This window comes from Corynebacterium callunae (assembly GCF_046592015.1).
Classification (GTDB): Bacteria; Actinomycetota; Actinomycetes; order Mycobacteriales; family Mycobacteriaceae; genus Corynebacterium; species Corynebacterium callunae_A.
Genome location: NZ_JAWVOB010000009.1, coordinates 57672 through 115342 on the forward strand (window position 1 = coordinate 57672; position 57671 = coordinate 115342).

General features: G+C 53.3%; 53 protein-coding genes and 1 tRNA gene (2 of these 54 cut by a window edge). 20 read left to right on the top strand and 34 right to left on the bottom strand.

Translation table 11 applies throughout. The features are described 5' to 3' along the window. On the bottom strand, nucleotides 1-286 hold the start of the coding sequence (locus tag SFC07_RS10445; protein WP_411208269.1) for a pyridoxal phosphate-dependent aminotransferase. The gene continues 824 nt to the left of window position 1, outside the view; the window shows 286 of its 1110 coding nt (coding positions 1-286); the start codon lies at nucleotides 284-286; its stop codon lies off the left edge, out of view. Nucleotides 287-356: 70 nt separating this feature from the next. Then, nucleotides 357-1622: a phosphoribosylamine--glycine ligase gene (purD, locus tag SFC07_RS10450; RefSeq protein ID WP_411208193.1), complete on the bottom strand. Its 1266-nt coding sequence runs from the start codon at nucleotides 1620-1622 to the stop codon at nucleotides 357-359. Nucleotides 1623-1735: 113 nt separating this feature from the next. On the opposite strand from purD, the gene SFC07_RS10455 reads away from it, so the two are divergent. Further along, the gene (locus tag SFC07_RS10455; protein ID WP_411208194.1) at nucleotides 1736-2149 is read left to right on the top strand and encodes an HIT family protein; all 414 of its coding nucleotides are present in this window, start codon (nucleotides 1736-1738) and stop codon (nucleotides 2147-2149) included. On the opposite strand, the gene bioD is transcribed toward SFC07_RS10455, so the two are convergent. Both bioD and SFC07_RS10465 read right to left on the bottom strand, forming a co-directional pair. Next, nucleotides 2129-2812 (bottom strand): dethiobiotin synthase, encoded by a 684-nt coding sequence (bioD, locus tag SFC07_RS10460; protein ID WP_411208195.1) that lies wholly within the window; start codon nucleotides 2810-2812, stop codon nucleotides 2129-2131. The two genes, SFC07_RS10455 and bioD, sit on opposite strands and share 21 nt — an antisense overlap. Nucleotides 2813-2814: 2 nt before the next feature. Then, a complete protein-coding gene (locus SFC07_RS10465; RefSeq protein ID WP_411208196.1) occupies nucleotides 2815-4101 on the bottom strand; it encodes an adenosylmethionine--8-amino-7-oxononanoate transaminase in 1287 nt (428 codons plus the stop codon). A gap of 97 nt (nucleotides 4102-4198) precedes the next feature. Between SFC07_RS10465 and SFC07_RS10470 the strand changes: the two genes are divergently transcribed. After that, the gene (locus tag SFC07_RS10470) at nucleotides 4199-5677 is read left to right on the top strand and encodes a peptide MFS transporter (RefSeq protein WP_411208197.1); all 1479 of its coding nucleotides are present in this window, start codon (nucleotides 4199-4201) and stop codon (nucleotides 5675-5677) included. Nucleotides 5678-5729: 52 nt separating this feature from the next. Here SFC07_RS10470 and SFC07_RS10475 read toward each other — a convergent pair whose 3' ends face one another. The 5 genes from SFC07_RS10475 to SFC07_RS10495 all read right to left on the bottom strand — a co-directional run bounded on the left by SFC07_RS10475 (nucleotide 5730) and on the right by SFC07_RS10495 (nucleotide 11647). Then, the gene (locus SFC07_RS10475; protein ID WP_411208198.1) at nucleotides 5730-7229 is read right to left on the bottom strand and encodes a sensor histidine kinase; all 1500 of its coding nucleotides are present in this window, start codon (nucleotides 7227-7229) and stop codon (nucleotides 5730-5732) included. A gap of 19 nt (nucleotides 7230-7248) precedes the next feature. After that, nucleotides 7249-7956 (bottom strand): response regulator transcription factor, encoded by a 708-nt coding sequence (locus SFC07_RS10480; RefSeq protein ID WP_411208199.1) that lies wholly within the window; start codon nucleotides 7954-7956, stop codon nucleotides 7249-7251. Nucleotides 7957-8065: 109 nt separating this feature from the next. Beyond that, a complete protein-coding gene (locus SFC07_RS10485) occupies nucleotides 8066-8821 on the bottom strand; it encodes a MerR family transcriptional regulator (RefSeq protein ID WP_411208200.1) in 756 nt (251 codons plus the stop codon). A gap of 55 nt (nucleotides 8822-8876) precedes the next feature. Beyond that, complete coding sequence (locus SFC07_RS10490) at nucleotides 8877-9911, bottom strand: alanine racemase (RefSeq protein WP_411208201.1); 1035 nt, start codon at nucleotides 9909-9911, stop codon at nucleotides 8877-8879. Further along, nucleotides 9908-11647 carry a pyruvate dehydrogenase gene (locus SFC07_RS10495; RefSeq protein WP_411208202.1) on the bottom strand — a complete coding sequence of 580 codons (1740 nt, stop codon included), beginning with the start codon at nucleotides 11645-11647 and terminating at the stop codon, nucleotides 9908-9910. The genes SFC07_RS10490 and SFC07_RS10495 overlap by 4 nt, the downstream gene beginning before the upstream one ends. Before the next feature lie 207 nt (nucleotides 11648-11854). On the opposite strand from SFC07_RS10495, the gene SFC07_RS10500 reads away from it, so the two are divergent. From SFC07_RS10500 to SFC07_RS10510, 3 genes are read left to right on the top strand one after another with little or no spacing between them, the layout of a single operon-like run. After that, nucleotides 11855-13354, top strand: a complete 1500-nt coding sequence (locus tag SFC07_RS10500; RefSeq protein WP_411208203.1) for an MFS transporter — start codon at nucleotides 11855-11857, stop codon at nucleotides 13352-13354. Next, nucleotides 13341-13871 carry a TetR/AcrR family transcriptional regulator gene (locus tag SFC07_RS10505; RefSeq protein ID WP_411208204.1) on the top strand — a complete coding sequence of 177 codons (531 nt, stop codon included), beginning with the start codon at nucleotides 13341-13343 and terminating at the stop codon, nucleotides 13869-13871. The genes SFC07_RS10500 and SFC07_RS10505 overlap by 14 nt, the downstream gene beginning before the upstream one ends. Before the next feature lie 26 nt (nucleotides 13872-13897). Beyond that, nucleotides 13898-15226, top strand: coding sequence for an MFS transporter (locus tag SFC07_RS10510; protein ID WP_411208205.1), 1329 nt, complete (start codon nucleotides 13898-13900; stop codon nucleotides 15224-15226). On the opposite strand, the gene SFC07_RS10515 is transcribed toward SFC07_RS10510, so the two are convergent. From SFC07_RS10515 to SFC07_RS10550, 8 genes are all read right to left on the bottom strand, one after another. Next, on the bottom strand, nucleotides 15212-16027 hold the full coding sequence (locus tag SFC07_RS10515; protein WP_411208206.1) for a Cof-type HAD-IIB family hydrolase: 816 nt from the start codon (nucleotides 16025-16027) through the stop codon (nucleotides 15212-15214). The genes SFC07_RS10510 and SFC07_RS10515 overlap by 15 nt on opposite strands. A gap of 85 nt (nucleotides 16028-16112) precedes the next feature. Then, a complete protein-coding gene (locus tag SFC07_RS10520) occupies nucleotides 16113-16544 on the bottom strand; it encodes a hypothetical protein (RefSeq protein ID WP_411208207.1) in 432 nt (143 codons plus the stop codon). 56 nt (nucleotides 16545-16600) lie between these two features. Next, nucleotides 16601-17860: an iron uptake transporter deferrochelatase/peroxidase subunit gene (gene efeB / locus SFC07_RS10525; protein WP_411208208.1), complete on the bottom strand. Its 1260-nt coding sequence runs from the start codon at nucleotides 17858-17860 to the stop codon at nucleotides 16601-16603. Between the two features lie 2 nt (nucleotides 17861-17862). Next, a complete protein-coding gene (efeO, locus tag SFC07_RS10530; RefSeq protein WP_411208209.1) occupies nucleotides 17863-19011 on the bottom strand; it encodes an iron uptake system protein EfeO in 1149 nt (382 codons plus the stop codon). After that, entirely contained in the window at nucleotides 19004-19855 is an 852-nt protein-coding gene (efeU, locus tag SFC07_RS10535) for an iron uptake transporter permease EfeU (RefSeq protein ID WP_411208210.1), read from the bottom strand. The genes efeO and efeU overlap by 8 nt, the downstream gene beginning before the upstream one ends. A 493-nt stretch (nucleotides 19856-20348) precedes the next feature. After that, the gene (locus SFC07_RS10540) at nucleotides 20349-20549 is read right to left on the bottom strand and encodes a hypothetical protein (RefSeq protein WP_411208211.1); all 201 of its coding nucleotides are present in this window, start codon (nucleotides 20547-20549) and stop codon (nucleotides 20349-20351) included. Next, entirely contained in the window at nucleotides 20546-20917 is a 372-nt protein-coding gene (locus SFC07_RS10545) for a hypothetical protein (protein ID WP_411208212.1), read from the bottom strand. Before SFC07_RS10545 ends, SFC07_RS10540 begins: the two co-directional genes overlap by 4 nt. 130 nt (nucleotides 20918-21047) lie before the next feature. After that, nucleotides 21048-21120, bottom strand: a tRNA-Thr gene (locus tag SFC07_RS10550). A 146-nt stretch (nucleotides 21121-21266) separates the two neighbouring features. On the opposite strand from SFC07_RS10550, the gene thrE reads away from it, so the two are divergent. The 5 genes from thrE (at nucleotide 21267) to otsB (ending at nucleotide 25907) form a co-directional block, all read left to right on the top strand. Beyond that, nucleotides 21267-22733, top strand: coding sequence for a threonine/serine exporter ThrE (gene thrE, locus SFC07_RS10555; RefSeq protein WP_411208270.1), 1467 nt, complete (start codon nucleotides 21267-21269; stop codon nucleotides 22731-22733). 76 nt (nucleotides 22734-22809) lie between these two features. Beyond that, on the top strand, nucleotides 22810-23142 hold the full coding sequence (locus tag SFC07_RS10560) for a hypothetical protein (RefSeq protein WP_411208213.1): 333 nt from the start codon (nucleotides 22810-22812) through the stop codon (nucleotides 23140-23142). Between the two features lie 11 nt (nucleotides 23143-23153). Then, the gene (locus tag SFC07_RS10565) at nucleotides 23154-24617 is read left to right on the top strand and encodes a trehalose-6-phosphate synthase (RefSeq protein WP_411208214.1); all 1464 of its coding nucleotides are present in this window, start codon (nucleotides 23154-23156) and stop codon (nucleotides 24615-24617) included. Next, nucleotides 24604-25095, top strand: coding sequence for a hypothetical protein (locus SFC07_RS10570; RefSeq protein ID WP_411208215.1), 492 nt, complete (start codon nucleotides 24604-24606; stop codon nucleotides 25093-25095). The genes SFC07_RS10565 and SFC07_RS10570 overlap by 14 nt, the downstream gene beginning before the upstream one ends. A gap of 41 nt (nucleotides 25096-25136) precedes the next feature. Continuing rightward, on the top strand, nucleotides 25137-25907 hold the full coding sequence (gene otsB / locus SFC07_RS10575) for a trehalose-phosphatase (RefSeq protein WP_411208216.1): 771 nt from the start codon (nucleotides 25137-25139) through the stop codon (nucleotides 25905-25907). 8 nt (nucleotides 25908-25915) lie between these two features. Here otsB and SFC07_RS10580 read toward each other — a convergent pair whose 3' ends face one another. After that, nucleotides 25916-26995, bottom strand: a complete 1080-nt coding sequence (locus SFC07_RS10580; RefSeq protein ID WP_411208271.1) for a LacI family DNA-binding transcriptional regulator — start codon at nucleotides 26993-26995, stop codon at nucleotides 25916-25918. Between the two features lie 114 nt (nucleotides 26996-27109). On the opposite strand from SFC07_RS10580, the gene SFC07_RS10585 reads away from it, so the two are divergent. Genes SFC07_RS10585 through SFC07_RS10595 form a run of 3 tightly spaced genes read left to right on the top strand, consistent with a single transcriptional unit; the run spans nucleotide 27110 to nucleotide 29639 of the window. Then, on the top strand, nucleotides 27110-28051 hold the full coding sequence (locus SFC07_RS10585) for a metal ABC transporter solute-binding protein, Zn/Mn family (protein ID WP_411208217.1): 942 nt from the start codon (nucleotides 27110-27112) through the stop codon (nucleotides 28049-28051). A 10-nt stretch (nucleotides 28052-28061) separates the two neighbouring features. After that, the gene (locus SFC07_RS10590) at nucleotides 28062-28754 is read left to right on the top strand and encodes a metal ABC transporter ATP-binding protein (RefSeq protein ID WP_411208218.1); all 693 of its coding nucleotides are present in this window, start codon (nucleotides 28062-28064) and stop codon (nucleotides 28752-28754) included. Then, complete coding sequence (locus SFC07_RS10595; RefSeq protein WP_411208219.1) at nucleotides 28755-29639, top strand: metal ABC transporter permease; 885 nt, start codon at nucleotides 28755-28757, stop codon at nucleotides 29637-29639. A gap of 48 nt (nucleotides 29640-29687) precedes the next feature. On the opposite strand, the gene rlmB is transcribed toward SFC07_RS10595, so the two are convergent. The 4 genes from rlmB to SFC07_RS10615 form a co-directional block, all read right to left on the bottom strand. Beyond that, nucleotides 29688-30629, bottom strand: a complete 942-nt coding sequence (gene rlmB / locus SFC07_RS10600; RefSeq protein WP_411208220.1) for a 23S rRNA (guanosine(2251)-2'-O)-methyltransferase RlmB — start codon at nucleotides 30627-30629, stop codon at nucleotides 29688-29690. 34 nt (nucleotides 30630-30663) lie between these two features. Continuing rightward, entirely contained in the window at nucleotides 30664-32046 is a 1383-nt protein-coding gene (gene cysS / locus SFC07_RS10605; RefSeq protein ID WP_411208221.1) for a cysteine--tRNA ligase, read from the bottom strand. 118 nt (nucleotides 32047-32164) lie between these two features. Beyond that, nucleotides 32165-34144: a sucrose-specific PTS transporter subunit IIBC gene (locus tag SFC07_RS10610; RefSeq protein WP_411208222.1), complete on the bottom strand. Its 1980-nt coding sequence runs from the start codon at nucleotides 34142-34144 to the stop codon at nucleotides 32165-32167. 166 nt (nucleotides 34145-34310) lie between these two features. Then, nucleotides 34311-35576 (bottom strand): glycoside hydrolase family 32 protein, encoded by a 1266-nt coding sequence (locus tag SFC07_RS10615; protein ID WP_411208223.1) that lies wholly within the window; start codon nucleotides 35574-35576, stop codon nucleotides 34311-34313. A 206-nt stretch (nucleotides 35577-35782) separates the two neighbouring features. Here SFC07_RS10615 and SFC07_RS10620 point away from each other — a divergent pair, with 206 nt between their 5' ends. Next, a complete protein-coding gene (locus SFC07_RS10620) occupies nucleotides 35783-37126 on the top strand; it encodes an acetamidase/formamidase family protein (RefSeq protein WP_411208224.1) in 1344 nt (447 codons plus the stop codon). Nucleotides 37127-37585: 459 nt separating this feature from the next. Continuing rightward, complete coding sequence (locus tag SFC07_RS10625; protein WP_411208225.1) at nucleotides 37586-38284, top strand: putative N-acetylmannosamine-6-phosphate 2-epimerase; 699 nt, start codon at nucleotides 37586-37588, stop codon at nucleotides 38282-38284. On the opposite strand, the gene SFC07_RS10630 is transcribed toward SFC07_RS10625, so the two are convergent. From SFC07_RS10630 to SFC07_RS10645, 4 genes are read right to left on the bottom strand one after another with little or no spacing between them, the layout of a single operon-like run. After that, a complete protein-coding gene (locus SFC07_RS10630) occupies nucleotides 38235-38975 on the bottom strand; it encodes a FadR/GntR family transcriptional regulator (protein WP_411208272.1) in 741 nt (246 codons plus the stop codon). The two genes, SFC07_RS10625 and SFC07_RS10630, sit on opposite strands and share 50 nt — an antisense overlap. A gap of 44 nt (nucleotides 38976-39019) precedes the next feature. Then, nucleotides 39020-39502, bottom strand: a complete 483-nt coding sequence (gene ispF / locus SFC07_RS10635; protein ID WP_411208226.1) for a 2-C-methyl-D-erythritol 2,4-cyclodiphosphate synthase — start codon at nucleotides 39500-39502, stop codon at nucleotides 39020-39022. After that, on the bottom strand, nucleotides 39495-40265 hold the full coding sequence (ispD, locus tag SFC07_RS10640) for a 2-C-methyl-D-erythritol 4-phosphate cytidylyltransferase (RefSeq protein WP_411208227.1): 771 nt from the start codon (nucleotides 40263-40265) through the stop codon (nucleotides 39495-39497). The genes ispF and ispD overlap by 8 nt, the downstream gene beginning before the upstream one ends. 11 nt (nucleotides 40266-40276) lie before the next feature. After that, complete coding sequence (locus SFC07_RS10645) at nucleotides 40277-40873, bottom strand: CarD family transcriptional regulator (RefSeq protein ID WP_411208228.1); 597 nt, start codon at nucleotides 40871-40873, stop codon at nucleotides 40277-40279. 552 nt (nucleotides 40874-41425) lie between these two features. Here SFC07_RS10645 and SFC07_RS10650 point away from each other — a divergent pair. The 3 genes from SFC07_RS10650 to disA all read left to right on the top strand — a co-directional run bounded on the left by SFC07_RS10650 (nucleotide 41426) and on the right by disA (nucleotide 44688). After that, nucleotides 41426-42007: a hypothetical protein gene (locus SFC07_RS10650; RefSeq protein WP_411208273.1), complete on the top strand. Its 582-nt coding sequence runs from the start codon at nucleotides 41426-41428 to the stop codon at nucleotides 42005-42007. Between the two features lie 164 nt (nucleotides 42008-42171). After that, a complete protein-coding gene (gene radA / locus SFC07_RS10655) occupies nucleotides 42172-43566 on the top strand; it encodes a DNA repair protein RadA (RefSeq protein WP_411208229.1) in 1395 nt (464 codons plus the stop codon). A gap of 36 nt (nucleotides 43567-43602) precedes the next feature. Then, nucleotides 43603-44688: a DNA integrity scanning diadenylate cyclase DisA gene (disA, locus tag SFC07_RS10660; RefSeq protein ID WP_411208274.1), complete on the top strand. Its 1086-nt coding sequence runs from the start codon at nucleotides 43603-43605 to the stop codon at nucleotides 44686-44688. A gap of 55 nt (nucleotides 44689-44743) precedes the next feature. Here disA and SFC07_RS10665 read toward each other — a convergent pair whose 3' ends face one another. Together SFC07_RS10665 and SFC07_RS10670 are read right to left on the bottom strand one after the other, a co-directional pair. Next, on the bottom strand, nucleotides 44744-45409 hold the full coding sequence (locus SFC07_RS10665) for a hypothetical protein (RefSeq protein WP_411208230.1): 666 nt from the start codon (nucleotides 45407-45409) through the stop codon (nucleotides 44744-44746). 136 nt (nucleotides 45410-45545) lie between these two features. Further along, on the bottom strand, nucleotides 45546-46175 hold the full coding sequence (locus tag SFC07_RS10670; RefSeq protein ID WP_411208231.1) for a carbonic anhydrase: 630 nt from the start codon (nucleotides 46173-46175) through the stop codon (nucleotides 45546-45548). A gap of 66 nt (nucleotides 46176-46241) precedes the next feature. Between SFC07_RS10670 and SFC07_RS10675 the strand changes: the two genes are divergently transcribed. Next, nucleotides 46242-47123, top strand: coding sequence for an A/G-specific adenine glycosylase (locus SFC07_RS10675; protein WP_411208232.1), 882 nt, complete (start codon nucleotides 46242-46244; stop codon nucleotides 47121-47123). On the opposite strand, the gene SFC07_RS10680 is transcribed toward SFC07_RS10675, so the two are convergent. Then, entirely contained in the window at nucleotides 47102-47272 is a 171-nt protein-coding gene (locus SFC07_RS10680; RefSeq protein WP_411208233.1) for a DUF4236 domain-containing protein, read from the bottom strand. The two genes, SFC07_RS10675 and SFC07_RS10680, sit on opposite strands and share 22 nt — an antisense overlap. 84 nt (nucleotides 47273-47356) lie before the next feature. Beyond that, nucleotides 47357-50140 (bottom strand): ATP-dependent Clp protease ATP-binding subunit, encoded by a 2784-nt coding sequence (locus SFC07_RS10685; RefSeq protein WP_411208234.1) that lies wholly within the window; start codon nucleotides 50138-50140, stop codon nucleotides 47357-47359. A 276-nt stretch (nucleotides 50141-50416) separates the two neighbouring features. Between SFC07_RS10685 and SFC07_RS10690 the strand changes: the two genes are divergently transcribed. Further along, the gene (locus SFC07_RS10690) at nucleotides 50417-51850 is read left to right on the top strand and encodes a GuaB1 family IMP dehydrogenase-related protein (protein ID WP_411208235.1); all 1434 of its coding nucleotides are present in this window, start codon (nucleotides 50417-50419) and stop codon (nucleotides 51848-51850) included. Nucleotides 51851-51975: 125 nt separating this feature from the next. Here SFC07_RS10690 and SFC07_RS10695 read toward each other — a convergent pair whose 3' ends face one another. The 4 genes from SFC07_RS10695 to lysS form a co-directional block, all read right to left on the bottom strand. Further along, nucleotides 51976-53418: an MDR family MFS transporter gene (locus SFC07_RS10695; protein WP_411208236.1), complete on the bottom strand. Its 1443-nt coding sequence runs from the start codon at nucleotides 53416-53418 to the stop codon at nucleotides 51976-51978. Between the two features lie 101 nt (nucleotides 53419-53519). Next, nucleotides 53520-54992, bottom strand: coding sequence for an MDR family MFS transporter (locus SFC07_RS10700; RefSeq protein ID WP_411208237.1), 1473 nt, complete (start codon nucleotides 54990-54992; stop codon nucleotides 53520-53522). 142 nt (nucleotides 54993-55134) lie between these two features. Continuing rightward, complete coding sequence (locus tag SFC07_RS10705; RefSeq protein WP_411208238.1) at nucleotides 55135-56058, bottom strand: DUF559 domain-containing protein; 924 nt, start codon at nucleotides 56056-56058, stop codon at nucleotides 55135-55137. A 184-nt stretch (nucleotides 56059-56242) separates the two neighbouring features. Next, nucleotides 56243-57671 carry the 3' portion of a lysine--tRNA ligase gene (lysS, locus tag SFC07_RS10710; protein ID WP_411208240.1) on the bottom strand. Its footprint extends 158 nt past the window's final position, so 1429 of the gene's 1587 nt are visible here — the last part of the coding sequence; the start codon falls outside the window, past its right edge — the gene reads right to left on this strand; it ends in the stop codon at nucleotides 56243-56245.

The window sequence follows — 57671 nt, forward strand, 5'->3', positions numbered from 1 at the left end:
AGGTGGCCAAAAACGCTGCGACAAATCCACCGGAGGAACCAGTGGTGACAATAACATTGTCGGGATTGGTCTCTACCCCATAGGTAGCGGAGTGCCAATCCGCCACGCGCTCACGAAACTCCCGGTCACCGATAACCTCGGTGTATCCCAGGGTGCTGGAGCGCAGGGCGATTTCGGCTTCAGCGATTACTGCTTCAGGGGCACCGGTGGTGGGTTGCCCCGCGCAGAACATAATGGTGTCTTTACCTTCGCGTTTGCGACGGTGGACTTGGTCCAGCATCTGCATCACGCGGAAGGGTTGAACATTACTTCTTTGGCTTGGCTTCATAAAGACCAAGCCTAACTTGATAACTCGATTAGATCGAGATTCGACCCTCAACTGCAGGCAATGCAATATCGGTGCGGTAGTGGCTGCCCTCTAGCTCAATGGTCTTGATGGTGGCATAAGCCTGCTCACGAGCAGCCTCCAAGGTTTCGCCGACACCAATAACATTGAGCACACGGCCGCCGGCAGAAACGAGCTCGCCCTCAGCATTAAGTGCGGTACCTGCGTGGTAGATATTGTCTGCATCGGCGTTGCGGATTACATCGCCAGTGCGTGGGGATTCTGGGTAGTTGTGGGATGCCAGCACCACGGTTAGTGCGTAGCCATCTTCCCATTCCAGGGCAGGCTGCTCAGCCAAGGTGCCCTGGGCCACGGAGTTCAGCAGACCAGCCAGCGGGGTCTTCAGCAGTGCGAGCACAGCCTGGGTTTCTGGGTCACCAAAACGGCAGTTAAATTCCACCACAGCAGGGCCTTCTGCACCCCAGGCAATACCGGCATAAAGCAAACCGGAGTAGGAGCAACCGCGTGCCACCATTTCCTGAGCTACAGGCACGCAGATTTCATCCACAATGCGCTGCACGCCATCGGCAGGCAACCAAGGCAGTGGAGCATATGCGCCCATACCGCCGGTGTTGGGGCCCTCATCATTGTCAAAAACGCGCTTGTGATCCTGCGCAGGCAGCAAAGGAACCACAGTTTCGCCATCTACCATGCAGAAGAGGGAGACCTCAGGGCCATCAAGGAAGGATTCCAACAATACTGGGTTGCCGCCGCCGAGCACGGCGTCAACGTGTGCGCGGGCTGCGGTGCGATCGGGCGTTACGACGACACCCTTGCCTGCGGCTAGACCATCATCTTTAACAACCCAGGTAGGTCCAAAGTTATCCAAAGCTGCGTCAATCTCAGCATCGCTTGCGCCTGGTTGAATAGCTTCAGCGTGGGCGGTCTTTACGCCACGTGCAGCCATAATGGCTTTTGCGAAAGCCTTGGAGCCTTCGATCTGAGCAGCATCCTTATTTGGCCCAAAAACGGCAATGCCTGCAGCACGCAGAGCATCGGCGACACCGGCTACCAATGGGATCTCTGGACCAACAACAACCAAGTCAGAGTTTAGTTCTTGAGCCAGGGCCGTAACCTGTGCTGGATCATCGGCCTTGATTTCAGGGTGGACGGTGGCAAGCTTGCCAAGTCCGGCGTTGCCAGGAGCAACATGGAGGTCAGTAGTTGCAGGGTCGAGGGAAAGTCCACGGAGGAGGGCGTGCTCACGGGCGCCCGAGCCGATTACCAGAATGCGCATGGTTGTTGAGTTTATCCTGCAAAACTTATTCAGAGCTATTTTGGTTTCTTCAGCGTGGATTTTAAGGGCTAATCTGTGCGTCGAAAAGCAAAAATGGGTAGTACTCTAAGTGCATGGCTTCCGTATTCACGAAAATTATTAATGGCGAGCTTCCGGGCCGCTTCGTTTATCGATCCGAGAATGTCGTGGCATTTTTGTCAATCGAACCACTTACTTATGGCCACACTTTGATCGTTCCCGTTGCCGAGGTTGATCGCTGGACCGATCTGCCCCATGACATTTGGGTCGAGGTGAATGAGGCTGCACAACTTATTGCCAATGCCATTGTTAAGGCTTTTGGTTCTGCTCGTTGTGGATACATTATTGCCGGATTTGATGTCCCCCACACCCACATCCACCTCTTCCCCACCGACAAAATGGCTGATTATAACTTTGCCAATGCACTCGCTGCGGATGCCACCGATCCAGCCAAGATGGATGATGCTGCCGAGCGTATTCGCGCGGCACTAGCTGACTGGGTGGAGTAGATCCAGCACCGGGAAGTTAAATCCTGCAACTAACTCGGAGAATTCTTCAGGGTTCAATGCCCCTGCGCCCTGCGGAATTGCTCCAATAAAGGGCACCTTGCTGGTGCGTTCAAATTCTATGAGATTAAGCCGGGTCGCCAGGTCTGGCTTTGCACTGATTGAACCACCAATGAGCCCAATAACTTCAAGACCCCGGTGCCGTGCAGCTTCAACAGTTAGTTCGGCAGCATTCAAACTGCCCAAGCCAGTGCTGGTGACAATAAGCAGCGGAGCATTGAGTTCGGCGGCCACATCGGCGATGCTAAATTCCGCAGCCAAACGCACCAACAGTCCCCCTGCGCCTTCAATAACAACCAAGCGATGTGGTGCATCTTGTTGTTTAAGCCAGGCAATTAAAGCTGGTGGATCCACGGGAGCAGCTCCTTCTTGAGTAGCTGCCAGATTTGGTGCCAAAGGATCTCTAAAACGTACCCATTCTTTACCTTTAATTCCGGTGAGCTTTTCGATGCTGAAAATATCGCCGCTGCCTGGCTTTTCTCCGGTTTGAACAGGCTTAATGGGCAAAACCTCGATACCTTTATTACTGAGATATTTCACGACAACCGCAGTGGCAATGGTTTTTCCAACGTCGGTTCCGGTACCGCTCATGACTAAAAATGGCATTTTTATCCTCCCTGATAGGTGCTCGCTATTTTTACTGCTGCGCTGACTCCGCGACAGATGGTTTCACATTCCTTCGTGGTGGTGATGTAAGGCGGCATGACATAAATCAGCCTGCCGAAGGGCCGAATCCACACTCCTTGTTCAAGGGCAGCGCGGGTTGAAGCTTCCATAGGAACTGAGGTTCCCATTTCCACCACTCCAATGGCGCCACATACCCTTACATCGGCAACTCCCGCCAGGCTTTTTAACGGGGCAAGACCGGCTTCAAGCTCACTTTCAAGGCGCTTGACCTGGTCATTCCATGCACCAGTGGCGATAATGTCCATCGAAGCCGCAGAGACCGCACACGCTAGTGGATTGGCCATAAAAGTAGGTCCATGCATCAGTGCACCGCCACCAGCTGGGCTAGAAATAGCCTGCGCCACTTCAGCAGTACATAAGGTGGCGGCAAAACTCATAAATCCCCCGCTCAGAGCCTTTCCTAGGCAAAGAATATCCGGGGTGATGCCATTGCTGAGAGTTGCAAATAGGTTTCCAGTGCGACCAAAACCGGTAGCGATTTCATCAGCGATTAGGAGCCTGTCATATTTCAGGCATAACTCTTTGATGCCTTGGAGCAGCTCAATATCGTGAAAGCGCATTCCACCTGCGCCTTGGACCAAGGGCTCAACGATAACCGCCGCGATGGAATCGTCGAAAAGCGCCTCAAAGCTGTTGAGGTAGGCACGTCGGGCCTGCTCATCGGTGCCGCATGGTGGGGGCGGTGGGGCAAAAATTTGCTCGGCAAGGGTACCTTGCCACAGGCTGTGCATGCCGTTATCGGGGTCGCAAACACTCATGGCGGCGAAGGTATCGCCATGATATCCAGAGCGCCAAGTGAGCAATTTATTGCGCTCAGGGTGTCCACTACCTCTGGCGTTTTGCAGCGCCATTTTGATGGCAACTTCTACCGCTACGGATCCAGAATCTGAGTAAAAGACATGGGGTAATTGATGTTCGGTGAGGTCGAGGAGTTTTTGGGTGAGCGTTATGGCTGGTTGATGGGTAAGACCGCCAAACATCACATGGCTCATCTGAGCTATTTGTTTTTGGGCTGCTGCCATAAGTTCCTGGTGGCCGTGACCATGCACTGCAGACCACCAAGAGCTCATGGCATCAATTACTTGTTCTCCGGTTTCCAGCGTGAGATAAATCCCTGAGGTTTTTTCTATGAGGAAGTTTTTGGTGCCAGGAGCTGCGTAGGGATGCCAGATATTTTGTGCATCGATGTTAAGAATATGTTCTTCCAAGGGGAGATAGCTTCACTTTCACGTAAATCTTGAACAGTGTTCAATTTTCTTTTCAAATTGAGATTAACACTCTTTTAAAAGGTTTATGATCACATTTATGACCAAAATTGAACACCGTTCAGGTGTGGTACGACAAGCATTTGACCGTCGGCGAGTAGTGGCCTCAATTGTCAGCATTGAAATGTGGGAGCGTTTCAGCTTCTATGGCATGCAGGCTTTGCTCGCCTACTATCTCTACTTCGAGGCAAACCTCGGTGGCCTCGGTATGGATCAACAACAAGCAACAGCCCTCGTCGGCGCCTATGGGGCAACGCTTTATCTCTGTTGCTGGGCCGGGGGTTGGGTGAGCGATCGCCTGCTTGGTGCCGAAATGACCCTACTCACTGGTGCAATTTCAGTATCGATCGGCCATATTTCCCTGGCTCTCATTGGCGGTTACCCTGGCTTATGCATCGGCCTTACGCTCATTGCACTAGGTTCTGGTTTTCTTAAAACCTCTGCAATTACAGTGCTGGGATCAAGCGCTGAACCCACTACCGATACCTCCAAACCAGATCCGGCGTTCCAATACTTCTACCTCGGCATTAACGTCGGAGCACTACTTGGACCGCTGCTTACCGGCTGGCTTTCCACCCGCTATAACTTTGAAATTGGCTTTGGGACAGCAGCTATCCTTATGGCCATTGGCCTGGGTATTTACCTCACCTTGCGGCCAGCAATGCTTAAAACCCTGCCCACAGATCTGCTCCAAATGTTCCTTGCTCCCCAACAGCCCGTCACGCCCCGCACCGCTTTGCTTTGGATCGGCGGTGTCATTGTTATTGCAGGTTCCGTGGCTGCGCTGCTTTTTAGTGGAAAGATCAGTGCCGGAAATCTGGCCAATGGAATTTTACTACTGACAGCCTTGGCTGCGCTATGGCTTTTCATTCTGCCGCTGCAACACCACGAGGTTAGCGCTGCAGAAAAGAAGAAGGTACTGGGGTTTATCCCCATCTTTATCTGCTCTACCGCTTTTTGGACCTTACAAGGACAAACCTATGGTGTGCTGGCTGTTTATTCCCAAGAACGCGTGAACCGCATGCTGGGATCTTTTGAAGTTCCCGCGGCTTGGTCACAATCCCTAAATCCTTTTTATATCCTGGCTTTTTCCATTCCGCTTTCCGTTGCTCTGAGCAAATTGGGAAACCATGGCCTGACCTTGCGCCGCAGCATCAGCCTCGGTGTCATAATTTCCGGCTCTGGCATGCTGGTGCTCATTCCATTTACCGGCACAACCTCAGTACCTTTATGGGTTCTGCCTTTAAGCATTTTGCTTATTTCACTTGGAGAACTGCTCATTGGCCCTGGTGGCATGGCTGCGGTAGCTCACCATGCTCCGCGCGCATTTGCCACCCGTTTCTCAGCCCTTTACTTCCTTACCCTGGCGATTGGAATGTCCCTTGCTGGAACAATGTCGGAGTTTTATGATCCTTCCACCCCAGCTGCAGAGATCCAATACTTTGCTCTGATCGGTGGCGCCACCATAGCCATTGGCGCAATTACGCTGCCTTTGAGTCTGCGCAACTCAGACAAATAAAAAAGGAGCCACATTCTCTAGACTCCAGGAATGTGGCTACCTTTAATGTTTTCTACTTCACTGCGGGCAACACAATAGTAAATACTGTGCCTTTACCCAGTTCGCTTTCTACAGTGACGGTGCCGCCATGGCCTTCAACCAGGGATTTGGTAATCGCCAAGCCCAAGCCGGAACCACCTGAAGCCCGCGAACGCGAGACATCAGCGCGGTAGAAGCGCTCGAAGATATGCTCGGAATCTTCCTTGGACATACCAACGCCATTGTCGATAACCAAGACCTTCACATTGTCAGCTTCGGTCTCAATCTGAATATTCACCTCAGCCTCAGGGCCACCGTGGTTTAGACCATTGGCAACCAGGTTGGTCAAAACCTGGTGCAAACGGGTGGGATCGCCCTCCACCACCGGAATGCTTTCAGATTTATTGGACACATTGATGCTGCGATCAGGCCACGCGGCCTTTAAGGAACCACGAACTGCCAGTGCCAGTTCAAGCATATCGACGCGATGCTTTTCCATTTGCTGACCTTCGGCACGAGTCAGCGAGAGAAGATCTTCCACCAACACACTCATGCGCTGGGCTTCGCCACCAATTTTGGAAAGCACCCAATCAGCATCTCGGGTCGCCCCGGAGGAATAAAGCTCTGTAAAGCCCTTTACCGAGGTCAGCGGAGTGCGCAGCTCATGGGAGGCATCTCCCACAAAACGTCGCATCTGTGCCTCTTTTTGCTGGGCGTTCATAATTGATGCTTGCAATTGCTCCAACATAATGTTGAGGGCATTAGCCAATTGTCCCACCTCAGTTGTCATCGGCCAGTTTGGCACACGCCTATCCAAATCACCGCCGGCGATTCTTGAAGCCGTCTCCTCCACCTCACGCAAAGGACGCAAAGAACGCCGCACAAGGAAGAAGGAACTGATCAAAATGGCAATAAGGATCAGCACACCAATAACCAACTGGGCTACCACTAAGCGATAAAGCAGGGTTGATTCGCGGCCCATGCTTTTACCCACCACGGTGATAATATCTCCGTTTTTGGCAGCCATGACGCGCCAATGGGTTGAGGAAGCTGAACCTTCTGCGGCTTCCACGGTGTGTGGGCCGGTACCAATTGTGGTTTGGCTTAGATCGGGGGCCGATTCGGCATCATTAAAAATGATGCTGGAGCCATCGGGGAATACCTTCGCCACGTAATAATCGCTGGGCGGGCCCTGGCGGGCACCATCAAAGTTAAAGAGCTCAACATTTCGCGCCCAGGTACCCATGGCAGATTCCAGATCCTGATCCATGCGGGTATAAGACACCTCGCGCATCAGGCTTGAAACCGCGACGGCATTTACCAAGAGTCCAAGGCCAGCAATGCCAACCACCAGCAAAATGATTCTGGTGCGCAGCGGCATGGCGCGTCCGGCAGTGCGGATCGGGCCGACCTTGGGTTCTTCTGTCTCTACTGAGGTGTCTTTCCCATCATCGAAGAGCACCTCAGGGGCATCAGTGTTGGTCGAGCCGCCTTCTGAGTTTTTACCTAGGGCAGCAACATAGGGATTTTCCATAAATCACAGAACCGGACTTTTAAGAACGTGGGGTACGCAGCACGTATCCAACGCCTCGAACGGTCTGGATGAGCTGTGGCTCATGGGTGTCCACCTTGCGGCGCAGGTAGGAGATGTAGGACTCCACTACGTTGCCATCGCCACCGAAATCGTAGTGCCATACGTTGTCCAGGATCTTGGCCTTGGAGAGCACAACTTCAGCGTTAAGCATGAGGTAACGCAGCAGGTTGAACTCGGTTGGGGAAAGATCGATCAGCTCGCCAGCCTTGGTCACCTCGTGGGTCTCATCATTTAAGGTGAGGTCTGCATACTGCAGGGTGGCGGAGGAGTTTTCCTCGATGGTGCCACCGCGGCGCAGGATTACACGCAGACGGGTGATTACTTCCTCCAGGGAGAAAGGCTTGGTCACATAGTCATCAGCGCCGATGGTGAGGCCGTGGATGCGGTGCTCAACAGCGTCCTTTGCAGTCAGGTACAGCACTGGGCTATCCAGGCCTTCGCCACGCAGCTTGCTGAGCAGCTCAAAGCCGTCCATACCTGGCATCATGACGTCAAGGATGTAGGCGTCGGGACGGAATTCGCGGGCAATCTTTAGTGCTTCATTGCCGTCATTGGCAGTCATGACAGAAAAGCCCTGGAATTTCAGGCTTACAGTCAGCAGTTCAACAATGTTTGGCTCGTCATCAACAACGAGGACGCGGATTTGTCCGTCAGTTTGGTTTTCCATTTTTTATCTCTTCCAGATGGGAATGATCAACTTCTACATAGTCAACACCTTTGAACTGCCCCACTGCTGGTTACTAACTGTGAATGTACTGAGAGAGTTTAAATCAGCTTTATCCCCACTTCACGGCCGTTAAATCCACGCCCTCAGACTGCGCCAAAGCTTCGACCAAACTCAGCAAATATGCCGCGTGACCTTGGTAAGTCTGGTTAAAACGCTCATCTTCAACGTACATGCGCGCCAAAATAACCTGTTTGTTGGCACTGACGGGATACCACTGTCCAATAAGATCACGGTGGGTACGCACCAGCTTGTTGGCCGCCTCCGAGCCGGGTTTGATGCCTGCGGTGGCGGCGTCGACAAGCATTTTTATGAAGCCATCATGGGAGTCTTTGGCGGCCTGCATATCGGCCTTGCTCATGGACTTTTGCACACGCTGGGAATGTTCCCACTCCGGGGTATCGCCCCAGCGCTCATAGGCTTCTTGCTGGTACTTGGGCAGATCCTCGCCAAAAATCTCAACTTGTTCGCTCACGCTAACGCGCTCCTTTTCCAAAATTTCATCCACTGCCCGGACCATCCGGTGCAGCTGACTGATCTGGTTTTGCAGCAAGTCGCGTTGGCGACGCAGATGCTCTTGGGCTGTTTCTGGTTGCACCAGCAGCTCCGCGATCTCTTTCAGCGGCAGGCCAGCTGCGCGGTACACCAAAATCTGCAGGCCTTTTTGCAGCTCAGCCTCGGTATAAAGGCGATAATCGGTGCCGCTGCGCCACTGCGGGGACAGCAGCCCGATGTGGTCCCAATGCCGCAGGGTGCGGGTGGTGACCCCAAGTAGGTCCGCTGCCTCGCCAATCGTTCGATCAGTCATAAAGCTAGTTAAGTCCTTGACGTCGCGTTAAGGTCAAGCCGTTTAGGAATTTGGTTTAGGAGTTTTTGCCGCGCGCTGCCACCTGCCAGCTTAAGTTCTCCCCTGCCACATGGACCTCATCCACCAAATTAATCACATTGCAGGCATGGTTGGGCACCAATTCCAGCTGCGCCCCAATTTCAGGAAGTTCCAGCTCAGCAGGCCAAAATAGCGTGGCATGGTGTTCTGAAAGGGCACTAATACGCAGCTGCGGATGACCCTGCACAAATCCGTGCCCTGCAATCCAAGCCGGTTTATCGGTGCTCAAAATCTTGCTGCCAGCATCCATAATCACCCGCCGCTCGGCCACATTTCGGCTCACCACCGTGCTCAACACCGTCAGTGCAATATCCTCCGGCGTGCACGCCCCGGAATCTAATTGCTGGGCATCATTAAACACATAAACACCCGGCCGCATCTCATCAATTCCGCTGCTCAACGCAGCCGAAGGCGAGGAACCACCAGAGCTTAAACCACCACCCAGCTTTTCGACGCACGCCTGCAGGGCGGTGGTTTCCGCAGCAGCCGCGCTGGCAGCGTTACCCGGCCCATAAGAATGTCCCGGGAAAGTAAAAACACCAGCGTAGCGGTCACCCAGCGCGCGAAAGATCTGCGCCAATTCCGGGGAATCAGGCAGCACGCCGCTGCGCCGGTGCCCGCAATCAACCTCAATCAACGCCTTAATATCGGCGCGTACTCCCGCTAGATTTTTCGCAGCTTCGACAGAGTCCACTCCGATGCTCACCTTCCCGGGAAAAGCATTAAGCCGTGCTTTGGCGGCATCACTTAAATGCAAGGGATAGGCGATAAAAATATCGGGGAACCCGGCGCGGCCAAATACTTCTGCCTCCGTGATGGTGGCACAGGTAATTCCCTGCGCACCTGCATCTAGCTGCAGCTGCGCAATTTCCGGGATCTTGTGGGTTTTCACATGAGGCCGCAGCTTTATGCCCTTATCCTGCGCCAACTGTGCCATCCGCGCGATATTGGCGAGCAGTTGTGGGCGGTGGATAAGTACCGCTGGAGTTTCTAAGGGAGTGTTTAAGGTCATGGCCGTGGAATATTGCGCAGGTTGGAACGAGCCATATCCAGCATGGTGCCCACGCCACCGCCGAAGACAGTGCGGGTGGCAGCCTTACTAAATCCCATAACCTGTTCCCAGGTGATGGTTGGTGGAATGGAGAGCGCATTGGGGTCGGTGACTACGTCGATTAGCACTGGTCCGGGGTAGGCCAAAGCTTCTGCAAGTTGCTCGCGTACCAGCTTGGGATCGGTGATGCGCACGGACTTAATGCCCACAGCTGCTGCAATCTCAGCAAAGTTCACCTGCTCATGGTCGGTGCCAAATTCTGGTTGGCCTTCCACCAGCATTTCCAGCTTCACCATGCCTAAGGAGCTGTTGTTGAACACCACAGCCTTGAGGGGCAGTTCATGCAGCTTCACGGTGAGTAGTTCACCCATGAGCATGCCCAGGCCACCATCGCCACACATGGCGATGACCTGGCGGTTGCGATCTGCTGCCTGCGCGCCGATGGCATGAGGCAGAGCATTGGCCATGGTGCCGTGACGGAAGGAACCAATAAAGTCCCTGGTACCGCCGGGGTTATTGATATAGCGTGCCTGCCACACATTGCACATACCGGTATCCACGGTAAATACCGCATCAGGTGCTGCTAGTTCATCGAGGATATCTGCCACATACTCAGGGTGGATTGGGGTGTGCTTTTCCACCTTGTGGGTATAGGCCTCCACCACGGTGCTGAGCTTGCGCTCATGTTCTTTGAGCATATGGTCCAAGAAGGAACGGTCAGTCTTTTCCTCAATATGGGGCAGGATATTTTCAATGGTGGCAGCGACATCGCCCACAACTGGGTACTTAACAGTAGTGCGGCGGCCGATGTGGGAACCATCAATATCCACCTGTGCCACATTGTCCTTGGGCAAGAAGTCGGAATATGGGAAGTCCGTGCCGAGCAGGATCAAAAGGTCAGCTTCATTGGAGGCATCAACGCAGGCGCCATAACCCAACAGGCCAGACATTCCCACGTCAAAGGGATTTTCATGCTGGATATACTGCTTGCCGCCGAGGGCGTGGCCGATGGGAGCCTTGATCTTCTGGGCTAGCTCCAGCACCTGAGCGCGCGCATTTTTTACACCAGCACCGCAGAAGAGGGTGACGGAATCTGCTTCATTAATTGCTTCCACCAGGGCTGCTGCTTCGGTGGGGTCTGGAAAAACAATGGGGCGAGCAGTTGAGATAGTGGAGTTTACATAGGTGCCATCACTTGCTTCCTCTTTGGCAATATCACCTGGGATAACGATGACAGAAACACCCTTGCCAGCCATGGTGGACTGAATAGCGTGGTGCAGGATGCGCTCGCCCTGTTCTGCACTATTGACCATCTCGCAATAGCCGGAGCATTCCTTAAATAGGATTTCCGGGTGGGTTTCTTGGAAGAAGGTGGAACCTATTTGAGCGCTGGGGATGTGGCTCGCAATGGCTAGTACCTTTGCCCCATTGCGGTGGGAATCATAAAGTCCCTGAATAAGGTGAGTATTTCCGGGGCCGCAAGAGGCCGCACAGACAGCCAAGTCACCGGTCACCAGGGACTCTGCACCGGCAGCAAAGGCAGCTGCTTCTTCATTGCGCACGTGTACCCATTCAATATCTGATTGGCGTACTGCGTCCACGATGGGGTTGAGGCTATCGCCAACCAGGCCGAAAATTCTTTTCACACCCTGAGCTTCAAGTGTGTCAATCAATTGTTCTGCGTAGCTATGTGCCATGAACACTCCTAATTGTTTGAGCTTTAAAGCAAGCGATAGTGTTACTTACCTTTTCAATTGTGCCCCTACTTCCACATCCCTGCCACGGCTAGGCGTCTGAGCTGTACATTCTGTGCAAGGTGCAAAACCACCCCAGACTCCGGTGCCTCATTCCGCCCACTGCAGCAAAGTTGAAACTATACCGACCATTCGTTACAGTTACGCCTTGTGAAACCAGCAACCACAGAGAGCTTCCCCCAAAGCGCGGCCACCACCCCGGCCCAACGCTGGGGCTTTTTAGCCGCCATCAGCGCTGGGCTTTTTCTTATTGGCCTAGACAATTCCATTCTCTATACCGCACTGCCAGAATTGCGCAGCGCCTTAGAAACCACGGAAACCCAAGCGCTGTGGATCATTAACGCCTATCCCCTCATGATGGCTGGCCTGCTCCTGGGCACCGGCACCTTAGGCGATAAAATCGGCCACCAAAAAATGTTCCTCAGTGGCCTGATTATCTTTGGTTTAGCCTCCCTTACTGCAGCTTTCTCCCCCACGGCCGGAGTGCTTATTGCAGCCCGCGCTTTCTTAGGCATTGCCGCAGCAGCCATGATGCCCGCTACCCTGGCATTAATTCGCATTACCTTCACCGCTGAACGCGAAAGAAATACCGCCATCGGCGTATGGGGATCGGTGGCGATTATCGGCGCAGCTCTCGGCCCCATTATCGGTGGCACCTTGTTGGAGTACTTTTGGTGGGGTTCGGTCTTCCTCATCAATGTCCCCGTTGCGATCATCGCAGTCATCGCCACCATCATCGTGGCCCCCGGAAACATCCCCAACCCTGAAAAACAGTGGGATTTCCTTTCCTCCCTTTTTGCCCTGTTTACCTTGGCTTTTCTCATTCTGGCCATCAAAGAAGCAGTCTCGCCCACCCGCAGCTGGGCGGTCATCGGCCTGGCACTTATCATCTCCGTCGGCGGCGCAGTGAGCTTTAGCAAACGCCAAAAAAAGATTAAAGAACCGCTTTTCGACGCTTCCCTTTTCCGCAACCCACTGTTTAGCGGGGGCGTTATCGCCGCCGGTTTTTCCATGTTTGCCATCTCCGGAATTGAGATGACCACCTCCCAGCGCTTCCAGCTCTCCTCCGGTTTTAGCCCTTTGGAAGCGGGACTACTCATGCTGCCCATTGCGATCGCCAGCTTCCCCATGTCCATTATTGGTGGCGCCAACCTGCACCGTTGGGGCTTTAGAAACCTGATTTGTGGCGGTTTTATTGCCACTGCGCTCGGAATTTGTCTGTGTTTGTGGGGTACAAGCCACTCCGAGGAAATCGCCCTATTTAGCCTCGGGCTATTGTTCATTGGCGTGGGCACGGGTGCCGTGTTCTCGGTTGCTTCCACCGCGATCATTGGCTCTGCACCGGTTTCTAAAGCAGGCATGGCCTCCTCAGTGGAAGAAGTCTCCTATGAGTTTGGCACCTTATTATCTGTGGCTATTTTGGGCAGCCTCTTCCCCACTTTTTATGCGCTCCATGCCCCATCCGAGGTGGCTGATAATTTCTCCGCCGGTGTCCACGATGCGGTTTATGGAGCCGCCGCTAGTGCTGCCCTTGACACTGCATATCTCAATATTTTGACCATCGCCCTATGCTGCGCGCTTTTTGCTGCAGCCGTCACCGCCTTCTTCTTCCGCGGCAACCCCAAAGGAACCTCCCATGCGCACCAGTAAAAAAGAAACCATCCTGCGCACCGCCATCACCTACATCGGCGAGAACAGCATCGATGCCCTCAGCTACGATTCCCTCGCAGAAGCCACCGGACTCTCCAAATCCGGCCTGATTTATCATTTCCCCAGCAAGCACGAGCTTTTATTGGGCATGCATGAACTTCTGGCCGCCGATTGGGAAACCGAACTCCTCGCCATCGCCGGCGACAGCGCAGCCCCTCTTGAGCGCCTGCGCGCGGTGGTGATTACCCTGACCGACAACGTCTCGCGCCCAGAACTACTTTTGCTTATCGACGCGCCCTCCCACCCCGATTTCCTCAACGCCTGGAGGCGAGTCAACGAGCGCTGGATCCCCTCGGCCGAAGGCCTCGAAAACAGCGCGCATAAGCGCGCCGTTTATTTGGTGCAGCTGGCAGCCGATGGACTTTTTGTCCATGACTACATTCACGATGAGGTGCTCACAACTGCGCAGCGCCAGGCCATGTTGGAAACAATTTTGGATCTTATCCCAAGCCTTTAGCCCTTTTCTGCTTTAAAGTCTTAGCCATGACTGTCACGGCACCGGAGAAAACTAAAACTAAAGCCCCCATAATTTCCTGGGCTTTTTGGGACTGGGGATCAGCCTCCTTCAATGCAGTGCTGGTTACTTTTATCTTCTCGGTCTACCTCACTGAGTCTGTAGGAGCGACACTTCCGGCCGGTTCTAATGCCACCTCTTTGTACTCCGGTGCGGTTGCCATTGCCGGTGTCATCGTGGCACTGGTTGCTCCAGTGATGGGACGACGCTCTGATATCCGCGGTACGCGCCGGAAATCCCTGCGTTTATGGACCCTGGTCACCATCTTCTTAATGTTTTGTCTTTTTGCCGTCAAGAACACCGACCCCAACTATTTTTGGTTGGGTGTCCTACTCATGGCACTAGGTAATATCGCCTTTGAGTTTGCCGAAGTTCAGTACTACGCCCAGCTAGGGCAGATCTCCAACCGCAACAATGTAGGCAGAATCTCAGGTTTCGGCTGGTCCATGGGCTATTTCGGGGGCATTATTTTGCTCCTGGCCTGCTATTTCGGTTTTGTTGCGGGCGAGGGTGAAACCCGGGGATTGCTCAATTTACCGGAAGCCGAGGGCTTTAATATCCGCATGGTGGCCCTTTTTGCAGCCCTGTGGTTTTTGGTTTCGGCTATCCCCGCACTGCTCCGCGTTCCGGAAATCCCCGCCCAGGTGGAGGCACAAGCCCAGCCCAAGGGCATTATTGCGGCCTATGCTGATCTTTTCCAGCAGATTAAGCAGCTATGGAAACGCGATCTTAACTCCGTATTTTTCCTCATTGCTGCAGCGGTTTTCCGCGATGGCCTAGCGGGAGTATTTACCTTCGGCGCCATTTTGGCAGTGTCGGTCTATGGGCTATCTGCTGGCGATGTTTTGTTATTCGGAGTGGCCGCCAATGTTATCTCCGCTTTGGGAGCCATCCTCGGTGGATTCTTAGACGACAAAATTGGCCCCAAACCAATCATTATCGGATCCCTGCTGCTCATGATTATTGATGCAGTGGTGCTCTATTTTGTCTCAGGTCCAGTGAACTTTTGGATCTTTGGCCTGATCCTTTGTGCGTTTGTCGGGCCGGCGCAGTCTGCGTCGAGAAGCTTTTTGACACGCCTGTCCCCTGATGGCCAGGAGGGCCAGCTCTTCGGCCTTTATGCCACCGCGGGGCGCGCGGTGAGTTGGATTTCGCCCGCCCTTTTTGGCATTTTTGTGGCGCTGAGTGGCACCGATCGCACCGGTGTGCTGGCCATTGCGCTGGTGCTGCTGCTCGGAATGGTGCTGCTGCTGTGGGTGAAACCTCCAACAGCAGCTCAAGAGCTAAGCCTCGATTAAGTCCAACTTAATAAAGGCGTTGCGCAGGCCATCTTCTGCAACCGGGTCCGTAACCAGATCCGCCGCAGCCTTGAGGGTCTGTGAGGCCTCGCCCATGGCAACGCCATAAGCGCTGGCCTCAAAGAGTGAAAGATCCTCATCACTATCACCAAAGGCAATGGTCTCAGCGCGGTCAGCATTGAGGTACTTCAGCAGCTGGTCAACACCAATCTTCTTGTTAACAGCGACGCCGATTGTGCCAAAAAGTGCGCCTTGGGAACCGCCCCAGGTGGTGTGCTCCAAATTGGGGAAGGCCTCACGAGCTGCTTGAAGATCCTCTTCAGAATTGAAGATATAGCTGATCTTATTCACATCATCACGCTCAAGGCTGTTATCCCAAAACATCTGGGGATACATGCTTTCGACCGTCACGGTGGAATTTTCTGTCAGCTTGGCCAGCACAGGCTCGGCTGCGGTGCGGAAATTCCGGCTGGCATAGAGGCCATTATTGGATTCCAAATAAAACTCCAGACCGCGGTCATAGAGCCATTGGCTAATATGTCGAGTTTCCTCACCAGAAAGGCGACGGTGGAATACGGTTTCCTGTGCACTTTCCACATAACCGCCATTGGCTCCAATAAAACCATCAACGCCGATATTCCACAGTTGAGCACTAACTTCAGCGCTGCTGCGTCCCGAGCTTAGGTAAACCCGGTGGCCGTTTGCGCGGGCCTGGCGAATGGCATCAATGGCGGAGTTCGGAAGATTATTGGAGTAGTCCACGAGGGTGCCGCCGATATCTACAAAAAGTAACTTTCCCATGCCATAACTTTACGCGCTTGCAGCCTGAGGAATTTAGAAAAAGCCATAATTCCCGCACATATTTTATGCTTTTGTGGGCTGAGCGTTATCCGGCGGCTTTGCCAACCAGTCCCCGAAGCTTGGCCTCAAACTTGTCACTTACTGCAGTAACGGCATAAGAGGTGGGCCAAAATTCGCCATCGTCGAGGAAGGCATCCTCATTAAAACCGACAGATCCATAGCGGGTGCCAAATTTTGAGGCGGGCTGATAAAAGACCACAACCTTGCCATCGCGGGCATAAGAGGGGAATCCGTACCAGGTTTTGGGATCAAGGTGCGGGGCTTCTTCCTTAACAACCTTGTGCAGAAGTTGGGCGACTTCACGGTCTACGCCCTCCAAGGCTGCGATAGCGGCATCACAATCTGCCGCTTCCCTTTCCTTCTTTTTGCTTCCGGTCCCACCGGCAGCTGCTGCACGGAGTTCTGCAGCACGCTGCTTCATGGCTTCAAGTTCTGCGGGGCTAAATCCTGAGCTCATAATTGTGCTCCTTTCTCTAATGCTGGGTCAGCGAATAGTGCCCAGCCTAGAGAAAACTAGCTATTAAAGAGCTGCGTGCCCCAGTCTTCGCCATCTTTTAGGCCCCGAGGGCAAGCGAAAATTGCCTTGGATTCATAACGGACATACTCATTCATACGGTCATTACGTGCCAGGCGCATTTGCAATGGAATAAAGGTTGCATCTGGATTGGCAGCAAAGGTAATAAAGAATAGCCCGGCAGAAAGGTGCCCAAAAGTATCCGAGCCTTCGACAAAGTTATAAGCCCTGCGCAGAATTCGGGCGCCACCATTGTTTTCGGGGTGTGATAGAAAGACGTGGGAATCTACTGGGATGGCAGGTTCCCGACCATAAATAAGGTTGAAGGGCACTGCTGCGAACTCTTGCTCCGGATCATCAGCAGTACCAAGCGGGGCGCCAGAAGAACGGAAGCGCGCAAAAGTAGCTTGTTGTTCGCCAAGGTTTTGACGGTCCCAAAGCTCTAGCAACATACGGATACGGCGGGCACACAAATAGGATCCGCCTTCCATCCAGCCAGCCTCATCCGACCACACAAACTCGTTGAGATCTTCGGTTTCATCGGAACGGATATTGCGGGTGCCGTCTTTAAAACCAAAAAGATTGCGCGGGGTGGATTGTTCGGCACTGGTGGAGCTTGCACGTCCATAGCCCAGCTGTGACCAGCGCACTTCTACCACGCCACTGCCTGCGCGAACCAGGTTTCTAATGGCGTGGACTGCCACCTGTGGATCATCGGCGCAGGCCTGGATGACGATATCGCCATCGCAAAGTTCCTCACGGAGTTGATCACCAGGAAAAGTTGGCAAGGGGTTGAGGTGGGCCGGCTTTTTGTCGACCAGGCCGAAGCGAGCGTCGAAAAGCGTAGGACCGTAACCGAGGGTTATGGTGAGGTTTTGCGCACCGAGGTCGTGCGCCTCGCCGGAATCGACGGGGACGCTGTACTCGTTTTCCGCGCCTACTTCCGCAGCTGGCAACCCCTGCGTCATTCTTTCTGCCATTTGCGACCAGGTGGTCAGCATATTTTTAAGCTCAGTGGGGTCGTCGGTGAGGACATCCAGGGCCACAATATGCAGGTGGTTTTGCTGAGCAGTGGTGATTCCTGCTTGATTGCTGCCCCGGAAAGCGACAGTGGATTCGCTGGGGGTTTTCTCTGTGGCCTTGGAATAGGCCACTGCTCCCCCGCCACCGGCGAGCACACCGACACCAGCGCCGATGCCCATGGCAGTGAGGAAGCCACGGCGACTAACGCCTGTGGAGGTTGAGGTGTTTTCAGACATGGTTACTCAGAAATTACGCTTTGAACCTTGGATACTTCTTCGGTTAGATGATCAAGAGCAGTGGAAAGTGCCTTGCGCTCAGCATCATCGACCTGGTCATAACTGACAAAGCCGTCGCCCTCGCGGTGTTTATCCAGCTCTGCCTGAACCGCATCAAAACGGGTGTTGATCTCTGCCAACATGCCTGACTTACGCTCTTCCAATGGCTTTTCCAAGGAGGCGATGGCGGCACGGCTGCCGTCCAGGTTGGCCTGGAAATCATAGAGGTCCGTGTGGGAGAAAATGTCCTCCTCACCGGTGATCTTGGAGGTTGCGATCTCATCGAGCAAGCCCTGCGCACCGGTAGCAATCTGCACTGGGGTGAGTTCAAACTCTGCAGAGTTCACGCCGTCAACAAGTTCCTGGAGGTCCAAGGCCAGCTGATTAGCGTTTTGCTTGGTGGTATCGGTGATTGCACCATTTACCCACAGATCCTTTTCGATGGCGTGGAAGCCAGTCCAGGTATCACCTTCGGCGAGGTCTGCTTCGCGCAGGTCAATACGAGGATCCAGATCATTAGGGAAGGATTCTGCCACTGGCTCAATGCGCTCATATGGCGTACGGACCTGGGCAAAGAGGGATTTAGCAAGTTCAACATCACCTGCATTAATGGCGTCGACGAATGTTGCGCTTACTCCCTGCAGGTTTTCAGCCTGGGAACGCACATAGGAGGTGTAATTTTCTACTGCTTCAGTCAAGGCTGCATCTCCCTCGGCGGAATTCACGGATTCACCGGTGACTTGGATAGTGCCCGTGATGCCATCGCCAACCATGCCTGGCTTGCACAGGGTGGTGTATTCACCAGCTTCTTGGAATTCCACAACCAAGGTACGGGTAGCGCCGGGGCCAATATTTTCTACTTCACCCAGGACTCGACCATTGCTGGTGGTGATATAAAACTCATTGGTTTTGGTGCCATTATTAACCACATTGAAGGTGGTGGAACCAGTGGAAAGGTCAGTGGTGGCTACCTCACAGGTGGTGTCATCTGCGTTTACATCAATAACAGCACTGCCTTCGGCTGCTTTGTCAGCACAACCTACCAGCAACAAACTGATTGCGAGGGTGGTTGGAACTGCGCGGAGGGAAACAGAGACGTAACGCTTAGACATTGGTGGAAGCTGCTTTCTGTGGAGCTGTTGATGCAGGAGCGGTTTTCTTAGGTACTGACTTGTTTGAACGAAGGAAAAGGAACATCACGACGACCAGGTAGGTGGCCCAGGCTGCGAAGGACAACACGGTGGGATTTGGCACGATGTTGAAAACACCCTCAAGTGCTGCGGCGTACCACGTGCCCGGGACTAGAACTGCGGAGATATCGAAGGCATGGGAATTTAGGCCTGGCAGGACACCTGCCTCTTGGAGATCATGAATGCCATAGCGCAGGATTCCGGCCGCGACCAGCACCAGCATGATGCCCAAGATCCGGAAGAGCTTTCCGATATCAACGCGAATTGCACCCTTGTACATGAGAATGCCGATAATCACGGCGATGACAATGCCAATGGCCAAGCCGATAAAGGGAGTGCTATTGCTGGAGGTCACCGAATCAAAGATGAGCAGGATAGTTTCAATGCCTTCGCGGCCTACCGCTAGGAAGGCCACAAAAAATACTGCTTTGGGCCCAACTGCGGCTTCCATTCGCCCCTTGAGCTCTGCGGACATATTTTTGGCAGCTTTACCCATCCACAACAGCATCCAAGTAATCATGGCGACAGTGACGATGGAGGCAATGCCACCGATGAGTTCTTGACCCTGGGTGGTGAGGGTTTTGGTGCCAAAGTGGAGAATAGCGAAGCTGATTGCCGTAAAGACCAATGCCGCAGCTACGCCGGCAAAAAGAAATGGACGTTCATTCTTACGCCCTGTCTTAGTCAGATATGCCGCCAGGATGGTAACCACCATGGTGGCTTCCAACCCTTCACGCAATCCGATGAGGAGATTGGCATAAAGCACAAGTGCCTCGGTTCAGTAGGAAAGTTGGCCAGGTCAGATGGCACACTTAGCTAAGGCCACCAGAAGTTACCTAAGCCTAACTTTAGTGAATATTGATAGGGGTAAAATGTAGTGCATTAAGCGGAATAAGTGCAATAGGTTTTTAGAATATTTCTAAATATGAGGGTCTTAGCTGCATAAACTACCCCCGGGAAGCTGGGAAAATTGTGTTCATAAAACCTGAAAAAATGCAATAGAGGATACGCAGCGGTGTTTAAACTGACTATTTTTTCTTTGAGCGCCTTGAAAATGGCTGGTTGAGTTTAGCCCTGGTTCGGGCGCAGCATAAAGCAAAACCTCGGACTTTGAGCCCGAGGTTAGGTTGACTTGCGAATCGGCAGGATAGCCTGCACCCGTCCACAGCCGATATTGAGGAAGCATCACCGGTATAAACATCTTGTTTTTAGGCGACCTTACAATCACCCCGTCTAGCGATTGCCTATACGAAGTTAGTTTAGCGGTGGCGTTTCCTCTTGTTGCGATCCAGTTTAAGAGGTGCTTGATCTTGACCCTGAGCAGCGATTCGGCGAATCCGATCATTGAGGGAGACAGTGATCTTATTTTCTTGCTCACGCTTAACCAACAAGCGGGCAGCAGCAACTTGTCCTGGAGTCGCCTCATGGTACAAGTTTTCTTTGGTGGATGGTACGGTCATGTCAATTCACCTCCAGGAGGTTGATCGGGTTCAATGGGTTCCTTAGTTTCCCCATTATCCTCTTTAGCCTCCCGATAATCCACTACCGCTAGCAAAATGTTATCTATCAAATTTTGATCCCCCTCGTTTAGACCACTCCTATCATCAAGGGCACCTAAAGCTCCAACGCCCATCACGATGGATCTATTATCCCCCTTAGATATCAATTCAACCGCCCACCGTAAGTTACGGTGCCATTCTTCAACGCGCCGACGATCTTGCTCTGCACGAAGCTGAATTCGTTGAATAATTAAAGAGCCAGCTTGGGTTAACAGTGCAACTGAAACAGCCAAAATAACTGCACCCCAGACAGGTATAGTGCTACCCATCAAACTCTCCCCCGAATCCCCTAAGTAAAAAACTAAACGGGCTTACAGCCTCACAGTAGTTAATTTCTTACTTTCTACCACGAGGGAGGTAGCGCAGCATTTCCTGCAGGTGAACTAATTTTTCAAAGTGAGCTGGAGATGGGACTTGAACCCACAACCTACGCATTACAAGTGCGTTGCGCTACCAATTGCGCCACTCCAGCACCGCATATGATGTCAAGCATCAGATACAAAAAGGTATCGTAGCGCATTGATTAGCACCAAGGGAATTCGGCGCTAAAGTGGCAGGTACACCCCGCGAAAAACAACCGTGATTGGATCTAATTCCTTGCAAGAAATTTTCCAACGGATACTAAGTTTTGCCACCCGTCGCGGTCGCATCTCTACCGTTGACGCTGCAAAAGCCGCTCCCCCACCTTCACCACTTGCGCCTATTGATCTCACCGATCATAGCCAGGTAGCAGGCGTGATGGATCTTGCTGCAAGGATCGGGGATATTTTGTTATCCTCAGGCACATCCAACAGTGATACCAAAGTTCAAATTAGGGCCGTTACCTCAGCATATGGTCTTTACTATGCCCATGTTGATATCACGCTCAATACCATCACCATCTTTACCAATATCGGTAGTGAAAAGAAGATGCCAGTCAACATCTTCCGCGTGGTTGGCAAACTCGATACAAACTTTTCCAAGCTCTCCGAAGTTGACCGTCTAATCAGGTCCATCCAAGCTGGCGCCACCCCGCCAGAGGTAGCTGAGAAGATTTTGGATGATCTGGAAAAATCACCCGCATCCTATGGCTTCCGCACTGCACTAATGGGATGGGCAACAATGGGTGGCTCAGTGGCAGTTTTGCTCGGCGGCGGTTGGCAGGTTTCCCTTATTGCTTTCCTTACCTCGGCAATCATCATCGCCACCTCAGCATTTTTAGGAAAGCACGGGTTGCCACTGTTCTTCCAAAATGTCGTGGGTGGCCTAATTGCCACAATCCCAGCTGCGGTGGCCTATAGCTTGGCACTGCAATTTGGCCTAGAGATCAAACCCAGCCAGATTATTGCCTCGGGGATCGTGGTGCTGCTGGCAGGTTTGACCCTGGTGCAATCCCTCCAAGATGGCATTACCGGTGCTCCGGTCACGGCAAGTGCCCGCTTTTTTGAAACGCTGCTATTTACCGGCGGAATTGTGGCGGGTGTTGGTCTTGGCATTCAGTTATCTGGAGCACTCGACATTTTGTTGCCGCCAATGGAAACAGCAACCGCTCCTAATCCTTCCTCTATATTGGCGCGGGTTATCGCAGGCGGAATTGCAGCAGCTGGCTTCTCTGTGGGTTGTTATGCCGAGTGGTCATCGGTAGTTATCGCTGGTCTTACTGCTTTTATGGGTTCGGCTTTTTATTATTTTGTGCTGCTCTATGCAGGGCCAGTGTTTGCGGCTGCGGTAGCTGCAACCGCCGTTGGTTTTACCGGTGGTCTTTTGGCTCGTCGATTCCTCATTCCACCGCTGATTGTGGCCATTGCTGGCATTACTCCGATGCTGCCGGGTCTGGCGATTTACCGCGGCATGTACGCCTCACTCCATGAGCAAACCCTCATTGGCTTTACCAATATTGCCGTTGCTTTGGCCACAGCTTCTGCGCTAGCAGCCGGTGTGGTCTTGGGCGAGTGGATTGCGCGTCGTCTGCGCCGTCCGCCACGCTTTAATCCTTATCGCGCCTTCACCAAGGCCAATGCCTTTTCCTTCCAAGACATTCAGCCCAAGCCACGGCGTCAAAAGCGAAAGCAGAAGAATAACCTCTACAACCAGCCTCGCAGCTAAGCTACCTGCTTAGGCACTAGTGCAATAAATAGCGTAGAATACAGGGTCGATCGCTTTTTACCCTTCAGGAGGATCCTTGCCGGCCAAAATCACGGACACCCGTCCCACCCCAGAGTCACTTCACGCTGTCGAAGAGGAGACCGCTGCCGGAGCTCGCAGGATTGTAGCCACCTATTCCAAAGATTTCTTTGATGGTGTGACCTTGATGTGCATGCTCGGCGTGGAACCACAGGGCTTGCGCTACTCCAAAGTAGCCGCTGAGCACGAAGAATCTCAGCCAAAGAAGGCCGCTAAGCGCACCCGCAAGGCACCTGCAAAGAAGGCAGCCAAGAAGGCTACTGCTAAGAAAACCACTGCTAAAAAGACTACAAAGAAGACCACTGCTAAGAAGACGACTAAGAAGTCCTAAACTTAGAGTTTATGGAAGCCTCCAATAGTTTTGTTGTAGTTGCCAATCGCCTACCGGTGGACATGACCGTCCACCCGGATGGCACTTATAGCATTTCCCCGAGCCCCGGTGGCCTTGTCACGGGGCTTTCTCCCGTTCTTGAACAACATCGCGGATGTTGGGTGGGCTGGCCTGGAACTGTAGATGTGGCACCGGAGCCTTTCCGCACCGATACCGGAGTTTTGCTGCACCCGGTCAAACTAACCAGCAGTGATTTTGAGGGCTTTTATGAGGGCTTTTCCAATGCCACTCTGTGGCCCCTTTTTCATGACCTCATTGTGCCACCGGTTTATAACACTGATTGGTGGCAGGCTTTCCGCGAGGTCAACCTCAAATTTGCCGAGGCTGTAGCCCACGTTTCTGCTCCCAATGCCACCGTCTGGGTGCAGGATTATCAATTGCTTTTGGTGCCGGGCATTTTGCGGCAACTACGCCCAGACCTCAAAATTGGCTTCTTCCTGCACATTCCTTTTCCTTCGCCGGATCTTTTCCGACAACTTCCTTGGCGCGAAGAAATTGTGCGCGGCATGCTGGGCGCGGATTTGGTGGGCTTCCACCTTATTCAGAATGCCGAAAACTTCCTCGCCCTCACCAAGCAGGTAGCAGGTACTGCAGGTTCACATACTGGTCAGCCCGATGAGTTAGAAGTTTTTGGCAACGCCAAGATTCGTGAGCTGGGTACTTTCATTAGAACTGCAGATGACCGCAATGTAGGGGTGGGAGCATTCCCCATTTCTATTGATGTCAGTGCCTTCGGGAAAGCGTCGAAAAGCGCTGTTAAAGCGCTTTTAAATGACTTGGGTGACCCCGAAACCGTCTTCCTTGGTGTTGACCGCCTGGATTATACCAAGGGCATTTTGCAGCGTCTGCTTGCTTTTGAGCAGCTGCTCGAGGCTGGCGCACTGGATCCGGAGAAGGCTGTGTTATTGCAGGTTGCCACGCCTTCGCGTGAGCGCATTGAGCATTATCAGGTCTCGCGCTCGCAGGTTGAAGAGGCGGTGGGTCGTATCAATGGCCGTTTTGGTCGGATGGGTCACCCCGTGGTGCATTATTTGCACCGTTCTTTACTTAAGTCTGAGCTGCAGATTTTGTATTCTGCTGCCGATGTTATGCTGGTCACGCCTTTTAAAGATGGCATGAATTTGGTGGCCAAGGAGTTTGTGGCCAATCATCGCGATGGCAGTGGCGCGCTGGTGTTGTCGGAATTTGCTGGTGCAGCTGCTGAACTTTCTGGCGCGTATTTATGTAATCCTTTTGACTTGGAGTCTGTTAAACGGCAGATGGTGGCGGCAGTTTATGATCTGCGCCAAAACCCAGCGTCGGCGCGGGCACGCATGCAGGCCAGCAGCGAGCAGGTTTATACCCATGACGTTAATGTGTGGGCTAATAGTTTCCTCGATTGCCTAAAGGAGGCGGGCGACAATGCCAAAGCCTAAACTTCTTGCCGCCTTGTCTCTGATTCCGCTGACTTTGGGGCTTACTTCCTGTGGTTCAGACCGTGTGGAAATGACTGATTCCACCTGGCTGGTAACCAATATTTATTCCTCCCCGGATGAGGCAAATGCGGTTAGTGACCTCGTGATTTCTCAGCCCAGCCTAGATTTTGGCATGGCATCATTTTCCGGTTTTAGCAGCTGCGTGCGCTTTACGGGCAATGCCAATTTTGAAAAAGCTGGTGAAAAATCCACCGTGACGGAGGCAGATAAAGTCACCTTCACTGATCTGGATTTTGATAAATTACCTGATGATTGCCAAGGTCAAGAGCTTATGATCCATGACCGCATGGTGGAAATTCTGCCTGGAACCTTTGATATCAGCCGCAAATCTGACACCGAAATTCTGCTCACCAAGGATGTGGATGAGCTGGATAAACCAGCAATTCGTTTGCTTTCTTGGGTTACTCCCGCCCCTTAAAGCTCCCCTCAAGCCTCGCTTAAATCCGTACACTGGTGCGTATGACTTTAAGTATCGAAGAGCTCGCGCAAACTCGCACCTTATTGGTGGTTTCTGATTTTGATGGCACCATTGCTGGTTTTAGTAAAGATGCCTACCAGGTGCCCATCAATCAAAAATCCCTTAAAGCCATCAAGGATCTTTCCCAACAGGCCAATACCGATGTGGTCATTCTTTCCGGCCGCCACTTGGAAGGCCTAAATAAGGTCCTAGACCTGGGCAAATACCGGGTTACCAAGGTTGGCTCCCACGGTTCCGAGGATTCCTCCCGCCCACTGTCCATCAGCCCCGCAGATCAAGAACGCTTAGAGCGCATTCACGCCGATTTGGAGCAGATTGTTGATGGCATCGACGGCGCCTTTGTTGAGGTCAAGCCTTTCCACCGCGTTTTGCACTTCATCCGCGTTTCCGATCCAGCCAAGGTCACCCAAATCCTTGAAGCCGCCAAGCATATCGACTCCACTGGCCTCAAAGTCACCGAGGGCAAAAACATCATCGAATACTCCATCAGCAAAACCACCAAGGGCACCTGGCTGCGCGAATATATCCAGCGCACCCAGCCCACTGGCGTGATCTTCATCGGCGATGACACCACCGATGAGCACGGCTTTGAGGTGCTTGTCGACGCCCCCACCGCCCTAACAGTCAAGGTTGGAGCGGGAGATACGGCCGCCAAAACCCGCGTGGACAGCGTTGACGACGTCGGACTGCTGCTGGAGAAACTGGCCTATGAGCGCATGCAGTACAACGAGAAGAAAAGCCTCGGCGTCTAGCGCAGCGGCTAAATCTCTGCCACGGTGCTGCCCCGGTTAAATTCCGTGGGCAGCACAATGGGATAGGTGGCGGGCTCTTCCTCAATAAGGCTTAGTAGGAGCTCGCCAGCTTTAAAACCTTTAAGTTTATTGGGCTGAATAACAGTGCTGAGGTCTCTGGCCACTGCAAATTGGGTGCCATCATATCCGGTAAGGGAAAGATCCTCCGGCACCGATTTTCCCACCGATTTCAGATATTCCAGCACACCAAAGGCCAAGGAATCGGTAGTACATAGCACTGCCGTTAATTCAGGGTGTTCTTCCAACAAGGCTTGGGCTACCTGCAGGTTGTGGGCACGATCATTAATCCAACATTCCATCACCGGCACAGTTTTAGGCGCAATTCCAGCCTGTTCAAAAACCTCTAAAGCACCTTGAACACGGGACTGCTGCACTTGATACTGCGCACCTGCCAGGCGTTCGCTGGAGACATAACCATCATTGCGTTTACGGTCTAGGCGAATGGACAAAATGCCGATCTTTTTATGCCCAGCATCAACTAGAAGCTGGGCTGCTGGACCAATAGCTGCTTTATCGTCCACGCCTACCCAAGGCACTTCTTTTTCATCGGCAGGTTGATCGGCAATCACTGCTGGTAGGCCGCGAGATTTCACTGCTTCCAGGTGTGGATCGCCCTTGGCCACGGAGTAAATGACAAAACCATCTACGGCTGCTTGGTTGACCAATTGCTGCGCAGAGATATGGTCCACACTGCTTTCTGGGGAGGCCGGAATGAGGGTGAGCTGAGTATTTCCGGCAGCTTCTGCCACACCCGCTAAGAAGTCCACCGAGGCCATATCTTCGAAGGCGTAGGTGAGGTCCTCGGTAAGCAGCACACCGATTGCCCCGGCGCGGCGGGTACGCAAACTTCGTGCCACGGGATTGGGGCCGAGGTATCCCATCTTTTCGGCGGTGTCCAAGATGCGTTGTCTAAGCTCCGCCGATAGTTGCTCGGGGCGATTATATGCATTGGACACGGTGGTCCTTGAGACCCCTAAGGTCGCTGCGATGGATGCGAGCGTTCCATATTGTTGTTTCCGCGCCATAATGAGCCAAATCTACCAGGAGTCTGACAAGGGTTGGAAGATTTTACCCACCACACCCCTACCTCGACCCATTTTCAATAGATTTTCATATTGACAATATTTTCCATTAAGCATTTAATGGCACATATGAAAAGACTTTTGTGGACCCTTCCGATTCTTCCCCTCTTCCTTGTGGGCTGTTCCGCTGCTTCCTCCGATTCTGGGAGCTCCTCGGCAGCCGATGACACGCTCAACGTCGTCACCTCCACCCAGGTGTGGGCTGATGTGGCCTCGGCGGTTTCCGCGGATGCAGAGGTAGAAGCCATCATTAGCGGTGGCGATGCCGATCCTCACTCCTTTGAACCTTCTGCAGCTGATATGGCAAAGGTGGCAGAGGCTGACATTATTATCGTCGGTGGTGGCGGCTATGATTCCTGGCTTTATGATTCCCTCGAGGCCGATGATACCCGCGTAATCCACGCCTTGGAACTTAGCGAGCACGACCATAGTGCGCACGCAGAAGGTGAAGAAAGCGATCACAGCGGACATGACCACGGCAACGAATCCACCGGCGAGGTGGACAACGAGCACGTGTGGTATTCCACCGAGGCTGTTTCTGAGGTAGCCCTGGATTTTGCCGCTAAGGTGGTGGAACTTAATGCCGATGCCACTGTCACCCCAGATGCAGTGACCTCCCGCATGGATGAGCTACATGCAGAAATTGAGGCGATTCCTGCGGTGAAGATCGCGCAGACCGAGCCCATTGCCGATCACATTATTAGCCACTCACAGCTTATTGAGTCCACCCCAGCTGGCTACCGCGCCACCACCTTGAGCGAGGGTGAGCCTACTGCTTCCGACGTGGCTGCCTTCCAGGAGCTTATCCGTGCTGGTGGCATCGATATTTTGGTATACAACCCACAGTCAGCGTCACCTGTTGCCACCAGTCTTAAGGAACTGGCAGAAGAGAACAATACCGCGGTAGTAGAGATTTCTGAGACCCCGGACGAAGGTGAAAACTTCCTGGATAACTTCACCCAAGCAATTGCCGATCTCACAACCGCTGCCCAAGAAGTTTAAGATTGTTTAAATGTTGCTGACTTTTAAAGATGCAGCCGTAGATCCCCTCTGGCGCGACTTGAACCTGGAGTTGCGCCGGGGGGAATTTCTAGCCGTGTTAGGCCCCAATGGTGTGGGAAAATCCACCCTCATCGGCACGATTTTAGGAACCCGCAAGCTAACGGCCGGTTCCGTATCCACCGACGCCCGCATCGGATATATCCCGCAACAGCGCATTTTTGATGTGCCGCTGCGCGCCCGCGACCTAGTTTCTCTGGCTGCTGCCCATGGTGTCCTCAAAGGTCGCGCCCCGAGCAAGGGTGTCGTCGATAAGCTTCTTGCCCGGGTAGGCGCAACCGGAATCGCTGAGCGTCGCGTCGGTGAGCTCTCAGGTGGGCAACAACAGCTTGTGCGCCAAGCACAAGCGCTTGCCGCTCGGCCGCAGCTTTTGCTTGCCGACGAACCCCTGCTGAGTTTGGATCCTGGTATTCAACAGCGCACGGTCTCACTTTTTGGTGAGCTCAAGGCTGAGGGCGCTGGAATTGTGGTGGTGACCCACGATATTAATCCGCTCATTGGGCTAGTTGACCGAATTTTGTACCTTGCTCCCAATGGACATTCCATTGGCACCATTGATCAGGTTATGCAATCGGAGAAGCTTTCCGAACTTTATAATGCGCCGGTGACGGTCGCGCGTATTAATGACCGAATTGTGGTGGTGTAGATGGATTTTGCAACGTGGATTTCGGATACCCAATATTTGCTGAGTGTGGAGTTTGTGCAGCATGCCATTATCGCAGCGGCACTCTTGGGTTTGCTTTCCGGTGTGATCGCCCCGCTCATTGTGGTGCGCCAACAGTCTTTTGCGGTGCACGGTACCGCCGAGCTGGCACTGATGGGTGCGGCGGCGGCCTTGCTTTTTGGCCTGAATGTGGGTGGTGGTGCGGTTATTGGCTCCGTGGTGGCAGCTATTTTGCTGGCTTTGTTGGGTATTAAACAACAAGATGCCGCCGTGGGTGTGGTGATGAGTTTTGGCCTGGGACTCTCCGTACTCTTTATTCACCTCTACCCCGGACGTAGTTCCACTGCGTTCTCGCTACTCACCGGCCAAATTGTGGGCGTTTCTGCAGCATCACTGTGGATCTTGGTGGCCGTAACCGTATTTGTGGTGGCAGCTGTTGCTATTTTTTGGCGCCCGCTACTTTTTGCCAGCGCCGATCCGCTCATGGCGCAGGCCTCTGGCATTAAAGTTCATGCGATTTCCGTGGCCTTTGCCATTTTGGTGGGGCTTACGACCTCCCAATCTGTACAGATTGTGGGCGCACTTTTGGTAATGGCACTGCTAATTACCCCTGGTGCTGCTGCGGTTTCAGTTACTGCTAATCCGCTTAAAGCCGTGGCACTGGCAGTTATTTTTGCCGAGGTTTCCGCAGTTGGTGGCCTGTTATTATCCCTGGCGCCAGGTTTACCGGTGAGTGTTTTTGTAACCACCATTTCTTTTGTTATTTATCTGGTGTGTCGTTTGATCGGTTGGGCGCGCGGCCGCGAAGCCCAACGTGATGAGGACGCTATTCGACGTCGTCTCCACGATCCACACCACCAACATTAAAAAATGCCGCACACCTTAAGTGGTGTGCGGCATTTCTTTTAGCGGTGTTTAACCTTTGATACGGCGCTGGCGCGCAAACTCAGAAAGCACCACGCCTGCGGCTACGGAAGCGTTAAGGGATTCAACCCAGCTTTCCGTAGGGATAGACATGATGGTATCGCAGTTTTCACGGACCAGGCGGGAGATACCCTTGCCCTCGGAGCCAACTACGATGACCACATTATCGGTGCCATCGTAGGTGTCTAGGGTATGGTCGCCGCCGGCGTCGAGGCCAACAACCTGGTAACCGTTTTGCTGGAATTCCTTCACAGTACGGGTCATGTTGGTTTCCTTAGCAACAGGCACGCGAGCTGCGGTACCAGCAGAGGTACGCCACGCAACTGCAGTAACAGATGCAGAACGACGCTCTGGGATGATAACGCCATTGCCACCAAATGCACCCACGGAGCGAATAACTGCGCCAAGGTTACGAGGGTCGGTGATGTTATCTAAGATGACAAACATGGCTGGCTTGCCGGAGGCAGCTGCGCTGGCAATGAGATCCTGGACATCTGCGTACTCAAATGGCGGGATGGACAGGCCAATGCCCTGGTGCATGCCGTTGCGGGTCATACGGTCGAGCTCGAGCTTATTTACCTCAAGCACTGGGATGCCGTGGCTTGCTGCCAAACGGACAGACTCGCTGAGGCGATCATCATTGGTGGCGCCTTCTGCAACATATAGTGCAGTTGAAGGAACACGTGCCTTGAGGCATTCCAGAACTGGGTTCCGGCCAACCACCAATTCTGGCATTTCCCTATCGTGACGGCCACGGTCGCGGCGTTCACGTTCGATCTTGCGCTTGTGTGCTGCGTGATAAACGCGGTCTTCAGCCTTTGGGGTTGGGCCCTTGCCCTTGAGCCCACGGCGAACCTGCCCACCACTGCCCTTGAGGGCGCCCTTTTTATTAGTTTTGCGCAGTCCGCCGCGGCGGCTGTCATTTCCTGCCATGTTTAAAACTTCTCCTTCTTAAGAGTTACACACTCTACTGTAATTTCCAGGTAGCACCATCAGCGGTGTCCACAACGTCGATTCCAGCGGCTGCTAATCGATCACGAACTTCATCAGCAACTGCCCAGTTCTTCTCTGCGCGAGCCTTAGCCCGGCGCTCAAGTTCTGCTGATACCAACACGTCTAGTGCTTTATCTGATTTCTCATCAGCATTTGTTCCTGCTCCCCATTCAACAGGATCAAAGCCCAAAACACCCGTCATGGCTCGAACGGCACCCGCTAAAGACTGCGCGGCTTCATGATCGCCCTTGTCAAGGGCAGTATTTCCTTCACGTACTGCATTGTGGATTTCTGCCAATGCCTTAGGAACTGCGATGTCTTCATCCATGGCTTCGGCAAAACCGGCAGTCCACTCACCTACTGGAACCTCGCCGACGCGCTCGAGGAAGCTTTCAATGCGACGGTAGCCCGCAGCAGCTTCTTTAAGTGCATTCTCGGAGTATTCCAAAACAGAGCGATAATGCGCAGAGCCTAAGTAGTAACGCAATTCAACAGGGCGCACCTGCTTGAGCATCTCTGGTACGGAGAGCACATTGCCTAAGGATTTGGACATCTTTTCACCGGCCATGGTGACCCAGTGATTGTGCATCCAGTAGTTGGCAAATTTAACGCCGGCAGCATGGGCCTGTGCGATTTCATTTTCATGGTGCGGAAACTGCAGGTCGAGACCACCGCAGTGAATATCAAATTGCTGGCCCAAATAATAGGTGGCCATAGCTGAGCACTCAAGGTGCCAACCGGGGCGACCTTCACCCCAAGGAGTTGGCCAGGATGGCTCCCCTGGCTTGGCTGCCTTCCATAGGGCAAAGTCCTGCGGGCCACGCTTGCCAAAGTTATCGGTTTCGCCCTGTTCCATATCCTCTACCCGGTTGCCGGAGAGGGAACCATAGTCAGAGCCTTCAGCTTTAGACCACGCTGCCACATCAAAATATACTGATCCATCAACGGCATAGGCAAAGCCATTGTCGATCAAGCGCTGCATATACTCCACCATTTGGGTGACATGCCCAGTGGCGCGGGGTTCTACCGAGGGTGGCAAAACTCCCAGGGTGTTGTAGGTCCAGGTGAATTCGCGTTCATAGGTGGATACCCACTCCCACCAGGGGCGATTATTTTCTGCTGCCTTGGTGAGGATTTTGTCATCAATATCGGTGACATTGCGAACAAAGGCAACGTCAAGGCCCTTGGCCAACAGCCAGCGGCGCAAAATGTCAAAGGCTACTGCGGAGCGCACGTGTCCGATGTGTGGCAAAGCTTGGGGAGTGGCACCACACAGGTACACCGAGGCATGACCTGGTGTTACAGGCTTAAATTCTCGAAGCGTACGGGTACCGGTGTCAAAAATGCGTAGAGTCACGTCACCTAGTCTAACCGTCTCGAACCGTCGATAAGCAAGAAGTTGTACAAACCGGACACCTTGACCTTTATAAGAAAACCGCAGCCCCCGGGTGGCGGGGGCTGCGGTGCAGGTTTTGCTATTGCGCGGCGTCGGCGAGTTCTTTCACACCCACGCTGAGCAGTGTGTCACCAGCGGTGATGGGGCCGGAAGCGAGGGCAGCTACTGGGCCGGTGCGGCGGGAATTGGAGACCACAATCGGAGTGGTAACTTCATAACCTGCAGCCTTAATTGCTGCGATATCAAATTCACCAAGCAGCTCACCAGCTTGGACCTCATCACCCTGCTTCTTTACGGGCTTAAAATGCTCGCCCTTAAGGTTCACGGTGTCAAAACCAATGTGCATCAAAATATCAATGTCTTTACCGTCCGTGCCCTTGGTGCGCACGGCGAAGGCATGACCGGAGGGGAAAGCCACGACAACTTTGCCGGTCACGGGAGAAACCAGGCGACCTTCAGTTGGGATGATCGCAATGCCCGCACCAAGCTTGCCGGTAGCAAACATTTCATCGCTGACGCTGCCGAGTTCAATTGCGTCACCAGTAAGTGGTGCAGCAATAACGGTGGAATCAGCGGCGATGTAGTTTTCAACTGGTGCTGCTGCGGCTGGAGCAACTGCGGCACGTGGAGCTGCATCTGGATCGATGGTGCCATTGCGCTTAATGAGGTAGAAACCGTAGAACAGAGCTGCTGCAAAAGCCAGCACGAAGGTGACTACAGCGCATACCAGGAACATCGCCATATCTGGGGCGTCGATGGAAACTACGCCGAGGAAGCCTGCTGCTCCCAAAGCCACCGCCTTGATATTAAAGATGGCGATTAGTGCGCCACCCAATGCTGCGACACCGATGCCGATGAAGAAAGGCCAACGCAGGCGGAGGTTCACACCGAAGATGGCAGGTTCGGTAATGCCAAGTACTGCGGAGATGCCGGAAGCACCTGAAAGGCCCTTGAGCTTTTCATTTTTGGTGAGGAAGAAGACCGCCAAACATACTGCGCCCTGAGCGATATTGGCCATGGATGCGGTAGCGAAGATGAAGGATCCACCCTGGTTGAAGAGCTCAAGCTCGATTGGTGGGAAGGACTGGTGCAAGCCAGTGATAACAATTGGGGAATAAACCAGGCCGAAGAGGAAGCCACCAACAGGGCCACCAAACTCATAAACATTAAGCAAGCCGCTGGCCAGCCAATCGCCCACCAAACGCATAGCTGGACCAATAGCAATAAAGGTGAGGAAGCCGGTGATCAGCAGGGTGAGAACTGGGGTGATGAGGAAGTCTGCGGTGCCCTTGAGACGGCGGTGGAAGAACTTCTCAATGGTGGCAAGCACCCAAGCCACAACCAGCACTGGTAGCACGGTGCCCTGGTAGCCAGCCTGTGCAACTTCCAAGCCGAAGAGGTTCCATACTGGCATTTCACCAGCTGCAATTGTGGCGGCCACACTGTAGCCATTAACCAGGGAGGGGTAAACCATGGCCATACCCATGCCGGCGCCGAGGAACTCATTGCCGCCAAAACGCTTGGTAGCGGTAAAGCCGACCAATACAGGGAGGAATGCAAATGGTGCCGATGCCAGCAGGTTAATCATCTCAGCTGCGCCACTGATCTGCGGGTACATCTCCACCAGAGATTGTGGGCCAAAGAGATCTGCTGCAGTGAGCACGTTGTTAAGCGCCATAAGCAAACCGCCACCAACAAGGATGGGGATCAAAGGCACAAAGATATCGGCAAGAGCCTTAATGCTGCGGCTAAACCAATTGCCATTGTTAGCTGCTACATCTTTGAGCTGCTCGGTGGATACTGCAATGTCTTTGGAAGTTGCGGCATCTAGTTCCCTAAAGACGTTGTCCACATCGCCGGGGCCAACGATGACCTGGAACATACCACCGGTTTCAAAGGTTCCTTTGAGATCTGGATCATTGTCCAGCATCTCTCGATCCACGTTGTTGGAATCCTTCAAAACCATGCGCAGGCGGGTGGCACAGTGGGCGGCGGCGAGAATATTTGCCTCGCCGCCAACACCGCGGAGGACCCGCTGTGCAACGTCTTTGTGGTCCATAGACCTCTCCTTAAAACGGGGGGGATTTGCATGCCGAACATGTTTGTTCGGAAACTATCCCTCATTAAACATGCTTGTTTATGCCCGTTCAAGGGTTTTGGTCAAAAAGTGCCAAATCTATCACATTTTTATTAAAGGTGTGACCTAAGTCCATTTCTGCGGAAACTTAAAAAGCCCGTAGGGAGCAGAGAACTTGGCCATTACCTGCACTTATTTCAATTGCACTCTTATCTTCGGCAATTAATAGTTCGCCGTGATCTACCGCCACCGAACGCTTATCCCCGTCACGATCAAGCGAAAGTACGTGTCCATCCCACTCCAGAACAATGTTTGAACGGATGTCTACTCGGACAGATGCAGAACCAAGCTCAAATCGGCTAACCCCCTCTTCCTCGACCGGCAAGAGCAGCTCTTGATAGAGCACATGGCCTTTAAGGCTGAGGCGACGTGGAACCGTGAGGCAATGTACCCAACCTTCAGCCTCGACCGTTGGGTGGTCATCTTGAGCAGGCAGTCCCATCCAGCCAATCAGCCAGGTCTGCGCACCAGAAACCGTCACCTGCGGAGCATAAAACTCATGCCCAAAATCCAATTCACTAAAGCCACGTAGTACCTTAAAAGTGGTGCCCTCTAGCCGTCCAACCACATATCCACACTGGTCAGAGCTGGCATAGTGGGTTACTTCCCCATCGATTCGCTCCAATCCCTGCGGGCAGAAAATGAGCACATCAAGTTCCTCCCCCATTTCCAGATCATGCATGCTGAAGAGGTTTGGACACTCCCACATATAGCCACCTGGAATTAGATCGGGGGCTGAGCCTGGCTTTGCCTCGCTGAGATCAAAGCTGATTTCCCCACTAAAATCCCAGTTTTTCAGATCATTGGAGCGATAGAGAACCGCAGCGCCTGTCTCATCTTCACGTTGCGCGCCAAGCACCATTTTCCAACCAGCGCCGTCGGCGCTGATCATCGGATCGCGGTAGTGAGCCGTAAACCCGGGCGCGGGTCCGTCGATAAGCGGGTTTAACGCTGATCGACGATGAACCCCACCCATCACGCCCGTGGGATCTTCCACCTCGACCAGGTTTTGGGTGGCGCGGCGCTGGCCATCCACTTTGAGATTGCCAGTATAAAAAAGTTTTAGGCTACCGTCTTGAAATACCGCTCCACCGGAATAACATCCGTGCAGGTCATAGGAGGCATCTGGATATAGTGCATTGGGCAGATGGCGCCAGATGAGCCTATTTGGTCCACGCAATTCAGTAACTGCATGTGCCCAGCCAGTGCGCTTGGGAGCATAGGGAAAGCCTGGATCATGCTGATAGTAAACGTGGAGTTTATTGCCGTCGATATAAACGCCATTGGGATCGTTGAGACGACCTTGGGGCGGGGTGAGATGGTAATTCGGGCGCAGAGATGCGGAGTTATGCATAGTTTCACACCCTACTTATCTTGAGGGCAGGGAAGGCCATTTTCATTAAGAAAGGTCTCGAATCTACTTTCTTGGATTCTTCCGGGCATTTTCAGGCATACAACTTTCAGCCAACCACACCACCCCCAATTTCTATTGACTTATAGAAATTTAAGGATTAGTTTTCTATAGGTTAATAGATACTGAGTTTTCCATAGGAGGAAACAATGGTGCAGCCTCAAGAATTAGCAAATAAGCTTAGCTTCACACTGGGCCGCAGAACATTTATACAGGCTGCCGTCGCACTGGGAACACTCTCCGCAACCGGCCACGCTGCCCATGCACATGCCCAAAGCAGTTTCGGAAGCAGTTCGGGAAGTGCCGCACCTATCAAGAAGTCAGCAGGCATTCTGCAACCAAACCAAGGTAAATTACAGGCCGATCATTATCTCGAATCAACTCCAGACTCCGTGCTTTGGGGTTATGTTCCAAGCGTGCACAGTACTGCAGTTATGCAGATGAAATCTGGTGAGACAGTCACGGTTGACACCCTCAGCCACGAAGGAATGCTCGAGGATCAAGGCCGGAACCCAGATGAATTTTTTGGGTCCCACGGAGTTCCCGAAAATCAAGTTCTTGAAGATGCTCGCACAATTGCCACCGAGTACAACCGGACGCCTCGAAATTTTGATACCGATGGTCCTCACATTGTTACCGGACCAATCTTTGTTGAAGGTGCAGAACCAGGCGACGTACTTAAAGTTGAAACACTGTCCACAGAACTGCGTGTCCCCTACGGCGTAGTTTCCAGCCGACATGGAAAAGGAGCATTGGGGCAAACCAAGGATGGCTCGGCACCGGCTGGCATCAGCATTTCCGAAGTTATGCCTCCAACCTCTACCGATGGTAGAAGTACCGGCATTCCCACTGATTATGGAAACGTTTCGGTTTTCACCTCCGTAGATGGTGACATGGGAGTGATGGGAGATCGAATCCGTTTCCCACTACGCCCCTTTATGGGCATGATGGGCGTCGCATTTGCTGAAGGTGACCCCACCTCCGCACAGCTCAATTCCATTCCTCCAACTCTGGGAGGTGGAAATATTGATATTCGCCATCTAGCAGTTGGTTCAGCTTTCTACCTACCCGTTAGAGCAGAAGGTGCATTGTTCTACACCGGTGATCCACACATGGGCATGGGAGATGGCGAAGTGTCATTGACTGCAATGGAGGGCTCATTGCGCACCACTTTTAAGCTCACGGTCTGTAAGAAGGACAGTGGCGATGCACCTTCCGTAGCATTTCATTATCCCTTCGCCGAGACAGACGAATACTGGATCCCCATTGGGCTATCCGATCCCGATGGGTCTGCCAATGAACAAAATAATGACTTAAATGCCGCAATGCGTCGTGCTGTAGTGAATGCCCTCGATTTCCTGCAAACCGATCTCAACATTGAAAGGCATATAGCTTATGCCTATCTCTCTGCAGCTGCAGACTTTGCAATTTCTCAGGTTGTGGACCGAACTACTGGTGTTCATGGCTTAATTAGAAAAGCAGACTTTGTTTAGGAACAAGTGAATTAGGCGGGGTTTCGTCGAAAAGCGTTGTCCCCGTGCTGGTGTTGTAACCCAGCTGCCAACTCCAATCGAAAAAGGTCTTGTGCGCACACACTAGTGCGCCAAGACCTTTAGTTTATGCAGGCCAAAAACTTCTTTTAAGCTTCAGACCCACCAACCAAAACTAAAACTTCACTGCACAAAACTAGCAAAAAAATGTCAAGGAAGTAATATGTTGAAGCGTCAGGTAACCCACTAGAAACTTTCAATATGTACTCCGCTAACAGGGACTGAAAGTGCTAGCAGGAGGAATTATCGCAAATCGGGTCACCTGTTTATACGCTTTTAGGCAGGTGGTACAGGCTCAATTATGCAAAAACCAACGATGAATTCCTGCCTTAGCCCAACTAATCCCCTTTATGCTGCAGTTTCAGTTTTCACATTTGGGTAGTCCAAAATAGGAGATTTTTGATGCCCCTCAATCAACAACGCAATCATCTATATTCCATTCTTAAAGGGCAGATCATTCCCTCTGTACACATGGCAGCTGATCATCCAATGCGCGATACCCACACCCTGACCCAAGTGGCAGCGGCTTGCGCAAAAAATGGTGCACTGGCCATCCGTTGCGGTGGTACCGATGGTTTGGCTGATATTGAGTCGATCTCAAAAAACCTCAATATCCCTGTATTTGGACTGGTCAAGGAGGGTTCTGAGGGTGTACATCTCACCCCAACCCGAGACTCAGTGCGCGCTATTGCAGAAGCTGGCGCCACGGTTGTATGCGCGGATGCCACCTTCCGTCCACGCCCCGACGGCTCAACCTTTGCTGAGTTGGCAAAGGTGGCGCATGATTCGAGAGTTTTGATCTTGGCCGATTGCGCCACGCCAGAAGAAGTAATGGCAGCACATAAAGCCGGAGCTGATTTTATTTCCACAACCCTGGCTGGCTACACCCATCACCGCAGCAAAACTCCAGGGCCTGATTTTGAGTTCTTAGAAGATGCCCGCGCCTTGGTACCTTCTGCCTTCTTAATTGCCGGTGGTCGCATATCTACCACCGCAGATGCCAAAAGGGCCTTTGACCTGGGTGCTGATGCAGTTATCGTCGGCGCGGCTATTACTGATCCGGGGTTTGTTTATACTCACTTTGTGGCGCAGGTACTTTAAACTGCACCTCGATCTGCTCCCGCATAGAGGCATAATATACAGCCACAGCCTGCTGATATGCCACTAAATCGCCACATTTTAAAGCCTCCACAAGTGCTGCCTTGGCGCCAATTCCAGCAGCTGATTCCGCTCCTAATTCCCATCCCAGCGCCTGCAGCGATTTCACTTGAACCTGCCATAAGGCCTCATAAAACTCGCGCATAATCGGATTTTCCAGACGAGTGGCCAAGAGATGGTGAAATGCTCGCTCTGGAGCAAGCGCTGATTCCCCGCGTTCCCCCAGCTCACACATCTTCTCCAACAAATCGGACAAGGCGTGAAAATCTGCCTCTGAACACGCTGCAATCAAGTGGGCACCCGCAGATTGTGCAATCGACTCCCGAGCATCCACCACATAAATCACCTTTTTCAAGGCTGCAGCTTCATCAACAATGGTCCGGAAAGCAAGACCCTGCACCAAAGGCTCCAAGGTCATTGCACCAACAAAAGTGCCATAACCATGGCGAACGTCCACAATATCGAGGGTTGAAAGGGCACGTACTGCCTCCCGCACCGCCGAGCGCGAGCACCCCAGCTCAGCACAAAGCACTGGCTCAGAAGGCAATAAATCCCCAGGTTGCAAATGGTTTTTGCGGATATACTGCTTAATTCCGTGCACCGCATCCTGGGTGGTTGAACGAGGACTACCCATCACAGGGTTAATCCTAGCCCAGTTAAAAGCCTAAAAACTTGGCTTTACGACGCCCACACCACCGCGGTGGCCACCGCCGCGCGGCCTTCACCTCGACCAGTAAATCCCATGTGATCAGTGGTAGTGGCAGAAAGTGAACATGGAGCACCCAGTACCCCAGAAATAACGCGCTGAGCTTCTTCGCGGCGAGGTCCAAACTTTGGGGTTTGGCCAATCAGCTGTGCCGCCACATTTCCGATGACAAAGCCCTTAGATTCCACAAATTCACGGACTTCTTTGAGCAGCTGAGTGCCAGAGACACCATCATATTCTGGGCGTCCAACTCCTACAAAGGAGCCAAGATCGCCCAGGCCAGCCGCCGAAAGCAGGGCATCCACAATGGCGTGAGCTACGACATCACCATCGGAATGTCCCTCACAACCTGCGACATCTTCAAAAAGTAAACAAGCCAACCAGCAGGGTTTACCCTCTTCAATCTGGTGAGCATCTGTAGCAATACCAACGCGGGGAATAATCGGATTAGTCACTCGGTACCTCAAAAATTGTGGGTTCGGCTTCATCAGTAATGCGCTGGGCCAGCATCATATCAATGGGAGTGGTCACCTTAAAGGCCATGGGATCACCTTGGACGCATTCCACATCCACTCCGTACCACTCCATCAAGCTGGCATCATCGGTGGGAATAAAACCAGGGTTGGTTTCTGCAAAGTACTTCTTATTGGCTGCAATAAGTTCTGAGAGCAAAAATCCCTGTGGGGTTTGTACTGCACGCAGATCTGCCCTGTTGGGAGTTTCCTGCACAAATTTGCCCTGGGCATCAACTTTTTTAATGGTGTCTGCCACGGGAAGTACGGGGATCACGGCTTTGGCACCCTCAGAGACCTTTTGCACTACCCGCGCAATAAGGCCGGGCGGGGTGAGAGCACGAGCACTATCGTGAATGAGAACAATTGCATCCGGGGTTTCGTCGTCAAGCGTAATGGCCTGGAGTCCCGCCCACACTGAATCGGCGCGCTCACCGCCACCGTGCACAAGCCGCACTGTGACGCCTTCGGGGGAATCGAGCAAGCCCCGCTTGCTCAGTAATTCACGCGCATAATCTTCCATGTCTGGGCTGATGAGGACGATAATTTCATCAACACTTTCGGAGATCAACATAGCTCGGAGCGAACGCTCAACAAGGCTACGTCCCCGCAGGGTGACAAAGGCCTTGGGGATTGGACCGCCGAGGCGCGTGCCACGACCCGCCGCCGCGAGGAGTGCGATGACGGGCAATGAAGGAGTAGACATAGGGCTTGAGCCTAGTCTTCGTCGTCGAAGCTCAGATCATCGAGATCCACATCGGAATCATCAAAGTCATCAAAAGCGTCCTTCTTTTCCTCCTCTTCACCAAAGAGGTCAGCGCGGTGACGAGTAATAGTCTCATCTACCTGTGCCAAAAAGACATCTGCCTTTTGCTCATCAACGGTTTCTGCAAGTGCGAGCTCGCCAACCAAGACCTGACGAGCCTTGGACAACATGCGCTTTTCACCAGCGGAAAGTCCACGATCCTGATCGCGGCGCCAGAGGTCACGTACAACCTCAGCCACTTTGTTCACATCGCCGGAAGCTAGGCGCTCCTGGTTTGCCTTATAACGGCGAGACCAGTTGCCTGCTTCTTCTACATCAATTTCGCGCAGCACGGAAAAGACCTTTTGCAGGCCTTCTTCGCCTACAACATCGCGCACGCCAACCAGCTCAGCGTTCTTAGCTGGAACGCGAACCACGAGATCGGAATGGTTAATTTGGAGAACTAGGTAGTCCACCGTCTCACCATTCATTTCACGCTGCTCCAGGGCTGAAATAATTGCAGCTCCGTGGTGCGGGTAAACGACGGTGTCTCCGACCTTGAATTCCATGCCCACTCCTTCTATTGGCCTAATCCTGCAAGAGAATTGACCCCTGACGCCTTTAAAACCAGCGTCTTATAACAAGACAAATACTTAAGCCCGTTCCAGCGAAAACTTGGGAGGTGTTCCCAAAGCATTCACGACAGACCTCAACCTTCGGAATTCTACCATGTTTAGGCAGCTTTAGCAGCTCGCGGGTATATAGAAGCCCCGGCTCTTGTGAGACTAAGTTAGCGTGGGGTTAAGCTGGTCTTTCCGTACGTCTAAAAGTGAAGCTTTTTGGCAATTTCCTAGCAGGGCGCTGCGGCTGCCGAAGTTGTTAAATTTCAGTCTGCGAGCGCGCTGATTCTTGCCAATCTTTTGCTAGGTTGCCATGCAATTTCCACAAGCTCGGCGTGAATTTGCTGATACCAGCTACTTTTGGCCAGGTTTATGCCCCTTTTGTTTGCCCCCGTTTACACCCTCGATTAGTACAACCGACTGTGTTAAAGAGGTTTTAAAGACTAGGGTTGTATGCAGCATATCCAGATTTTCTGGATGAATCCTGGAATTTATACCCCAATGGAGGACGAACCCGTGAAGTCCCTGAACTCGGCTGCCCGTCGTGGCGCGATCATGACTGTGGCTGCTGTGTCAGCTCTTGCGCTTTCCGCATGTGGCGCAGGACAGATCACTCAGACCTCAAGCCAGGTTGCTGCCGTTGATGGCAACCAGGCTGCAGCAGAAAGCGGCGCAGTTATTGTCCGCGACGTAACCGTGCACGTCACCGAAGAGGGCGAGGCAGGCGTCAAGTTCACTGCAATCAACCAGGACACCGAGAACATCTCTCACACCCTGGAGTCCGTCACCGTTGAGGGCGAAAATGTCACCCTGGACGAGGTTGAGCCACTTGAGCGCAACTGCTCCCTCGTTGCCGATCTCGAGTCCGAACTCGCGCTGCTTGAGGAGCCTGAGGTTGGCTGCATCCAGCACGTAGCTACCTCCGTTGAGAACCCAGGCTTCGCCTACGGTGGTGTTGTTCCTGTGACCTTCACCTTCAACACTGGCGAGATCACCGTTGACGCTACCGTCTCCGCACCAGTTCTCGAGTCCGGCCAGGTCACCCGAGAGGTTGGCACCGGCGAAGAAGGATCTAGCCACTAATTTTTAGCTAGTTTTAAAGCTTTAAATGCGCATCTCTTCATAGGTGCGCATTTTTCTTTTCCTCCACCGCGACCGCCACTAACTTAACCTCCGCAAGCTCCCACGAAAAGCGCTTTTCGAACACAGTTTCCCCTATGTCCTGTGTGTAGTTTATGGTTGAGGGCATGGCTAAAAAAGCACGCAGCGTACACACTTGTTCTGAATGCGGTTATTCCAGCCCCAAATGGTTGGGCCGCTGCCCAGAATGCGGTTCCTGGGGTTCCATGCAGGAACACGCCCTCGGTGAAACCGGTGGCGCCGCGCGTGCAGCCGTATCCGGCGTTACTCCCGCAGGGCTTACCCCGACGTCTCCAGCTGTCCCCATTGGCCAAGTTGTAGCCTCTTCGGCCACCAGTATTTCCACTGGTATTGGTGAGCTTGACCGCGTACTGGGAAATGGCATCGTACCAGGATCCGTTGTACTCATGGCTGGTGAACCGGGTGTGGGTAAATCCACCTTGTTATTGGAGGTAGCCAGCCGTTGGGCCTCCATGCCCGCAGAAAATGGCACCCGCACCGCGCTTTATGTCACCGCCGAGGAATCTGCCGGCCAGGTTCGCCTGCGCGCAGAAAGAACCGGAGCTCTAAAAGACACCCTTTATCTTGCAGCTGAGTCCAATTTGGACGTGGTTTTTGGCCACGTTAGCCAGCTCAAGCCCAGTTTGTTAATTGTGGACTCAGTACAAACCATGCATGCCGCCGGCGTAGAAGGAGTTGCTGGTGGCGTTGCCCAATCACGCGCAGTCACTGCAGCGCTAACCACCTTAGCAAAGACCTCCGGCATTCCCATTTTGCTGGTTGGCCACGTCACCAAGGATGGCAATGTGGCTGGTCCACGCGTGCTAGAACACCTGGTAGATGTGGTGTTGAACTTCGAGGGCGATCGCCACTCCTCCCTGCGCATGCTACGTGGTATTAAAAACCGCTATGGCGCCACCGATGAAGTTGGTTGTTTTGAGCAGCAGTCCGATGGCATTAAGGAAGTCCCCGACCCTTCCGGGCTCTTCCTCTCCCATCACGGCTCCACCCCCGATGGCACCGCCGTCACCGTAGCTATGGATGGTGTGCGCCCGCTGTTGGCTGAGGTTCAAAGCTTGCTTGTCGACGCCGCCTCGAAGAATCCCCGCCGCGTGGTCACGGGCCTCGACGCCAATCGGGTGCCGATGGTTTTGGCTGTGCTTTCAGCACGGGCCGGACGTGCCACCCAGGGCAAAGATGCCTACGTAGCAACAGTAGGCGGAATGAAAGTGGGTGAACCGGCCACTGACCTCGCCGTAGCGTTAGCTACAGCCTCAGCTCTGGCCAAGAAGCCACTGCCGGATAAGACCATCGTGCTTGGTGAAGTAGGCCTTGCAGGTGAAATTAGAAGGGTTCCCAATGTGGAAAGACGTGTAGCCGAAGCCGAACGCTTAGGTTATAAAAAGGCCATTGTGCCTGCAGGTTCCAATATCAAAAGCACAACGCTGAAGATAATGGAAGCAGCAACGCTAGTTGAAGCTTTGGCAGCGGTAAGCTTATAACTCATGACACCAACCACCCCTCAGGGTGCCACCGCAATGGCAGCAGCTGGCGCAGATTCCAGCCTTTTAGGAACTCAGCATGTGCATACTCTCAAAGCCACATTGCAACGCTTAGCTCCTGGAACTCCCCTGCGTGATGCACTAGATAGAATCGTGCGCGGACATACCGGAGCTTTGATCGTTATTGGTGATGATGAAAACGTCACCTCCATTTGCGATGGTGGCTTTGAATTTGATGTACCTTTTGCCGCCACTCGTCTGCGTGAGCTGTGCAAAATGGATGGTGCAGTTATCTTGTCCTCGGATATTGAGCGCATTAAGCGCGCCAATGTGCAGCTGCTTCCCTCCCCCACCTGGCCTACCCAGGAATCTGGTACCCGTCACCGTTCTGCAGAGCGCACCGCTTTGCATACCGGCGTTCCAGTCATTGCGGTTTCTGAATCCCAAAACACCATTACCCTCTACGTAGAGGGCAAGGCCCATATGTTGGAGCAGCCTTCCACCCTGCTCAACCGCGCTAATCAGGCCTTGGGCACCATGGAGCGTTATCGTGATCGCCTAGATCAGGTTGATAGCCGCCTGCACCTTGCTGAACTGCACAGCTATGTCACCGTCATTGATGTGGTTTCTGTAATTCAACGTGAAGAGATGCTGCGTCGCGTGGGCGAATCCATTGACGGCGATGTGTTGGAGTTGGGTAAAGATGCCAAACAAATCCAGATCCAGCTCAGCGAACTCCGTGGCGAAAATGATCGCGAGCGGGAGGCAATTATTGCCGATTACCTAGTCACCGATGGCATCCCTGCGGATGAAGCAGTTCGCGAAGCTCTGGAATCCATCTCCCGTCTGGATGATAAAGCGCTAATGAAACCCGCCAATATCGCGCGGATTTTAGGCCTACCGCCCACTGAAGAAGCTCTTGATGAACCAGTAGTTCCGCGCGGTTATCGCACCCTAAACCGTGTGCCTCGTGTGCAAAAATTCCTCATGGACAAGCTCGTTGTGGAATTTGGCAACTTGGATGCACTGCTTAACGCCAGCACCGAGGATCTTGCCAATATCGAGGGCGTGGGTTCTCTGTGGGCTCGCCACATCACCGATGGCCTAGGCCGTTTGAGCTAAACAAAAGCGCCTGTTTTCGCACAATGACATGTGAAAGCAGGCGCTTAAGAAATTTTTAAGCCAGGTTGAAAGTCACGGCTGCTGAAGGATTGGTTCCAACAACGGTGTGCAAGTAATAAGCTCCGGCTGGAACAGCTTGGCGATTATCACACTGACCCGGAGCGGAGTTGGTGCGAGACCAGGTGGCTTGGAAATAACGATCCTTACCCGCTGGGAAAACGCTGGTGCCATCTTCAATTGCGGGATTGCAATCAACATCGGACCAAATGCGAGCATTGGTTGCTAGATCATAAACCTCAAAACGCAACACATTTTCTTCCAGGTTGATCTCACAATCCACCGCAGTTGGATTATGCACTGTCATAAACAACTCAGGCTGTTCACCAGCAACGAAACTGGAGTTATTGGTGTTTGCAGTGATTACTAGATCTTTGAGCTCACAAGTCTTCTTCGCATCTGCAGCCACCGTTGTGGAGGCTTGTGGATCCTTAGAAGTTGTCTCCTTTGCAGTGGAGGCTTCAGAAGCAGAATCAGATGCGGAGGTTGTAGCTGAGGTGGAAGAAGTCCCCAGGTTTACTGGTTTGGAGCTTTCCACAGCTGAGGTGACTGCAGCATTAGTGGACTGATCTTGCTCAGTATTGTCTGATGATCCGCCCCCAAATGCCACAACTGCCCAGATAATTAGGGCAATGACGACGAGCAGAATTGCAAGCGCGGCCATGCGCCGGCGCCTATAGATGACTTCATTATGTCTCGGCGTTCCCACATCAACCACTCTATAACTTGCAGATCATTGGCACTGGGATTAGTGGGGTGGGCGTGTTGAAATTTAACCCGCCTACCCCTCCTATAAATGACTAGTCCAGACCTACGTTACGGCTAATAACTGGCATGGCTTTGCCATCGGAAAGCTGGTAGCGCAGACCGATGATGCCCACCTGGCCTGAATTCACCTTGTCGTGAATTTCGGGGGATCGGGAAAGAATCTGGTTCACGGTTGCCACCACGTGATGCTTTTCAAAAGCTTCGATGCTGGTCTTGCCCTCAGCCTTAGCTTCCAAGATGGACGGTGCCACCTTTTCCACCAATACGCGCTGGTAGCCGCCAGGAATTGCGCCACCATCAAGAGCTCCGGCGGTCGCTGCAACGGCACCACAGGATTCGTGGCCCATAACGATAACCAAAGGCACACCAATGGATTCAATGGCGTATTCGATGGAGGCAAAAACGGCCTGGTCGAGGATCTCACCGGCGGTACGAACCACAAAAAGATCGCCCAGTCCGACGTCAAAAATTAGCTCAACGGGGACGCGGGAATCGGAGCAGGAAATAACCACTGCAGCAGGCTTTTGACCATCGCGAAGTTCGCGGCGGCGAGGTGCATCCTGGTGCGGACGATCCTCGTTAAAGTTCCTAAAGCGCTCATTGCCCGCAGCCAGTGCTGCCCACACCGCATTGGGGGTTCTTTCAATATTTCTCAAAGGCATAAATTACATTGTGCCACTTTATGTGATTGGGAACCTAATAACCGGGACGCTAAAATTTTCTAGGACATGTCATATAAACCACTGCACACAGCCCTTTTGAGCTGGTTCCGCGCCAATGCCCGCGAGCTAGCCTGGAGAAATCCCAATACCAGCGCCTGGGGAATTCTCATTTCTGAAGTTATGAGCCAACAAACTCCCGTGGCCCGCGTGGAGCCGATTTGGTTGGAATGGCTCAAAAAATGGCCAACTCCTGTGGATTTTGCTGCTGCCTCCACCGATGAGGTGCTGCGTGCCTGGGGCAAGTTGGGTTACCCCCGACGAGCCTTGCGCTTAAAGGAGTGCGCGCAGGTGATCGTCGACAAGCATGGTGGGCAGGTGCCGGATTCGGTGGAGGACCTGCTGGCGTTGCCAGGCATCGGTGATTACACCGCGCGGGCGGTGGCGGCGTTCCATTTTGGGCAGCGCGTGCCGGTGGTTGATACCAACGTGCGCCGCGTGTACCAGCGCGCCATAAACGGGCGCTACCTGGCAGGACCGGCGAAAAAGAGCGAGCTTCTCGACGTCGAGATGCTGCTTCCGGAAAAGGATGCCCCGGAATTTTCTGCTGCGCTGATGGAATTGGGTGCTTTGGTGTGCACTGCGACTTCACCCAAATGCGATTTGTGCCCCTTGTTGGAGCAATGTGAATGGCAAAAATTGGGTTGCCCCTCCCCTAGTGAAGAGGAGTTGGCCTCGGCGAAAAAGCGCGTGCAGAAATTTGTGGGCACTGATCGCCAAGTGCGCGGGCTCATCATGGATGTTTTGCGCGGGGCGGACGCGCCGGTGTCACAATCAGCAATTGATGTGGTGTGGCCTGATGCCGCCCAACGCTCCCGCGCCCTATTTTCGCTCCTGGAGGATGGCCTTGCGGAGCAGGATGACCGAGGTTATTTCCACCTGCCACGGTAGGTAAAGCCACCGGGCAGTTTCACGGTGACTCCACCGCGGGTATTAAAGGTTACTGGGCCGATGCGCTTAGATCCTGAGACTCCGGACTTGGAGACATTAATCCAGCTGTCTTTGCCCACCTTGATGACTTTTCGATAATTTAGTCCCATTTAACAGAGCCTAATCTTTTTTCTGCACAGAATGCGAAACTGCCCCGCACCAAAGAGGTGCGGGGCAGTTCGTCGAAAAGCGCTTTACTGCTCGCGCTGTGGCGCAGCGCCACCTGGCTGCTCATCGCCGCCGTAGTAGTCGCCGGATGCGCGGCTGATATCAGTGCCCTGATCAGCGTCTGCATCAAGCTTCTCCAGCTGCTCGATGTCAATACCATCCAGAGAATCAGTCTCTGGGACATCGCCGTCGGCTGCAGAATCTACATCCTTAATAGCTTCTGCTGCCTCAACGGAGATCTCAGAGAACTTACCCTCTGGCAATGGCTTTGGACGAGGAGTGAAGGTGAACTTGGCCTTGTCGGTGTCCTTGGACTCGCCATCCCAGCCTTCAACATCCACGGTGACGATCTCGCCGGCGCCGATTTCACCAAAGAGGATCTTCTCGGACATCTGGTCTTCGATCTCGCGCTGAATGGTACGACGCAATGGACGTGCACCCAGTACTGGATCAAAGCCACGGGTAGCCAACAAAGACTTAGCCTTCTCGGTGAGCTCGATGCTCATATCCTTATCGGCCAGAGCCTTGGAGACACGACCGATGAGCAGATCCACCATCTGAATGATCTGATCCTTGGTGAGCTGGTGGAAGACCACGATCTCATCAATACGGTTCAGGAACTCAGGGCGGAAGTGCTTCTTCAGCTCATCGTTGACCTTGTTCTTCATGCGGTCATACTGTGCTTCCGTATCGGTAGCGGTAGAACCGGAGAAGCCCAAGCCCACAGCCTTGGAGATATCAGAGGTACCCAGGTTGGAGGTGAAGATCAAAACAGTGTTCTTGAAGTCCACTACGCGACCCTGGCCGTCGGTAAGACGTCCATCTTCCAGCACCTGCAGCAAGGTGTTGTAGATCTCCTTGTGCGCCTTCTCGATTTCGTCGAAAAGCACCACAGAGAATGGCTTGCGGCGAACCTTCTCGGTCAGCTGGCCACCTTCTTCATAACCAACGTATCCGGGAGGAGCACCGAAGAGTCGGGACGCGGTGAAGCGGTCGTGGAACTCGCCCATGTCGATCTGGATGAGGGCATCATCATCACCGAAGAGGAAGCCAGCCAATGCCTTGGATAGCTCGGTCTTACCAACGCCGGAAGGACCAGCGAAGATGAAGGAACCGGAAGGACGCTTAGGATCCTTCAGACCTGCACGGGTACGACGGATGGCGCGAGCAACTGCCTTAACTGCGTCATCTTGACCGATGATGCGCTTGTGCAGCTCCTCTTCCATGTTGAGCAGTCGGGAGGATTCAGCCTCGGTGAGCTTGAAGACAGGAATGCCGGTCCAGTTGGCCAGAACTTCTGCGATCTGCTCTTCGCCGACTTCTGCGATCTCTTCGAGATCACCAGAACGCCATTGCTTTTCCTTCTCTGCACGCTCTTCACCCAGCTTGCGCTCCTTATCGCGCAGGCCAGCTGCCTTCTCGAAGTCCTGAGCGTCAATTGCTGCTTCCTTCTCGCGACGGACATCAGCAATGCGCTCATCAACCTCGCGCAGGGACTCAGGTGCAGTCATACGCTTAATGCGCATGCGAGCGCCTGCCTCGTCGATAAGGTCAACGGCCTTATCTGGCAAGAAGCGGTCATTGATATAACGGTCAGCAAGCTGAGCAGCAGCTGCCAGGGCGCCATCGGTAATGGAGACACGGTGGTGTGCCTCATAACGATCGCGCAGACCCTTGAGGATCTCGATGGTCAGCTCTACGGAAGGCTCAGGAACCTGAACTGGCTGGAAACGACGCTCAAGTGCCGCATCCTTTTCGATGTGCTTGCGGTACTCATCAAGGGTGGTAGCACCGATGGTCTGCAGCTCACCACGAGCCAGCTTTGGCTTCAGCAAGGAGGCAGCGTCAATTGCGCCTTCTGCTGCACCAGCACCAACCAGGGTGTGGATCTCATCAATAAACAGGATGATATCGCCGCGCTGGTTGATTTCCTTGAGGACCTTCTTCAGGCGCTCTTCGAAATCACCGCGGTAACGGGAACCTGCAACCAAGGAACCGAGATCCAGAGAATAAACCTGCTTATCCTTCAGGGTCTCAGGAACCTTGCCGTTAACGATATCTAATGCCAGACCCTCAACAACTGCGGTCTTACCGACACCTGGCTCACCGATAAGAACTGGGTTGTTCTTGGTACGACGGGAGAGCACCTGCATGATGCGCTCGATTTCCTTATCGCGACCAACAACTGGATCCAGCTTGCCGTCCTTTGCAGCCTGGGTGAGGTTGCGTCCGAACTGATCAAGAACCAAGGAGGTAGAACGCTCGCCTGGGCCGCCCGAAGATGGACGGCCGCCAGGAGCAGCGCCTGCACCAACAGCGTCACCACCAGCAGGGGCGCCCTGGCCGCCTTCTGGGGATCCGCCCTGGCCACCTTCGTAGCCGGAGAGAAGCTGAATAACTTGCTGACGCACGCGTGGCAGATCAGCACCAAGCTTGACCAGGACCTGGGCTGCAACGCCCTCGCCCTCACGAATCAAACCGAGCAGGAGGAACTCAGTACCGATGTACTTGTGTCCCATCTGCAGGCCTTCGCGGAGGCTGAGCTCCAAAACCTTCTTAGCGCGGGGAGTAAAAGGAATATGACCAGTGGTTGGCTGGGTGCCGTGTCCAATGATCTCTTCAACTTCTTGCCTAACAGCGTCCAGGGAAATTCCCATGGACTCCAATGCCTTTGCGGCCACGCCCTCACCCTCGTGGATGAGGCCGAGCAGAATGTGCTCGGTGCCAATGTAATTGTGGTTGAGCATGCGCGCCTCTTCTTGCGCGAGCACAATCACGCGGCGTGCACGATCGGTAAACCTCTCGAACATGTCTCTCCCCTTAATCTTTCATTTCTAAATTCGCTTTCACCTACTCTAACGCCGAACAAGACCAAAGCTTCCCTAGTTTCTGCGACTACTTTTACTCAGGGTCGAATGGATGTCTTATTTCCGCTGCTTAAATACTATTTTTGGGGCCTTAAGACCCCTGTACGCCTGTAGCGAACACGGGGTTGGGGCGTCGAAAAGCGGTTTAAAAATGCTTTTTGGAGTAGCCTGGGCGCGTTCGTGAGTGTGACACTCATTTTCGAATGGATTGGATAAACCATGCGTTTTCTCAATGATTCTCCGGCTCCCTATGAGCTGACCTATTCCGACGTTTTTATGGTGCCTTCGCGCTCTGATGTGGGCTCGCGCATGTCTGTGGATTTGCGTACCAATGACGGCACGGGCACAACAATTCCGCTGGTAGTGGCCAATATGACGGCTGTCGCAGGACGCCGTATGGCAGAAACCATTGCCCGGCGCGGTGGCATTGCGATTTTGCCGCAGGATGTCCCTGCTGAGATCGCTGCCGAGACCATCACCAATGTGAAGAAGGCAGATCTGGTTTTTGATACGCCCATCACTGTGAAGCCGCACCACACCGTTGGTTATGCACGCAATCTTCTGCATAAGCGTGCTCACGGTGCGGCCATTGTGCTCGAAGGTGACAAGCCGGTTGGCCTGGTTACCGATAAAGACCTGGAAGGTGCCGATAACTTTACGCAGGTGGGAACACTTATGAGTACTGCTTTGCTCACCCTGCCTGATGATATTTCCCCCGAGGAAGCCTTTGGCATTTTGCATGATGCCAGCCGCAAGCTCGCTCCGGTGGTGGCAGCAGATGGCACGCTGCGCGGAATTCTTACTCGCGCCGGCGCCCTGCGTGCCACCATGTATTCCCCGGCTGTTGATGCGCAGGGACGTTTGCGCGTGGGCGCTGCCATTGGCATTAATGGTGATATTGAAGGCCGAGTTAAAACTCTGCTTGCCGCCGGTGCCGATGTGCTGGTGGTGGATACTGCACACGGCCACCAAAACACCATGATTGAAGCGCTCAAGCGCATTCGTGCCATTGGTGTGGATGTGCCCGTGGTTGCTGGCAATGTGGTTACCGCTGCTGGTGTGCGGGGTCTGGTTGAGGCTGGCGCTGACATTGTGAAAGTAGGCGTGGGACCAGGCGCAATGTGCACCACTCGTATGCAAACCGGTGTAGGCCGTCCGCAGTTCTCCGCAGTGTTGGAATGCGCTGCTGAGGCCCGCAAACTTGGTGCGCATGTCTGGGCCGATGGCGGTGTGCGCGATCCTCGCGACGTCGCCCTGGCACTGGCAGCTGGCGCTTCCAATGTGATGGTGGGTTCCTGGTTCTCTGGTACCTACGAGTCCCCCGGTGACCTCCGCTTTGAATCCGATGGACGCATGTACAAGGAATCCTTTGGCATGGCATCGCGTCGCGCCGTGGAAAACCGCAACCAGAAGGTCGAAGCTTTTGAAAAGGCCCGCCGTGCGATGTTTGAAGAGGGTATTTCCACCGCCCGCATCTACATTGATAAGCGCCACGGCGGTGTGGAAGACCTGGTAGATAAGATTATTTCCGGTGTGCGTTCTTCCTTTACCTATGCAGGTGCTGATTCCATTGACACCTTCTTTGAACGTGCCACTGTGGGAGTGCAGTCCACCGAGGGTTATGCCGAGGGCAAGCCGCGGTCATCTAGGTAAGCGGCCCTAGTGCTTTAGGGCGAACTCTAGTTAAAAGAAAGAGGGGCTAGACACGGTGTGTGTCTAGCCCCTCTTATGCTGCTGGAAGTGCGGGCAGCATCAGTTTTTCGTCGAAAAGCGTGGTTTTAGGCTTCTTCCTCAATGCGGGTGACAAAGAGTGAGGTCACCAGGGAAATAAGCGCAATGACGGCGCCGGCGATGAAGGCCACCCGGGTGCCGGCTGCAACGGCCTCAGCCTGCGCGGTGCCACTTTGAGCTGCCAGGGAGGTGCCGAAGGAAAGCGCCGCGATCATAATTGCAGTACCGGCAGCACCAGCCAATTGCTGCAGGGTGTTCAAAATTGCAGAGCCGTGGCCATAGAGATTCTTGGGTAGGGCGCCGAGAGCGGTGGTCATCAGCGGGGTCATCATCAAACACATGCCGATGGAGAAGAGCACGTGCAGCGCCACTACCAGCCACACTGGAGTTTCGGCATTGAGGAAGGTCAGCGCGACGGCTGCTACTACCAGCGCAATTGCGCCTGGGATCAGCAGCGGGCGGGGACCCACTTTGTCATAAAAACGGCCAATAAATGGGGAGATTAGACCCTGCATCAAACCACCTGGCATAACTACCAGGCCAGTGACCAGCGCGGTAACGCCGAGGGAATTCTGCAGATAAATCGGCAGCACCATGACGGTTCCCAGCATCGCTCCGAAGGCCAGGAGGATAGAAGCCAGCGCGAAGGAGAAGTTGCGGATCTTAAATGGACGCAGGTCCATCAGCGCGCGTTCTTCCTTGCCCAGCTGGATTTGGCGCCAGCCGAAAATAAGAAGTGCCACAACGCCGATAACCAGGGCAAGAATGCCGTAGCCGCCCTCGCCCTCCAGAATTGCGCCGATGGAGCTGAGGCCATAAACCAAACCACCGAAGGCAAAAACTGAGAGAAGTACAGAGAGAATATCAAGCGGTGCGATCTTGTTTTCGCCAATATTCTTAATAAAGAAGAAGCCGATAATCAGGGCCGCAGCCACGATTGGCACCATGATCCAAAACAGCCAGTGCCAGGTCAAAGAGTTAAGAATAAAGCCGGAAAGTGTTGGTCCCAGAGCTGGCGCCACGGAAATCACGATGGAAATAATGCCCATCATGGAGCCACGTCGCTCAGCTGGCACCACAGTCAGGGTGACCGTCATCAGCAGGGGCATAACCATTGCGGTGCCCACAGCTTGAATAATGCGGGCGATCAGCAGCACCGCAAAGGTGGGCGCCAAGGCCGCAGTGACCGTGCCGACCAGGAAGAATAGCAAGGCAGTGACAAAAATCGCCTTGGTACTAAAACGATCCAGCAGATAACCAGTGGTTGGAATAACAACCGCCATGGTGAGCATAAAACCAGTGGTCAACCATTGTGCGGTGGTTTCTGGAACTTGAAAATCTTCCATGATCGAGGGTAACGCCACGGAAAGAATGGTCTCGTTGAGAATCATGATCATCGCGGAGACAACAAGAATAGCTAGGACAACAACGACCTCCCGCGGCAGCTTGGCCGGCTGCGGGGAGGTCTGATTATTAATTTGGGAATCCATTTAAGAAGGGTGAGCCTTTCGGCAAATAAAGTATGGGAAAACTAGATAATCGTGCCATACCCCGCCCTTCCCAGCAACCACAGGCGCTTTTCGACGAAAAACTATGCGTCTTGTGGTTCCTGCTGAGCTACAACTTTCGTCCGCTCAGGAGCATGGATAAACTGTGACGCAACCACTGCAATCGCAGCCAAGATTCCACCTGCAATAAAGGAGGAAGCAGTGCCATCTGCCTGAGCTCCAGCCATGGAAGTTGCCTCAGAATTCTGCGCGCCAATGGTCATGGCAGCAATCAAAATCGCAGTACCTGCTGCGCCGCCCAGCTGCTGCAAGGTGTTCACAATTGCGGAGCCATGTCCATAGAGGTGCTTTGGCAAAACCGACAGTGAAAGAGTCATCATTGGGGTCATAACCAGGGCCATCCCAATGCCGAAGACCACATACATGGCAACAACAGTCCACACCGAGGTGTTTTCAGTGAGGCCAAAGTGCATCCAAACCTGTGATGCCAGCAGGATCAAAGTGCCAGGGATAACCAGTGGACGAGGTCCAACGGAGTCATAAATACGTCCGATGAATGGGGAAACGACACCCTGGATCAGGCCACCAGGCAGCAATGCCAAACCGGTAACGAGTGCGGTGATCAACAGTGCCGACTGCATATAAAGTGGCAGCACAATGACGGTGCCCAGCATGGTAGCGAAGGCCAAGGACAGCACGATAACTGAGAGGGTGAAGTTCAAGACACCAAAAGGAGCCATCTCCAACAGAGCCTTGCCACTACGGCTAAGCACAATCTGACGACGCACAAACACAGCCAAGAACACAGCACCAACAATAAGTGCAACCAAAGGAATCCAGGACTCCCCTGTTGCCAGCTGACCAATGGTGGATAGACCATAAATCAAACCGCCAAAAGCAAGTGCAGAAAGCACGACAGAAAGAACGTCAAAGCCGATCTTCCTAGGTTCGGCAATATCGACAATCAAGAAGAAGCCAGCGACCAAACAGATCAGCGCGATGGGAACCATCAGCCAGAACAGCCAGTGCCAGGTCAAAGAGTTAAGAATCAAGCCAGACAAGGTAGGGCCAACGGCGGGTGCCACTGACATCACGATGGAGTTAACACCCATCATCATGCCGCGACGCTCAGGCTCGACCAGGGAAAGAGTGACTGTCATCAGCAAAGGCAACACAATTGCAGTACCAATGGCCTGAATAACACGGCCCAGCAGAATCCAAGCAAAAGCAGGAGCAACCGCTGCCACCACGGTACCTACAGTAAAGAGGATCAGCGCTGTTAAGAACAGGGACCGAGTACCAAAACGCTGCAGCAAAAAGCCAGTGGTTGGAATGACAATAGCCATAACCAGCATGAAGCCGGTGCTCAGCCACTGAACGACGTCTGCACCTACGTTGAAATCTTCCATAATTGTAGGCAGTGCAACTGAAAGAATGGTTTCATTGAGAATCATGATCATTGCAGAAACAACAAAAACTGCAATGATGAGGTTGACACGCTTAGAACTTAATCGCGGTTGGGATTCTTGTTTTGTAGAGGACGCCGCTACTGACATTCACTCACCTTTTGTGTCTGGATTTTTAAATTGCCGAAGCTTGCATATTAATCCCCTAGACAGGTGCTTCATAAGCTGGCACTATCCCGTTAGTAACCCGTTTGTGATGATCTTCAACACTTCCTGTTATTTTCGGTTGACCTCACATTCCTTGTTTCGCTAGGCGTTTACGCAACAGTGTTATGAGTTCACATTCCCCGTCCTTTTCCCGCAATTGAGCTGGGGAAATACGCAAAACCTCATAACCGGAATTGGTTAAGAATTTCTCCCGCTCACGCTCTGCAATAATGACTTCCTCCGTGCGCGCTGCAGAATTTTGCTGGTACTTTACACGCCCATCAATTTCCACCACGATTTTGTCATTTATCAAAATGTCCACCAGATAATAGTCGCCATACTCCGACCACTGAATCCCTTTTTGCAGCGTAAAACTCTTAATCCCTGGCAAATTGGCTTGTTGAATCAACAACCTCGCCTTCGTCTCCTGCGCACTATCTGAACAATCAACCGACAATTCGATGGCTAGCTTGAGCACCCCCAACCTCGGCCGGCCCCGAAACCTGCTCGCTTCCTGCAGCAAGTGCTCCTTTGTAAGTTTCGGCCACCGCCTTCGCGCTGAATCGATCACCACCACCGCGGCATTTAAACCCTCATAGCGCGCAATATCCCAAAAGGTAAAAATTAACGAGGTAACCCTCATGCCCTGGACGTACTCAATATCTTGTTCATCGAGGTAGCCGCTCCGGTAGATGACGCCCTTTGTCCACTTGCTCTTTGCTGATGGGAGTTTGTCACCTGGCATATAACAAACCACGTGTTTTTCAATCTCTAAGACTTGCAGGCTCCGCAACCTGGCTGCTGCTTGTCCAGAAATTACCGCTTTATCAACAGTCATTCCCACTGCACAAGCTCTAGCAGCAGCTTTATCCCACAGCGGAAGCTTCTGAAATGCTTCAGCGTCCATCACTACTTCCGCCGTGAGATAGTGCGAAGTGTCATTCAGAGGCTCTTTTAGAGTCAAGTTTCGCAGATTAACTAACCCAAATTTTTGTTTCCATGTTTCCACGAAGGTCACTTTGGATGAAATCAGCCACTTCTACAAGAGTCCTGCCCTCAAAACTGTGGATAATGCGTACGGTACTCAACTTATCCACAGGACTCCTCGGATTCACGTCCTCGGGTTCACGCAAAAAACCTCGGATTCAGCACTCTTTCCGAGTTACTGAATCCGAGGTTTTCCCTTTTCAGGGCTATTTAGCCTCTGGCTTCACCATTGGGAAGAGCACGGTCTCGCGAATGCCCAGGCCGGTCAAGGCCATCAGCAGGCGGTCGATACCCATGCCGTTGCCGGAGGTAGGTGGCATGCCCTGTTCCATGGCTGCGAGGAAGTCCTCATCCAAAACCATGGCCTCGTCATCGCCGCCGGCGGCCAGGCGGGCCTGATCCTCAAAGCGCTCGCGCTGGATAACTGGGTCAACAAGCTCGGAGTAGCCGGTGGCCAGCTCAAATCCGCGCACATAGAGGTCCCACTTTTCGGTAACACCAGGCTTGCTGCGGTGCTGGCGAGTCAAAGGTGAGGTCTCAACTGGGAAGTCCTTGACAAAGATCGGGCCATACAGCTGATCCTCGCAGAGGTGCTCCCAAATTTCCTCAACCAGCTTGCCGTGGCCCCAGCCACCCTTTTCGGGGACAGCCAAGCCAATGGCAGCGGCAATAGCCTTGAGTTCTTCGACGGTGCTGTCGATGGTTACCTCAGGCTGACCTGGGAATTTGCGTGCGAGGGCTTCGTTGAGGGAAGGGTACATCTCGATGACTTTCCACTCGCCGCCGAGGTCGTATTCGGTGCCGTCTGCGAGGGTGACCAGGGTGGTTCCGAAGACTTCTTGGGCGACGGATTGGACGAGACCCTTGATCAGTTTCGCGCCGGTTTCGTAGGTTCCCCAGGCTTCGTAGGTTTCGAGCATGGCGAATTCTGGGGAGTGGGAGGAATCAACGCCTTCGTTGCGGAAGTTGCGGTTGACTTCGAAGACACGCTCGATGCCGCCGACAACGCAGCGCTTGAGGTAAAGCTCTGGTGCGATGCGCAGGTAGAGGTCAATGTCGAGGGCGTTGGAGTGGGTTTTGAATGGTCGTGCAGCTGCGCCACCGTGGAGGGTTTGCAGCATGGGGGTTTCTACCTCAAGGAAGTCCTGTGCTTCCAGGTAGTTGCGCAGTGCGCGCATGACCTTAATGCGGGTAAGCGCATTTTGGCGGGCCTGCTCGCGCATGATGAGGTCGGTGTAGCGGTGACGCACGCGAGTGTCTTCGCTCATGTCAGCAAAGGCAACCGGCAATGGGCGCAGGGACTTGGACGCCATCTGCCAGGAATCGGCCATAACGGAGAGTTCGCCACGCTTGGAGGAAATAACCTTGCCTCGGACAGAGACGATATCGCCCATGTCTACGTTGGCTTTCCAGGCCTTGAGGGAATCTTCGCCAACAGCAGCCAGGGAAAGCATGGCCTGGACGGTGGTGCCGTTTCCTTCTTGGAGGGAAGCAAAGCAGAGCTTGCCGGTGTTGCGGATAAACATCACGCGACCGGCAACTGCGACCTCAACGTCGGTTTCTTCGCCAACTTCGAGGTAGGTTACGCCTTCGAGGCGCTCGGATACTGGGTTGTCTTCGGAGACAACAACAAAC

Excerpts from the sequence above, each read along its gene's own strand:
- SFC07_RS10515 (WP_411208206.1), bottom strand. The coding sequence starts at position 16,027 with ATGGGAAAGTTACTTTTTGTAGATATCGGCGGCACCCTCGTGGACTAC.
- SFC07_RS10520 (WP_411208207.1), bottom strand. The coding sequence starts at position 16,544 with ATGAGCTCAGGATTTAGCCCCGCAGAACTTGAAGCCATGAAGCAGCGT.
- SFC07_RS10665 (WP_411208230.1), bottom strand. The coding sequence starts at position 45,409 with ATGGCCGCGCTTGCAATTCTGCTCGTCGTCATTGCCCTAATTATCTGG.
- SFC07_RS10595 (WP_411208219.1), top strand. The coding sequence starts at position 28,755 with ATGGATTTTGCAACGTGGATTTCGGATACCCAATATTTGCTGAGTGTG.
- SFC07_RS10625 (WP_411208225.1), top strand. The coding sequence starts at position 37,586 with ATGCCCCTCAATCAACAACGCAATCATCTATATTCCATTCTTAAAGGG.
- rlmB (WP_411208220.1), bottom strand. The coding sequence starts at position 30,629 with ATGGCAGGAAATGACAGCCGCCGCGGCGGACTGCGCAAAACTAATAAA.
- SFC07_RS10645 (WP_411208228.1), bottom strand. The coding sequence starts at position 40,873 with ATGGAATTCAAGGTCGGAGACACCGTCGTTTACCCGCACCACGGAGCT.
- SFC07_RS10495 (WP_411208202.1), bottom strand. The coding sequence starts at position 11,647 with ATGGCACATAGCTACGCAGAACAATTGATTGACACACTTGAAGCTCAG.
- SFC07_RS10590 (WP_411208218.1), top strand. The coding sequence starts at position 28,062 with ATGTTGCTGACTTTTAAAGATGCAGCCGTAGATCCCCTCTGGCGCGAC.
- SFC07_RS10695 (WP_411208236.1), bottom strand. The coding sequence starts at position 53,418 with ATGGATTCCCAAATTAATAATCAGACCTCCCCGCAGCCGGCCAAGCTG.
- SFC07_RS10510 (WP_411208205.1), top strand. The coding sequence starts at position 13,898 with ATGACTGTCACGGCACCGGAGAAAACTAAAACTAAAGCCCCCATAATT.
- SFC07_RS10690 (WP_411208235.1), top strand. The coding sequence starts at position 50,417 with ATGCGTTTTCTCAATGATTCTCCGGCTCCCTATGAGCTGACCTATTCC.
- SFC07_RS10485 (WP_411208200.1), bottom strand. The coding sequence starts at position 8,821 with ATGACTGATCGAACGATTGGCGAGGCAGCGGACCTACTTGGGGTCACC.
- SFC07_RS10480 (WP_411208199.1), bottom strand. The coding sequence starts at position 7,956 with ATGGAAAACCAAACTGACGGACAAATCCGCGTCCTCGTTGTTGATGAC.
- SFC07_RS10675 (WP_411208232.1), top strand. The coding sequence starts at position 46,242 with ATGTCATATAAACCACTGCACACAGCCCTTTTGAGCTGGTTCCGCGCC.
- bioD (WP_411208195.1), bottom strand. The coding sequence starts at position 2,812 with ATGCCATTTTTAGTCATGAGCGGTACCGGAACCGACGTTGGAAAAACC.
- SFC07_RS10490 (WP_411208201.1), bottom strand. The coding sequence starts at position 9,911 with ATGACCTTAAACACTCCCTTAGAAACTCCAGCGGTACTTATCCACCGC.
- SFC07_RS10620 (WP_411208224.1), top strand. The coding sequence starts at position 35,783 with ATGGTGCAGCCTCAAGAATTAGCAAATAAGCTTAGCTTCACACTGGGC.
- efeO (WP_411208209.1), bottom strand. The coding sequence starts at position 19,011 with ATGTCTAAGCGTTACGTCTCTGTTTCCCTCCGCGCAGTTCCAACCACC.
- ispD (WP_411208227.1), bottom strand. The coding sequence starts at position 40,265 with ATGTCTACTCCTTCATTGCCCGTCATCGCACTCCTCGCGGCGGCGGGT.
- SFC07_RS10505 (WP_411208204.1), top strand. The coding sequence starts at position 13,341 with ATGCGCACCAGTAAAAAAGAAACCATCCTGCGCACCGCCATCACCTAC.
- SFC07_RS10685 (WP_411208234.1), bottom strand. The coding sequence starts at position 50,140 with ATGTTCGAGAGGTTTACCGATCGTGCACGCCGCGTGATTGTGCTCGCG.
- SFC07_RS10585 (WP_411208217.1), top strand. The coding sequence starts at position 27,110 with ATGGCACATATGAAAAGACTTTTGTGGACCCTTCCGATTCTTCCCCTC.
- SFC07_RS10540 (WP_411208211.1), bottom strand. The coding sequence starts at position 20,549 with ATGACCGTACCATCCACCAAAGAAAACTTGTACCATGAGGCGACTCCA.
- SFC07_RS10700 (WP_411208237.1), bottom strand. The coding sequence starts at position 54,992 with ATGTCAGTAGCGGCGTCCTCTACAAAACAAGAATCCCAACCGCGATTA.
- SFC07_RS10630 (WP_411208272.1), bottom strand. The coding sequence starts at position 38,975 with ATGGGTAGTCCTCGTTCAACCACCCAGGATGCGGTGCACGGAATTAAG.
- efeB (WP_411208208.1), bottom strand. The coding sequence starts at position 17,860 with ATGTCTGAAAACACCTCAACCTCCACAGGCGTTAGTCGCCGTGGCTTC.
- SFC07_RS10455 (WP_411208194.1), top strand. The coding sequence starts at position 1,736 with ATGGCTTCCGTATTCACGAAAATTATTAATGGCGAGCTTCCGGGCCGC.
- purD (WP_411208193.1), bottom strand. The coding sequence starts at position 1,622 with ATGCGCATTCTGGTAATCGGCTCGGGCGCCCGTGAGCACGCCCTCCTC.
- SFC07_RS10470 (WP_411208197.1), top strand. The coding sequence starts at position 4,199 with ATGACCAAAATTGAACACCGTTCAGGTGTGGTACGACAAGCATTTGAC.
- SFC07_RS10545 (WP_411208212.1), bottom strand. The coding sequence starts at position 20,917 with ATGGGTAGCACTATACCTGTCTGGGGTGCAGTTATTTTGGCTGTTTCA.
- disA (WP_411208274.1), top strand. The coding sequence starts at position 43,603 with ATGGCAGCAGCTGGCGCAGATTCCAGCCTTTTAGGAACTCAGCATGTG.
- SFC07_RS10680 (WP_411208233.1), bottom strand. The coding sequence starts at position 47,272 with ATGGGACTAAATTATCGAAAAGTCATCAAGGTGGGCAAAGACAGCTGG.
- SFC07_RS10565 (WP_411208214.1), top strand. The coding sequence starts at position 23,154 with ATGGAAGCCTCCAATAGTTTTGTTGTAGTTGCCAATCGCCTACCGGTG.
- radA (WP_411208229.1), top strand. The coding sequence starts at position 42,172 with ATGGCTAAAAAAGCACGCAGCGTACACACTTGTTCTGAATGCGGTTAT.
- otsB (WP_411208216.1), top strand. The coding sequence starts at position 25,137 with ATGACTTTAAGTATCGAAGAGCTCGCGCAAACTCGCACCTTATTGGTG.
- SFC07_RS10615 (WP_411208223.1), bottom strand. The coding sequence starts at position 35,576 with ATGCATAACTCCGCATCTCTGCGCCCGAATTACCATCTCACCCCGCCC.
- SFC07_RS10670 (WP_411208231.1), bottom strand. The coding sequence starts at position 46,175 with ATGCCTTTGAGAAATATTGAAAGAACCCCCAATGCGGTGTGGGCAGCA.
- SFC07_RS10650 (WP_411208273.1), top strand. The coding sequence starts at position 41,426 with ATGGAGGACGAACCCGTGAAGTCCCTGAACTCGGCTGCCCGTCGTGGC.
- SFC07_RS10610 (WP_411208222.1), bottom strand. The coding sequence starts at position 34,144 with ATGGACCACAAAGACGTTGCACAGCGGGTCCTCCGCGGTGTTGGCGGC.
- SFC07_RS10475 (WP_411208198.1), bottom strand. The coding sequence starts at position 7,229 with ATGGAAAATCCCTATGTTGCTGCCCTAGGTAAAAACTCAGAAGGCGGC.
- SFC07_RS10570 (WP_411208215.1), top strand. The coding sequence starts at position 24,604 with ATGCCAAAGCCTAAACTTCTTGCCGCCTTGTCTCTGATTCCGCTGACT.